Origin of the sequence: Lentilitoribacter sp. EG35 (assembly GCF_040784015.1) — a bacterium.
In the GTDB taxonomy this organism is placed as follows: domain Bacteria; phylum Pseudomonadota; class Alphaproteobacteria; order Rhizobiales; family Rhizobiaceae; genus Lentilitoribacter.
On sequence record NZ_JBFNGQ010000014.1, the window covers coordinates 1 to 57671 of the forward strand.

Annotated in this window: 50 protein-coding genes and 5 pseudogenes (1 of these 55 running past the window's edge); 40 read left to right on the forward strand and 15 right to left on the reverse strand. The window is 46.3% G+C overall.

Annotated features, from left to right (window positions below; genetic code table 11):
- Positions 1-112: pseudogene (locus AB2J24_RS18430) on the forward strand (IS5/IS1182 family transposase); the annotation flags it as partial.
- Positions 113-297: 185 nt separating this feature from the next.
- Here the strand turns inward: AB2J24_RS18430 and AB2J24_RS18435 are convergent.
- On the reverse strand, positions 298-1101 hold the full coding sequence (locus AB2J24_RS18435) for an HAD-IIB family hydrolase (protein WP_367386576.1): 804 nt from the start codon (positions 1099-1101) through the stop codon (positions 298-300).
- 3 nt (positions 1102-1104) lie between these two features.
- Positions 1105-2439, reverse strand: a complete 1335-nt coding sequence (locus AB2J24_RS18440) for an iron-containing alcohol dehydrogenase (protein ID WP_367386577.1) — start codon at positions 2437-2439, stop codon at positions 1105-1107.
- A 132-nt stretch (positions 2440-2571) separates the two neighbouring features.
- Between AB2J24_RS18440 and AB2J24_RS18445 the strand changes: the two genes are divergently transcribed.
- Positions 2572-3534: a sugar-binding transcriptional regulator gene (locus AB2J24_RS18445; protein ID WP_367386578.1), complete on the forward strand. Its 963-nt coding sequence runs from the start codon at positions 2572-2574 to the stop codon at positions 3532-3534.
- Between the two features lie 29 nt (positions 3535-3563).
- Entirely contained in the window at positions 3564-5057 is a 1494-nt protein-coding gene (locus AB2J24_RS18450; protein ID WP_367386579.1) for a xylulokinase, read from the forward strand.
- A 35-nt stretch (positions 5058-5092) separates the two neighbouring features.
- Here the strand turns inward: AB2J24_RS18450 and AB2J24_RS18455 are convergent, their stop codons facing one another.
- Both AB2J24_RS18455 and AB2J24_RS18460 read right to left on the reverse strand, forming a co-directional pair.
- Positions 5093-7141: a bifunctional aldolase/short-chain dehydrogenase gene (locus AB2J24_RS18455; protein WP_367386580.1), complete on the reverse strand. Its 2049-nt coding sequence runs from the start codon at positions 7139-7141 to the stop codon at positions 5093-5095.
- Positions 7142-7208: 67 nt separating this feature from the next.
- Positions 7209-7934 carry an SDR family oxidoreductase gene (locus AB2J24_RS18460; RefSeq protein ID WP_367386581.1) on the reverse strand — a complete coding sequence of 242 codons (726 nt, stop codon included), beginning with the start codon at positions 7932-7934 and terminating at the stop codon, positions 7209-7211.
- 387 nt (positions 7935-8321) lie between these two features.
- Here AB2J24_RS18460 and AB2J24_RS18465 point away from each other — a divergent pair, with 387 nt between their 5' ends.
- From AB2J24_RS18465 to AB2J24_RS18485, 5 genes are all read left to right on the forward strand, one after another.
- Positions 8322-9230 (forward strand): carbohydrate ABC transporter permease, encoded by a 909-nt coding sequence (locus AB2J24_RS18465; RefSeq protein ID WP_367386582.1) that lies wholly within the window; start codon positions 8322-8324, stop codon positions 9228-9230.
- Entirely contained in the window at positions 9230-10120 is an 891-nt protein-coding gene (locus AB2J24_RS18470) for a carbohydrate ABC transporter permease (RefSeq protein WP_367386583.1), read from the forward strand. Before AB2J24_RS18465 ends, AB2J24_RS18470 begins: the two co-directional genes overlap by 1 nt.
- A gap of 52 nt (positions 10121-10172) precedes the next feature.
- On the forward strand, positions 10173-11696 hold the full coding sequence (locus AB2J24_RS18475; protein ID WP_367386584.1) for an ABC transporter substrate-binding protein: 1524 nt from the start codon (positions 10173-10175) through the stop codon (positions 11694-11696).
- A gap of 117 nt (positions 11697-11813) precedes the next feature.
- Entirely contained in the window at positions 11814-12881 is a 1068-nt protein-coding gene (locus AB2J24_RS18480) for an ABC transporter ATP-binding protein (protein WP_367386585.1), read from the forward strand.
- 30 nt (positions 12882-12911) lie between these two features.
- Positions 12912-13955 (forward strand): NAD(P)-dependent alcohol dehydrogenase, encoded by a 1044-nt coding sequence (locus tag AB2J24_RS18485; RefSeq protein ID WP_367386586.1) that lies wholly within the window; start codon positions 12912-12914, stop codon positions 13953-13955.
- Between the two features lie 84 nt (positions 13956-14039).
- Here AB2J24_RS18485 and AB2J24_RS18490 read toward each other — a convergent pair.
- The 8 genes and pseudogenes from AB2J24_RS18490 to AB2J24_RS18525 form a co-directional block, all read right to left on the reverse strand.
- Positions 14040-14225: pseudogene (locus tag AB2J24_RS18490) on the reverse strand (DDE-type integrase/transposase/recombinase); the annotation flags it as partial.
- 49 nt (positions 14226-14274) lie between these two features.
- Positions 14275-14960, reverse strand: a protein-coding gene (locus tag AB2J24_RS18495; protein ID WP_367386632.1) for an IS6 family transposase whose coding sequence is annotated in 2 segments (ribosomal slippage) — positions 14275-14603 and positions 14603-14960 — 687 coding nt in all. Because the reading frame shifts where the segments join, the coding sequence is not laid out codon by codon here.
- A gap of 238 nt (positions 14961-15198) precedes the next feature.
- Complete coding sequence (locus AB2J24_RS18500; RefSeq protein WP_162654544.1) at positions 15199-16173, reverse strand: ABC transporter ATP-binding protein; 975 nt, start codon at positions 16171-16173, stop codon at positions 15199-15201.
- The gene (locus AB2J24_RS18505; protein WP_162654543.1) at positions 16170-17156 is read right to left on the reverse strand and encodes an ABC transporter ATP-binding protein; all 987 of its coding nucleotides are present in this window, start codon (positions 17154-17156) and stop codon (positions 16170-16172) included. The genes AB2J24_RS18500 and AB2J24_RS18505 overlap by 4 nt, the downstream gene beginning before the upstream one ends.
- A complete protein-coding gene (locus tag AB2J24_RS18510; RefSeq protein ID WP_367386587.1) occupies positions 17153-18025 on the reverse strand; it encodes an ABC transporter permease in 873 nt (290 codons plus the stop codon). Before AB2J24_RS18510 ends, AB2J24_RS18505 begins: the two co-directional genes overlap by 4 nt.
- A complete protein-coding gene (locus AB2J24_RS18515) occupies positions 18022-18999 on the reverse strand; it encodes an ABC transporter permease (protein ID WP_367386588.1) in 978 nt (325 codons plus the stop codon). Before AB2J24_RS18515 ends, AB2J24_RS18510 begins: the two co-directional genes overlap by 4 nt.
- 72 nt (positions 19000-19071) lie before the next feature.
- On the reverse strand, positions 19072-20649 hold the full coding sequence (locus AB2J24_RS18520) for an ABC transporter substrate-binding protein (RefSeq protein ID WP_162654540.1): 1578 nt from the start codon (positions 20647-20649) through the stop codon (positions 19072-19074).
- Between the two features lie 113 nt (positions 20650-20762).
- Positions 20763-21704, reverse strand: coding sequence for a LysR family transcriptional regulator (locus tag AB2J24_RS18525; protein WP_162654539.1), 942 nt, complete (start codon positions 21702-21704; stop codon positions 20763-20765).
- Between the two features lie 119 nt (positions 21705-21823).
- On the opposite strand from AB2J24_RS18525, the gene AB2J24_RS18530 reads away from it, so the two are divergent.
- The 20 genes from AB2J24_RS18530 to AB2J24_RS18625 all read left to right on the forward strand — a co-directional run bounded on the left by AB2J24_RS18530 (position 21824) and on the right by AB2J24_RS18625 (position 43331).
- Positions 21824-23461: an amidohydrolase gene (locus AB2J24_RS18530; RefSeq protein ID WP_367386589.1), complete on the forward strand. Its 1638-nt coding sequence runs from the start codon at positions 21824-21826 to the stop codon at positions 23459-23461.
- On the forward strand, positions 23458-24303 hold the full coding sequence (locus tag AB2J24_RS18535) for a CobW family GTP-binding protein (RefSeq protein ID WP_367386590.1): 846 nt from the start codon (positions 23458-23460) through the stop codon (positions 24301-24303). Before AB2J24_RS18530 ends, AB2J24_RS18535 begins: the two co-directional genes overlap by 4 nt.
- A 195-nt stretch (positions 24304-24498) precedes the next feature.
- A complete protein-coding gene (locus AB2J24_RS18540; RefSeq protein ID WP_367386591.1) occupies positions 24499-25167 on the forward strand; it encodes an IS6 family transposase in 669 nt (222 codons plus the stop codon).
- 161 nt (positions 25168-25328) lie between these two features.
- Complete coding sequence (locus AB2J24_RS18545) at positions 25329-26288, forward strand: sugar-binding transcriptional regulator (protein WP_367386592.1); 960 nt, start codon at positions 25329-25331, stop codon at positions 26286-26288.
- Positions 26289-26313: 25 nt separating this feature from the next.
- Positions 26314-27759 (forward strand): ABC transporter substrate-binding protein, encoded by a 1446-nt coding sequence (locus AB2J24_RS18550; protein ID WP_162652969.1) that lies wholly within the window; start codon positions 26314-26316, stop codon positions 27757-27759.
- Between the two features lie 143 nt (positions 27760-27902).
- Complete coding sequence (locus tag AB2J24_RS18555; RefSeq protein ID WP_162652968.1) at positions 27903-28811, forward strand: carbohydrate ABC transporter permease; 909 nt, start codon at positions 27903-27905, stop codon at positions 28809-28811.
- A gap of 9 nt (positions 28812-28820) precedes the next feature.
- On the forward strand, positions 28821-29678 hold the full coding sequence (locus AB2J24_RS18560) for a carbohydrate ABC transporter permease (RefSeq protein WP_162652967.1): 858 nt from the start codon (positions 28821-28823) through the stop codon (positions 29676-29678).
- A complete protein-coding gene (locus tag AB2J24_RS18565; RefSeq protein ID WP_367386633.1) occupies positions 29678-30805 on the forward strand; it encodes an ABC transporter ATP-binding protein in 1128 nt (375 codons plus the stop codon). The genes AB2J24_RS18560 and AB2J24_RS18565 overlap by 1 nt, the downstream gene beginning before the upstream one ends.
- Positions 30802-31926 carry an ABC transporter ATP-binding protein gene (locus AB2J24_RS18570; RefSeq protein WP_367386593.1) on the forward strand — a complete coding sequence of 375 codons (1125 nt, stop codon included), beginning with the start codon at positions 30802-30804 and terminating at the stop codon, positions 31924-31926. The genes AB2J24_RS18565 and AB2J24_RS18570 overlap by 4 nt, the downstream gene beginning before the upstream one ends.
- Positions 31926-33470 carry an FGGY-family carbohydrate kinase gene (locus AB2J24_RS18575; RefSeq protein WP_367386594.1) on the forward strand — a complete coding sequence of 515 codons (1545 nt, stop codon included), beginning with the start codon at positions 31926-31928 and terminating at the stop codon, positions 33468-33470. Before AB2J24_RS18570 ends, AB2J24_RS18575 begins: the two co-directional genes overlap by 1 nt.
- A gap of 7 nt (positions 33471-33477) precedes the next feature.
- Positions 33478-34521 carry a 2-hydroxyacid dehydrogenase gene (locus AB2J24_RS18580; protein ID WP_367386595.1) on the forward strand — a complete coding sequence of 348 codons (1044 nt, stop codon included), beginning with the start codon at positions 33478-33480 and terminating at the stop codon, positions 34519-34521.
- Between the two features lie 34 nt (positions 34522-34555).
- Positions 34556-36073 (forward strand): glycerol-3-phosphate dehydrogenase, encoded by a 1518-nt coding sequence (locus tag AB2J24_RS18585; RefSeq protein ID WP_367386596.1) that lies wholly within the window; start codon positions 34556-34558, stop codon positions 36071-36073.
- Positions 36070-37092, forward strand: a complete 1023-nt coding sequence (locus AB2J24_RS18590; protein WP_367386597.1) for a class II aldolase/adducin family protein — start codon at positions 36070-36072, stop codon at positions 37090-37092. The genes AB2J24_RS18585 and AB2J24_RS18590 overlap by 4 nt, the downstream gene beginning before the upstream one ends.
- Positions 37082-38347: an FGGY-family carbohydrate kinase gene (locus tag AB2J24_RS18595; RefSeq protein ID WP_367386598.1), complete on the forward strand. Its 1266-nt coding sequence runs from the start codon at positions 37082-37084 to the stop codon at positions 38345-38347. The genes AB2J24_RS18590 and AB2J24_RS18595 overlap by 11 nt, the downstream gene beginning before the upstream one ends.
- A complete protein-coding gene (locus AB2J24_RS18600) occupies positions 38344-39183 on the forward strand; it encodes a TIGR01459 family HAD-type hydrolase (RefSeq protein WP_367386599.1) in 840 nt (279 codons plus the stop codon). The genes AB2J24_RS18595 and AB2J24_RS18600 overlap by 4 nt, the downstream gene beginning before the upstream one ends.
- A 251-nt stretch (positions 39184-39434) precedes the next feature.
- Positions 39435-40367 carry a sugar phosphate isomerase/epimerase family protein gene (locus AB2J24_RS18605; RefSeq protein ID WP_367386600.1) on the forward strand — a complete coding sequence of 311 codons (933 nt, stop codon included), beginning with the start codon at positions 39435-39437 and terminating at the stop codon, positions 40365-40367.
- 17 nt (positions 40368-40384) lie between these two features.
- Entirely contained in the window at positions 40385-41401 is a 1017-nt protein-coding gene (locus AB2J24_RS18610) for a dihydroxyacetone kinase subunit DhaK (protein WP_367386601.1), read from the forward strand.
- Positions 41398-42012, forward strand: a complete 615-nt coding sequence (gene dhaL / locus AB2J24_RS18615; protein WP_367386602.1) for a dihydroxyacetone kinase subunit DhaL — start codon at positions 41398-41400, stop codon at positions 42010-42012. Before AB2J24_RS18610 ends, dhaL begins: the two co-directional genes overlap by 4 nt.
- A 51-nt stretch (positions 42013-42063) precedes the next feature.
- On the forward strand, positions 42064-42834 hold the full coding sequence (locus AB2J24_RS18620; RefSeq protein ID WP_367386603.1) for a triose-phosphate isomerase: 771 nt from the start codon (positions 42064-42066) through the stop codon (positions 42832-42834).
- A 20-nt stretch (positions 42835-42854) separates the two neighbouring features.
- A complete protein-coding gene (locus AB2J24_RS18625; protein ID WP_162652956.1) occupies positions 42855-43331 on the forward strand; it encodes an RpiB/LacA/LacB family sugar-phosphate isomerase in 477 nt (158 codons plus the stop codon).
- On the opposite strand, the pseudogene AB2J24_RS18630 reads toward AB2J24_RS18625, so the two are convergent.
- Positions 43317-43535 (reverse strand): annotated as a pseudogene (locus tag AB2J24_RS18630) (DDE-type integrase/transposase/recombinase); the annotation flags it as partial. The gene AB2J24_RS18625 and the pseudogene AB2J24_RS18630 overlap by 15 nt on opposite strands.
- 361 nt (positions 43536-43896) lie before the next feature.
- Complete coding sequence (locus tag AB2J24_RS18635) at positions 43897-44964, reverse strand: helix-turn-helix domain-containing protein (protein ID WP_367386604.1); 1068 nt, start codon at positions 44962-44964, stop codon at positions 43897-43899.
- Positions 44965-45139: 175 nt separating this feature from the next.
- On the opposite strand from AB2J24_RS18635, the gene AB2J24_RS18640 reads away from it, so the two are divergent.
- Positions 45140-46837, forward strand: coding sequence for an alpha/beta hydrolase family protein (locus AB2J24_RS18640; protein ID WP_367386605.1), 1698 nt, complete (start codon positions 45140-45142; stop codon positions 46835-46837).
- 160 nt (positions 46838-46997) lie between these two features.
- A pseudogene (locus AB2J24_RS18645) lies at positions 46998-47294 on the forward strand (DDE-type integrase/transposase/recombinase); the annotation flags it as partial.
- Positions 47295-47376: 82 nt separating this feature from the next.
- Here AB2J24_RS18645 and AB2J24_RS19905 read toward each other — a convergent pair.
- Positions 47377-47456 (reverse strand): annotated as a pseudogene (locus AB2J24_RS19905) (IS6 family transposase); the annotation flags it as partial.
- Positions 47457-47810: 354 nt separating this feature from the next.
- On the opposite strand from AB2J24_RS19905, the gene AB2J24_RS18650 reads away from it, so the two are divergent.
- From AB2J24_RS18650 to AB2J24_RS18695, 10 genes are all read left to right on the forward strand, one after another.
- Complete coding sequence (locus AB2J24_RS18650) at positions 47811-49064, forward strand: ABC transporter substrate-binding protein (RefSeq protein WP_367386606.1); 1254 nt, start codon at positions 47811-47813, stop codon at positions 49062-49064.
- Positions 49065-49079: 15 nt separating this feature from the next.
- Positions 49080-49979, forward strand: coding sequence for a carbohydrate ABC transporter permease (locus tag AB2J24_RS18655; RefSeq protein WP_367386607.1), 900 nt, complete (start codon positions 49080-49082; stop codon positions 49977-49979).
- Positions 49980-49991: 12 nt separating this feature from the next.
- A complete protein-coding gene (locus tag AB2J24_RS18660) occupies positions 49992-50822 on the forward strand; it encodes a carbohydrate ABC transporter permease (RefSeq protein ID WP_367386608.1) in 831 nt (276 codons plus the stop codon).
- On the forward strand, positions 50819-52834 hold the full coding sequence (locus AB2J24_RS18665) for a DUF5107 domain-containing protein (RefSeq protein WP_367386609.1): 2016 nt from the start codon (positions 50819-50821) through the stop codon (positions 52832-52834). Before AB2J24_RS18660 ends, AB2J24_RS18665 begins: the two co-directional genes overlap by 4 nt.
- The gene (locus tag AB2J24_RS18670; protein WP_367386610.1) at positions 52827-53903 is read left to right on the forward strand and encodes an ABC transporter ATP-binding protein; all 1077 of its coding nucleotides are present in this window, start codon (positions 52827-52829) and stop codon (positions 53901-53903) included. The genes AB2J24_RS18665 and AB2J24_RS18670 overlap by 8 nt, the downstream gene beginning before the upstream one ends.
- A gap of 23 nt (positions 53904-53926) precedes the next feature.
- Positions 53927-54241 (forward strand): cupin domain-containing protein, encoded by a 315-nt coding sequence (locus AB2J24_RS18675; RefSeq protein WP_420883671.1) that lies wholly within the window; start codon positions 53927-53929, stop codon positions 54239-54241.
- A gap of 10 nt (positions 54242-54251) precedes the next feature.
- Positions 54252-55079 carry a 5-dehydro-4-deoxy-D-glucuronate isomerase gene (gene kduI / locus AB2J24_RS18680; protein ID WP_367386611.1) on the forward strand — a complete coding sequence of 276 codons (828 nt, stop codon included), beginning with the start codon at positions 54252-54254 and terminating at the stop codon, positions 55077-55079.
- The gene (locus AB2J24_RS18685) at positions 55076-55873 is read left to right on the forward strand and encodes an SDR family NAD(P)-dependent oxidoreductase (RefSeq protein ID WP_367386612.1); all 798 of its coding nucleotides are present in this window, start codon (positions 55076-55078) and stop codon (positions 55871-55873) included. Before kduI ends, AB2J24_RS18685 begins: the two co-directional genes overlap by 4 nt.
- A gap of 227 nt (positions 55874-56100) precedes the next feature.
- The gene (locus AB2J24_RS18690) at positions 56101-56979 is read left to right on the forward strand and encodes a DeoR/GlpR family DNA-binding transcription regulator (protein ID WP_367386613.1); all 879 of its coding nucleotides are present in this window, start codon (positions 56101-56103) and stop codon (positions 56977-56979) included.
- Positions 56972-57671, forward strand: the 5' portion of a protein-coding gene (locus tag AB2J24_RS18695) for an SIS domain-containing protein (RefSeq protein WP_367386614.1). The gene runs 389 nt beyond the window's last position; the window shows 700 of its 1089 coding nt (coding positions 1-700); the start codon lies at positions 56972-56974; the stop codon falls past the right edge of the window. The genes AB2J24_RS18690 and AB2J24_RS18695 overlap by 8 nt, the downstream gene beginning before the upstream one ends.

Sequence of the window (57671 nt, forward strand, 5' to 3'; positions counted from 1 at the left end):
AATGTTTGGAAAGCTCAAAGATTGGAGACGCGTCGCTACACGCTATGACAGATGCCCAAACGTATTCGTCTCCGCAATCGCACTCGCCGCAACCGTCTTATTCTGGTTATGAGTCCTGAGCCTAGCATTCGTGATCGCCATATTACCAAAATACGAGCGCAGGGACAAATGGAATGGCAGAGGGCTTCGGGCTACAATCAGCGCAGCCGTGGCGAAACCTTGATGGGTCGCTGGAAGGCCGTGATCCGCCCTGCAATCGATCCGTGCAACACGGCCGACACGATCAAATCATCTATTTCATCTTTCAATACGAGCACTTAAAATCTTCTCAGCAATTTCCACAAAGCCTGCACCGCCCTTTTTACTGGCTACCCACTTAGGCGCTGCAGGTAGTGTATCTTTAAAATCAAGAACATTCGCTACACCACATGAATGGTTGAACATGTCAAACATCGGCGCATCATTTGGACTATCACCAACAAACGCGATACAATTATTATCCAGGTCTGCGTTTAAAGATAGAATATCACTTAGAAATGTTCGAGACATTGCTAATTTATCATATTCGCCAAACCAGCCATTAACATGAATAGAGGAAACCTTTGCAAAGGCCCCTTCATTCTCAAAAATAGCCTTTATCAACTCAATATCACTATCTGGCAACGGCGATACATCTTCACAAAAGTCAATTGCCAAATCGGCCACACGGAAAGCTTGATCAGCGGATATTGCAGCACCAGGAACTTCTTGTTTAATGCGAGCTTTAATACGATCAAAACGATTGGGATCACTCACATATTCTTCTAATGCAGGATGGTATTTGCGGATCATTGTTTTTGCACTTAGATCATAGGCGTAATAAAAGGCGCCGTTTTCACCAACTACACCATCAACGGGCCAGAAACGAGCAACCATATCGCACCAACCTGCCGGACGGCCTGTAACAGGCGCAACGCGAATACCGGTGTTCTTTAATTTTTCCAACGCAGCATAAGCATCTGCAGTCAGTCGGCCATCAGTTGTCAAGGTATCATCGATATCAGCTAAAACCACTTGAATTTTTGCAGCAGTGCTATCCGGCATATCAGCAATAGTTTTCATCTATTACACCTCCATGGCCGCTATTTCCTTCAACACGCCGGCTCCATCAGCAATATCAGCAAATGAAAAACGGTTTCTCATTTCGTGACCGTGACAAACAGCTTCCCTATATACTTTGGTTGGAAGCCCCATTTCTTCCGACGTACAAGAACCCTTTGCTGCACGTAATTTCTGCTCTAATTTTTCGACAGGTATCGAAATATCAAGGCATTGCTGGCGAAGTTCTGGCCAAATAGATTCAATCTTCATATTGAATTCATCTGCTTGCTGCGAGTTAAAAGCTTTCTTTGATATTTCTTCATGACATTGGGTGGCAACTTCTTTGCCCATTCGCATAATCATCCCATCCAGATCCAATTCTGTGGGACCAATTTTTGGCGCGGTTTCACTGGATAGGAAATGCGACTGAATTCGAGCCATAGTAAGTGTCGCTACACCTACCTGTTGGCCATGCAAACTACCTGGATGCGCATCCCTTGCAAAGCAATCAATATAATGAGAAATTTGATGTTCACCCATAGAACCGTGATTGGAAATACCAGTAAATGAGATTCCAAGGCCACATAATGTCAGAACTCTGAAAAGGTAGCCGACAGCCTCTATATCTCCAGATGCTATACCTTCTGCTCGCTCCATCAGTTCAATTTCATCAGGTATCTCTAAGATATAAGGATCATGATAATAAACAGATCCAAGCAACCTATGGGACATCCACCAATCAATTTGAGCAACTGAGCGGCATAGGCAATCACCAAAACCTGCTGCATTAAGATAGCTTGGCGCACTGGCACAAACCTCTAAATCAACAAAAAAACCAGCCGGAACTTGAGCGGGAAGAGACACCTTTAAACCGCTATCTAAAGTTATCGATGCGGTCGATGATGTATAACCGTTCATCGAGCCTGCCGTGCCGAAAACCATATAGCGGCGACCATCTTGAAATGTGGCATATTTGGTAAGGTCGTTCACCGTTCCTGAGCCAACCGCGACAACAGATGAAAATCCTTCTATTTTTTTCGAAAGCTCGCGAACGTTTGCCATATCAGCATGTGGATGATCCAAAATAACCTCAGTTACAGGTCCAACATTTGCAAGCGCTTTTGCTACACGCTCTCCCATGGCTTTGTGTGTATTTTGATCAGATATAACAACGAAAGGAGGCTTAAAACCTAAATCTGTAACAAGCGCTGCTTCCTCGCCTCTCAAACTTTCTTTGATAACGATACTATCATAAGGAGCTGCCGGGAAAACTTTACCATTAAGCGGACTAATCCAACGTCCCTCACAAATTTCATCAATCAGGCGTGTCCAGCTTCTTTCGTCTTTATTACTTCTCATCAAGAACATCTCCATGCAACTTAACATATGCAATTTCTAATTAGCATTTGTCAAGAATAGATTCTGTAGTGTAATATAACTTGAAACATTGTAGAGTTGATCTGTTTTGCGGTTTCTAGAAAGGGTATATTGATGGTAAAGCGCGTACCAACTGCTTTTGCTGGCGATGTTCAATTGTGGACGACCTGGCTCTATCATGTCGAAAACCGAACTCAAAGCGATATAGCTGACGAGCTGGAGGTTAGCCGCCAAACGGTGGCAAATTATTTAGGGGAAGCCCTGGAACGAGGACTTGTGCAAGTGCAGGTCAATAAGGATATTTTAACACGACATTCAAGGGCTTTAGCATTACAAAATAAGTTTGGATTGCAGGCAGTTCACATTATTCCTACACCCAAGTCTGAGTATCAACTTCTTGAACGTTTAGGACGTGCAGGCGGCCAGGTTATTCATGGTTTAACAAGTAATGGTGATACAATTGGTGTCGCGTTTGGGCGAACGGTTTTAGGAATAGGCACCAACATGCCTGAATCTGACCAGCCGAAAACAAGAGTGGTCCAGGTGGCAGGTTGTTCAATCGGCGGATCGAAAACATCGCCAGAAATATGCGCATCCCTGATTGCCAGTAAATTATCTGCTCAATGTTTGAATTTATTTGCACCCGCTTATGTTTCCACAAAGGAATTGGCGACTTCTCTTTTGGCAGAACCATCTTTGTTGAGACATTTCAAACGTTTTGACGATGTGAATCTACTTGTTTTTGGCATTGGGGAACTTAACCCCGACACGATTTTTTACACCAATGAAGAATATTTTATGAATGATGAAATGCGCGATACCTACAGATCTCTCGGCGCAGTGAGCGTCATTTTTGGACGCCTTATAGACAAGGATGGTAACGAAATTGACGGACCTTTGAGGCAAAAAACTTTGGCAATCGAATTAGCAGCAGCAAAAGCTGCACCAATAAGATTAGCTGTAGCTGGAGGCTCAGCTAAAATACAAGCTGTTGCGGCGACAATTCGGGCCGGATTTGCAACGCATTTCATTACTGATGACAAGACAGCAAAACGTTTGTTGAAGGACGATATTTGAGCGACAAATAAGTGGTGGAGCAGTAAAAAATGGTAGATCGTTTAATCATTGGACTAGATAGTTCAACACAGTCAACCAAAGCGATAGCTTGGTCAGACACAGGAGAATTAGTCGCCGAAGGTCGTGCCGACATTCCAATGAATACACCGCGGAAAAACCATTTTGAACAAACCCCCGAAGAGTGGTGGAAAGCAACATGCATTGCACTTAAAGCACTTACAGATCAAATTGACTCATCGTTAATTGACGGAATTGCTATCTCCAACCAAAGAGAAACTATTGGTTTTTTCGATAAAAACCTAGAACCTTTACACCCAGCTATTGTTTGGCTTGACTCCCGTTCGATCAGTGAGGTGGAAGAACTCACTGAAAAAATAGGCACTGATCAGCTGCACAAAATTAGCGGCAAACCAAAAGATATCATTCCCAGCCATTCACGCATTCTTTGGTTTGTTAAAAACCATCCGGCGAAGATACAAAACCTATATAAAGTCCTTAATGTGAGTTCATATTTAGGCATGAAGCTTACTGGCGAATGCTTCGTAAGCTGGCCAAGCGCCGACCCATCGGGGGTATTTGACATTAAACAAATGGATTGGTCGTCAGAAATTTTGGATGTCATAGGATTGGACAAATCTCGGTTTGCGGAACCGGTTGCACCTGCATCCCCTATTGGGGAAATTAATGAAGAAGCTGCACTGCAAACTGGCCTTAAGGCGGGAACCAAATTATATGCCGGAGCCGGCGATGGTCAATGCGCCGGACTTGGAGTAAATGCGGCACGAAAAGGTAGAGTTTACTTAAATTTAGGAACCGCGGTCGTAACCGGAGTTTGGTCACAAACACCCAATATATCAAACAGCTGGAGAACGATGACCTCTCCAACAAGTGACGGTTATTTTTTAGAAGGAGTGATGCGTGCAGGAACATATTTCATGGATTGGTTCGTCGAAAACTATATCGATTGCAATGCAGATAATTCGACCTACAGTAAATTACAGGCAGATGGGGAAACTCTTCCAGTAGGCACGGATGGACTTCTAGTTTGCCCATATCTTTCCGGCTGCATGAACCCCTTCTGGAACATGAAAGCTAAAGCAGCTTTTTATGGCATCTCACCATTTCATGATTCTACACACCTTTATCGAGGCGCTATGGAAGGTTTAACTGGAGACATTGCCAGAACCATACATGATATGCGTCATCAGGGCTTACCCGCAGATGAAATCGTAGCGGTTGGCGGTGGTGCGAATTCTGCTCTTTGGCGAAAAATGATAGTAGATGCAACAGGCATTCCCTTAACCATCAGCAAGTCGCTTGAAGCATCAGCGCTTGGCGCGGGAATGATTGCTGCCGTTGGCGCGAACTGGTTTGACAATTTCGACACAGCGGCACAAACTATGAGCACCAACGGTGAGACGTACCACCCAGATCAAGCTGACCATGAATTGTGGCAACCTCTGTTAGAACGACAACTAATATTTAATACATTCTGCTGCTCAAATGAGTCAGAATTAACGTAGACTCTAACAGAGCTAGAAATGTGATATTAGCATCACTAACGAACCATTGCAGCAACATTCCCGCCATCAACTGTCAGCACCGCCCCAGTTGTTTTTGTAGCCTTTATTAAATGCAGAAAAGCATCAGCAACATCTGTTGCAGTGACTTCACGCTTTATAAGATTACCCCGCATATATTCCTCAGGTGTAATCCCGCGCGCTTTGGACCGTTCTACGATGAACTCATCGGTTAAAAGATTAGTTCTTATGCGATCTGCATTCACCGCATTTGATGTTATGCCTGATGCTCCGTGTTCAATTGCATACTGACGCATAAGTGCCATAAGAGCTGATTTTGATGTACCATAAGGCCCAAAATCAGGACCCGGATTCATAACCTGCTTGGTGACATTAAATACGATGGCACCACCGGAACCTTGCTCTTCCATGACCTGTGTGCAAGCTTTTGCCATATAGTGATGCCCCCAAAAATTGAGCGCAAACGCTTTGTCAAACTGTTCCTGATCAACATCAACAAGACGTCCTTGAAATGCCGCTCCGGCATTCGAGACCAGAATATCAACACCACCAAATTTACTAATGACCTGCGACACGGCATCCTGTACAGATTTTTCGTTAGTAACATCGCAAGTAACAGGGAATGCCCCGATTTCAGCTGCTACACTTGCCAAAGTTTTTTCATTGATATCAAACAACGCAACTGCCGCACCATCGGCAATAAGAGTTTTTGCAATCTGAAGCCCAAGCCCGCCTGCCGCACCTGTAACAATGGCGACTTGCCGAGATAATGGCTGCTCAACCGTTTTAGCAAGCTTAGCCTGCTCTAAAGACCAATATTCAATATCGAACAAATCCTCCTCGGGAAGCGCTACGAATTGACCAATACCCTCCGCCTTTGTGATGACATTGACAGTTGCCTCTGCAATGTCCGCACAGATGGCAGCTTCCTTTGCGGTCCTGCCGACGCCAAACAGACCAATTCCTGGCACATATATTACACGCGGAACCGGATCTAGCATTTTTAATCCACCATTGTGGCGAGAGTTGTTACGATGGAAATAGGCCTCATATTCTACGGCAAATTTTTTAACAGCCTTTTTTACACCTTCTGCAAATGAGTCCATGTCATCCGCCGCTGGACAAGGCATCACCGCCCCAAAGCGCTTTATTCGAATAGAATGATCCGGCGCAGCATTGCCGCGAACCGCATAATCTGAAACATTCTGACCATTAACAAATTCGATCACCTGATCAGAGGATCGATGATCCAATATCCATCGATTAGGCCTCCCTTCAATTTGAGTATCCAAAGCTAATGCGCCGCGAATGACAGGAGCCACCTTATCTAAACTTGCCAAATTTGAAGGCAACTCAATACCTGAAAATACCTTGACTCGCCCTCTTTCAAGTCGCTTTTCCGCCATATCAACCATATTGATCATATCGTCATAAGCCTGACGAGGATCATCATGATATGTGAAGATACCATGGTTCATCAAAATCATATGTTTGGAATTCACTTCTTTCAAAAGAGCCTGGCGGCAAACTTTTGATAAAACAAATCCCGGCATAACATAAGGAATAATCGTAGTATCTGGAAACAAATCTCGAATAATTTCTCTGCCGTTCGGTTGATTAGAGAGCGAAATAATCGCGTCCGCATGAGTGTGATCTACATGTTTGTGGGGAACAATAGCATGTAGCACCGCTTCAATGGATGGGTTGGGAGCATACGGGTCGATTAACATACGACGCTGCGAAGCAACTAACTCTTCGTCCGACAAGCTTTCCATATCTGCAAGTTCTGCCAATGGCTGCAGTTGAACTGCTGGCAAACCAGCAGGCTCAATAACTCCCATATCCCAACCTGAACCCTTTACACATAAAACCTCATATTCTTTACCCAAAGGGTCAATCATTATTGTCTTAACAGATGTATTCCCCCCTCCATGCAATACAAGTCTGGGCTCTTGACCTAATATTCGCGTCGTATAGATACGAATAGCAATATCGGAATTTATCCCTTCTCTTGCATAATGTTCGATGCATTCTTTAGCATCAGCTTCTGACCAACGTGACTTCATGATATTTTCTCTTGTAAATAGATGTTCTATGAGGGCTGATTATGCAGATATTATTCGGTTGCACTCATCAAAATTTCTGTCTCGTCGGGGTTATGCAAATTTCCTGAACAATAGCCTCTTGCGGATAATTATATGCGTTCAAAATAAGATCAGCGACGATATCCGCGCTGATGCCTCCACCCATCTTGGCTTTATTTTCTTTGTATGCGGCAAGCGTACCCTCATCACGCACGCCCGATAGAACTTCAGTCTCAATAACGCCGGGAGACAGAACAATAACGCGCACATTATAATCTGATAGATAATCCCTTAGAGATTCCGAGACTGCGTGGACAAAATATTTTGTACCACAGTAAACTGTATGATCGGGATAGATCTTCCGTCCGGCTATAGAACTCATCATAAAGAACGTCCCACGTTTACGCTCCATCATACCCTTCATAACTGCATGAACGGTATTCATGACACCTTTGGTATTAATATCAATCATCTCGTCCCATTCTTCGGGGGGCTGTCGGCCAATATCCGCAAGACGCGCAACACCGGCATTAACGAACATCATATCCACAGGCCCATACGCTTCTTCTCCGGCGCGAACTGCCTCCACAATCTGCTCACGACTGCGAACATCCACACTTGCAACAACAGAATTTGGAAGATTCATCTCTTTCATCCGTTCCGTTCGCCTTGCCATCATAAGCACCGGATGCCCGGCCTTTGAAAATGCTTCAGCAGTTGCGGCGCCGATACCAGAACTTGCACCAGTGATTCCAATAAGTGGTTTATCTGTCATTAAAATATTCTCCTGCCCGATACCAAAGTTTAGCGCGTCGATATTTATCGATGTAATGGCATTTCATCTTTACTTTCATAGGTTGAATTTACAAAACATAACATACAAATTCAATATCTAAATAGCATTTGTAAATTATAGATAATCAAAAAAACTTTATACTATCTGTCAAAAAATCTCAGAAAAATTTCAATTATTTGGATATTAGTCAATAAAAACAATTATTTATTTTTTCTTCCATTTAGAAAAGCGCCATTCTTATGTCGTATTGATTAAACTTTACATTCCTGTTAGTTTTTCACTGAGGTAATTTTTAGGGAACGCAGTTTTGCAAAGAACACACATTCTTAATCGATTTTCAGCACCACCGCAGGAGGACCGATAAGAGTGTCCTACTCAGGCAGTAAAACAAAATTTTTCTCGTTACCCAGATGGCTAACGTCAGAACATCCATTTCCATGGCTGTTTCCTGCAACATCCGTCCTGCTTGTTTTTGGATTGTACCCGGTGCTTTATTCACTCTGGCTTTCTTTCTTTAAAAGAAACCCGGCTACACGAGTTGAAAAATTTCAACCATCGTGGAATTGGACTAAAGCATTCACAGACGACCGTGTTATCGATGCAATTTGGCTTACCCTAACCTACACAGGCATCGCAATTATCATTCAGCTTATTCTTGGGATGGTGATTGCATTGCTTCTCGATTCAGATCGCAAAGGCTTCGGCATTTTACGTGCTCTGATGACACTCCCCTTGGTGGTCCCACCAGCTGTAACCGGAATGATGTTCTTGTTAATGTATGATGGCTCTTTTGGTGTGATTAGCCATATGCTCTACGGATTGGGTCTTCTATCTCCTTCTTCTCCCATACTTGCAAATGGTACCACTGCACTTTGGGGCGTTATTATAACCGATGTCTGGCAATGGACCCCATTTATGGTACTCATAATGCTTGCAGGTCTCCGCGCACTCCCGAAAGATCCCTTTGAAGCGGCAGCCATTGACGGAGCCACAGACATTCAGGCATTTTTCAAGCTTACATTACCAATGATGTCTAAAATCATCGCGCTTGCCGTACTCATTCGCGGCGTCGATCTCTTCCGGGTCTATGACTATATCAAAGTGATGACGGATAGTGGCCCTGGCACCGCCACTGAGACGCTAACAGCTTATGCTGGCACAATATATTTTAAGAGTGCAAATTTTCCATACGCGTCGACCATTGCAATCATAACGCTGCTATTGGTGGTCATTGTCGCGAATATCTTCATCAAAATATTTAGGGTGAAATTCTGATGGAATCCTCTCGCTTTAGCATAACAGCAAGATACATAATTTCGATTTTTGTTGTTTTGATATTTGTTTTTCCGATTGCTTGGTTTGGTTTGACATCGATTAAACCGATTTCCGCTGTTTTCGATAAGGATGGCGTGATCGTATTTGATTTCGTACCGACATTTGAAAACTATGAGGTTACACTATTTGGCGGTCAGGCAATTGATGTGGAAACCAACACTCGCTCGGATTTCGGCACAAGCGGAGGTGGCTCCTATGACGGACGTTCTTCCATAGTCACATCAATCATCGTTGCCGTAAGTTCGACTGCATTATCAGTAACTTTGGCATTGTTTGCCGCCTATGGATTGTCACGATTGAGCTTTTGGGGCTCCCAAGGTTTTTTAAATTGGGTGCTTTCGCAAAGGTTCTTGCCACCAATTGCTATTATCGTTCCCCTCGTTTTCATATTTCACGATTTAGGCCTTCGCGATACGCATCTAGGCCTCATTATAGCTCACACTTTGATAAATGTTCCCATTGCAGTACTACTGCTCAAATCCTTTATGGACGATATTCCTAAAGATATCGACCAAGCAGCGATGATTGATGGAGCCACACGATTGCAGTGCTTCTACAAGGTTATCCTGCCTATGGCGAAGGGCGGAGTGGCGGCAACAGCAGTGCTTTGTTTTATCTTCTCATGGACCGAGTTCGTTCTGTCATTATTTTTAACGAATTCAATCCGTACGATACCAGTAAAAATCACAACTTTTGTAACATCGACTGGATCAGAGTGGGGCTATATTTCCGCTCTGGGAACGTCGGCGATTATACCCAGTTTTATATTCATTTTACTTGTTCAAAATCACCTAGTCCGTGGACTAACGATGGGAGCAATTAAAGATTAAGCGCATCAGAAACATGCGTGTTTACCGCAGGCTCTAACTTTGGAGGAATATCATGAGCTTTAAGAACTTTGATAAGCAAAACTACCTAATCGACACTGCGAACGCATTTACAAAGGGGACAATGTCTAAACGTGACTTTCTCCGTAAAATGGGCATAGCCGGTGTCGGATTGTCTGCATTCTCTGCAGGGTTGTTAGGAGGAACTCGACCCTTCCGTGGAAACATGGCCTACGCAGCGGAAAATAATACACCTAAGGAAGTTGCTGACTTCCTACGTGAAGCTGGGAAGCCATTTGCCGGTACGACTATTCGGTACACATCAGAAGCAACACCACCAACAGTGGTTCTTGATCAATTAAAAAGTGAATTTACTGAACTTACAGGCATCAATGTGGAAATTGAAATTGTGCCTCTTGAGCAGGTTCTTGCAAAAGCGACACAGGATGTACAGGGTCAGCTCGGAACTTATGATATCTATTATCTGGATCAAGCTTGGACGGCAACATTTGCCCAGGATACAATTGACCCACGCGAACATTATAAAGATAAACCTGATCTAGCAATGCCAGGCTTTGATTTTGACGATTTCTCAACTCCGCTTGTTGACGGAATTTGTATGTACGAAGGCAAGATGATTGGCCTACCATTTGATATCCCGATCTTCACGCTGATGTACCGTAAAGATATTCTCGAAAAGCATGGTCTTGAGATTCCTCGAACATACGAGGATTTTACTAAATCTGTTGAAATGATCACCGCAGCAGAGAAGGAAAATGGTATTTTCGGTACTGGCCTTCAGGCTAAATCCGGTCATTATTCACTCGAGTGTGATTGGTCACAAGCGGTATGGGGACATGGTGGATCTATCTTTGGTGCGGACAAGAAATTCTCCGGCAATGATGAGGCCGCAATTGAAGGTTTGAACTGGTATATGAATCTTCTCGATAATGCACCAGCCAACTCTGTCGCATCAACATGGGATGGTCAGTGGCAAATGGGTGCATCCGGCCAAGTTGCACTTGTCCAATCCTGGGCTGAGTTCTTCCCTGGCTGGAATGCGGATGATTCCAAAGTTAAAGGCCTTTGGGAAATGGCTAAACCACTCGAAGGACCAGCTACCCTGCGTGGCACAGATGCTGCCGGATTTGGTGAAATTCCAAACTGGGGACACCAAGGCGGTTCAAGTATTGCTCTATCTCGCTATTCAAAGAATGCAGATGCGGCTTGGCTTTTCTTACAGTGGGCATGTTCTAAAGACATCATGACACGTTGTACTTTGGCAGGTGGTTTTGCGCCAATGCGTAATTCTTCATATACAGATCCACGCATTGTGGAACGCAAAGGTCTTGAAGGCGCTGGCACAACACGCCATCTGGATACTGTTAAGTGGACAATTGATAATGCAATGGCTTCTGAGCCTGATGTTGCTATTTGGGCAGGGGTTGCCAACAACGAGATCCCGACTGAACTTGGTAAGCTGTTGACAGGTCAAGATTATAATGGTGATGCCAAAGCCTGCATGGATAAAATTGCTTCACTTGTTGATCAACAAGTTGAAGAAGCAGACCTTCTGTAAGTCAAATATCGTTCCACCTCAGCTTAATTTGGTTGAGGTGGAATTCGTAACAGAAAATACAAAATAAACTTCATTCTTAAACAATGCGTCCAAAGCGCTAGGTGCTAGTAGAAAATTATGGCTGTTGTAAAAATAGAAAATCTAAAGAAATCTTACGGCATTCTTGAAGTGCTGCATGGCATTGATTTAAACGTAAAAGACGGAGAATTCGTTGTTCTCCTAGGACCGTCGGGATGCGGAAAATCCACGTTGCTAAGGATGATTGCCGGTCTTGAAAGTATCACATCAGGTGATATTTCAATCGGCGATCAATTGGTCAATAAAATGCATCCGAAAGATCGAAACATCGCGATGGTTTTCCAAAACTACGCACTTTATGCTCATATGAGCGTGAAAGAAAACATGGCGTTTTCAATGCGCTTGAAAAAAACACCTAACGCAGAGGTTGATAAACGAGTTGCATGGGCGGCTTCTATACTGGGTCTAGAACCATACCTTGAGCGCCAACCTAAAGAACTTTCTGGAGGGCAACGGCAACGGGTAGCAATGGGCCGAGCTATCGTACGAAACCCTGACGTATTCCTCTTTGATGAACCTTTATCAAATCTCGATGCCAAACTTCGTGTACAAATGCGTACGGAAATCAAAGAACTGCATAAAAGACTAAAAACCACGACAGTTTACGTAACCCATGACCAGATTGAAGCGATGACAATGGCCGACCAAGTCGTCATTATGCGCGATGGTCATATAGAACAAATGGGTACGCCCCTCGATATCTATGACAATCCAGCTAACTTGTTCGTCGCACAATTTATCGGTTCACCCGGAATGAACATCCTAAAAGGTGTTGTCTGCGAGAAAGATGGCAACCTTTTCGTGGCTGTCGACGATTCACTTCTCCCTCTACCTGAAAAATCCAACGTCACGATAGGACAACAAGTCTTATATGGTGTTCGTCCTGAACATCTTTTACCAACGAAGGATGGTGACGGGTTTTCCGCAACTATAAATGTTGTGGAGCCAACCGGGCCGGAAATCCATTTATATTCGTCTCTTTCAAATCAAGATATTTGCGCTATTTCGCGCGAACGACTGGATTGGAAAGCTGATGAAAAAATTGCTCTACAACCTCAGCTTGATCATGTTCATGTGTTTGATGCACAAACAGAAGAAACAGTATAAATTATAAATTGAACCTGGAGAGTTTCGAAAATGCCAATAGCTCTTGTGCTTGAGAAGATGAACGAACTTAAGCTTAGAAATATAGAGCTGAACGATATAATTGGTGCAGATGATGTTCGGATTGAAATCGATACGGTCGGTGTTTGTGGCAGTGATGTCCATTATTACACGCATGGTAAGATTGGACCTTTTATAGTTGAAAAACCGATGGTTCTTGGACATGAAGCCGCCGGTATCGTTACGGAAATTGGCGATAACGTCAAAGACCTAAAGGTTGGCGATCGTGTATGTATGGAGCCAGGAATTCCAGACCCCAGATCACGCGCATCCAAATTGGGTATTTACAATGTAGATCCCGCGGTTACGTTTTGGGCAACTCCTCCTGTTCATGGATGTTTGACACCTAGTGTAATTCACCCGGCGGCTTTTACCTATAAATTACCAGATAATGTCTCTATGGCCGAAGGCGCCATGGTTGAACCGTTCGCCATAGGTATGCAGTCCGCAGCCAAAGCTAATATTAAAGGTGGGGATATTGCACTTGTAATTGGGGCGGGCCCAATTGGAATGATGACGGCGCTTGCAGCACTTGCGGGAGGCTGCGCGGAAGTTTTTATTTCTGATGTCGTGGACGATAAACTAAAAATTGCAGGTCAATATGACGGCATAACGCCAATAAACGCAAGAACACAAAATGTTGTCGGTGAAATTGCAAAGCATACGAATGGTTGGGGCGTAGATGTCGTATTTGAATGCTCCGGCGCTGCCGCTGCATATCCAACGGCTCTCTCAGCTATTTGCCCAGGCGGATGTCTGGTATTCGTTGGAATGCCTGTTGATCCGGTACCTTTTGATATCGTATCGGCACAAGCTAAAGAAATTCATATTGAAACCGTATTTCGGTACGCAAATATATATGATCGGGCCATCAATTTGATTGCATCAGGTAAAGTCGATCTTAAACCTCTAATTTCTAAAACTTTTGATTTTAACGACAGTATCGAAGCTTTCGATCGGGCCGTTGAAGCCCGCCCAACTGATGTTAAAATCCAGATCAAAGTTAAAAACCAATAATATTGCTTTGACCTAGCTTAATACTTCTAACGGTTCTGTCGCAAATTTAATTGCAGCATAAAAGTATCTTATTCTTAGACACAATTATCCTGCAAGCGCAGCAAATTGTTGAAAGGCAGATTGATTGGTTTTGCCAAATTGAAGTTTGCGGATCATATGTGCAACTTCAATTCCTTGAAGCGTTGCAGAAGCAGAATTAAACGATTTAAAGCCCATCATCGGACGAGTGAGTCTTTTAGTGAAGCGATGATTTTGCTCCATAATGTCGTTCTGTCGCAATTTTTACAAATGGTTATTAAGGGGATATCGCTGGAAACGATTATGCAGCGAGTGATGCGGATTGACCATTGGTTCCAAATTGGCGCTTTTGGATCATATGAGCGACCTCGATACCATCCAATGTTGCTGATGCGGACTGAAAGGATTTGAAGCCTTTCATGGGGCAGTTTAGTTTCTTGATGAAGCGATGATCCTGCTCAATCATGTTATTGAGATATTTGACTTGCAAGACATCAATTAGCCAGAACCATCCATGCAACAGCAATAAAAGATTCATGTTTTGTAATCCTGCAAAATTAGCACCACTCTTGTCGATCACAACCTTTTCAGGCCAACCGTTGTTCTTGATCGTACGTTTGAAAAGTTGGTGGCTGCGGCTTCATCGCGGCGCTCAGAGAGCTTGAAATCTAGGGTTTTCCCGTGTTTATCAACTGCACGATAGAAATACATCCACTTACCTTTAACTTTGATATAAGTCTCGTCCATCCGCCAAGAACTGTTGGTTGCGGACTTCCGGCGATGTGCTTCACGTGCAATCAACGGGGAATACTTTACCACCCATCTGTTCAACGTTGCGTGGTCAACCACGACACCACGTTCAGCCATAATCTCTTCCAGATCACGATAGGAGACTGCATATCTGGCATAGAAAAACACCGCGTATAGAATTACATCTTTAGGATAATGACTTCCTTTAAAGTCAATCTTTGGAACCTCAACCTGCATGTTCATTTAGCTGAGGACTTAATACATAATCAAAATGAACCGTGCGTAAATTTTGCGACAGAACCCATTTTAATATACGAACCAACAAAATTTTACAAAAAGTAAAATGTGAGGTTCCTGCTATCTAGGGATATTTGTTTAAGTGTATTTCAGGCACTGTAAAGTTAACCAAGTATCGATCAAAATGTGGGATCTTTCTGGATGTTGAGTATGTTGTCAGAATCGCAAACGACCTGGATCAATTCGGCAGGTAACAGGCTGACAGATGCGCTCCAGCGTGATTTTCCAAGCGGGGCTGTTCGACCCGGCATGTGTCCATCACTTTTGGGCAGCGCGAGGCAAAGTTGCAGCCCTTGGGCAGATTGAGCGGGTCCGGCGCCTCGCCGGTGATGCTGGAAAGCACCTCGCGCTCACCCTTTAGCTTGGCGACTGACGGCACCGCCTCAAGTAGCGCCTGCGTATAAGGATGAGAGGGGTTCGAAAACACCTCCATGCGGCTTCCGCTTTCGACAATACGCCCCATGTACATGACGACAATGTCGTCGCACATATGCTGGACCACTCCGAGGTCATGGCTGATGAATAAATAAGTCAGACCGAGGTCCCGCTGCAATCGGCGCAAAAGATTCAGAATCTGCGCCTGCACTGCGACATCCAACGCTGACACCGCCTCGTCACAGATGATAACATCCGGATTGGTTGCAAGCGCCCGGGCGATACCGATACGCTGCCGCTGACCACCCGAGAACTGGTGCGGGAACAGGTGCTTTTGTTCTGGCCGCAATCCTACCTGCTCAAACAATTCATCAACGCGGGCGGCGTGTTGGTGTTTTGGCAGGGTGCCAAGGCTCTCCATCGGCTCACGCACAATATCTTCCGCGCGCAGGCGTGGATTCAGGGATGAAAACGGATCCTGAAAAATCACTTGGATCTTGGCGCGCGCCCGGCGCAACGCCTCGCCCTCAAGAGCCATGAAATCCTCGCCAGCGAGCGTAATTGAGCCGGACTTAGGTTTGACCAGTCGGGCAACTGTCAGGGCGGCAGTGGTCTTGCCCGAACCGCTTTCGCCGACGATCGCCAGGGTCTTGCCGCGTTTGATATCAAAGCTCATCTTATCGACAGCAGTCAGTGTGGCCTTACGACCGAACCGACGCTTGATCTGGAATTGAACTATCAGGTCCTTGACGGATAGGATCGGAGCATCTGTCTTCATGTTTCTACCTTCCAGCATGCCGAGCTGTGCAGATCTTCGCACAGGGTTTCGGGTGGACGTTTCGATCTGCAAAGCTCGTCGGATTGGGCACATCGACTGGCAAAGAGGCAAGAGTCCGAACCGAACTCAGTCAGTGCGGGCACGATGCCGGGAACTTCGGTCAGTTCAGGCCGATCCGCTGAAATCGGTTCAACCAAATGCGGGACGCAGGAAATCAGTCCCTGTGTATAGGGGTGACGTGGATTGGAGATCACGGTTTTCACTCTGCCCTCCTCAACCTTGCGTCCCGCATACATAACGACCATCCGGTCGGCCATATCGGCCACCGCACCCATGTCGTGTGTGATCATGATCGTTGCTGTATTCATCTCTCGTGACAACTCGCGCAACAGGTCGAAGATCTGCGCCTGCACTGTGACGTCGAGCGCGGTGGTCGGCTCGTCGGCGATCAGGATTTTTGGCTCACAGGCAAGGGCAATGGCAATCATAACCCGTTGCCGTTGGCCGCCCGACATCTGATGCGGATAGTCGCGCGCTCGCGCCTTGGCGTTTGGGATACGCACTGCATCCAATAGCTCTACGGCGCGCGCCCAAGCTTCGGATTTTCCCATGTTTTTATGACAAAGCAACACCTCCGCGATCTGATCACCTACCGTATAGACTGGGTTTAGCGAAGTCATAGGCTCCTGAAATATCATGCTGATTTCGTTGCCACGGATATCGCGCAACCGGCTTTCGCTCATCTGCGCCATATCTTGGCCATGAAAAAGGATCCGGCCAGCCGCGATGCGAGAGATCTTTGCTGGCAATAGGCCCATGATCGCCAGCGCCGTCATTGATTTTCCGCAACCGCTTTCGCCTACAAAGCTGAGGGTTTCCCCCTCAGACAGTTCAATAGACAGGTCGTCAATAACCGGGGTGCCTTTGTCGCGTATGCCTAACTCGATACGCAGATTTTCAACCTTGAGAAGTGGTACACTCATCGCTGCCTCAATTTCGGGTTCAATGCGTCGTTCAGCCCATCACCGACAAGGCTGATCGCAAGCACAGTAATAAAGATTGCAACGCCAGGTACGGTGACCGCAAAGCTGGCATCAAGGATGTATTGCCGGTTCGAACCGATGATTTGCCCCCAACTTGCGACATTGGGGTCGGTCAGTCCCAGAAAGGACAGACCTGCTTCGAACAGGATGGCAGAGCCCACCATGAGGGCCGATTGCACAATAATGGGTGGCAACGCGTTGGGCAGTATCACCCGAAAGATCAATCGGCCGTTTCTGACTCCACCTGCATGGGCTGCCTTGACGTATTCCAGCTCGCGGATGCGAAGGAACTCGCCGCGTGTGATCCGGGCCACAGCCGGCCAGCTCACCAGTCCAATGGCAAGCGTGATCATTGGCAACGTTGCTCCAAAGAGCGCCACAATCACCATCGAGAACAACAACGTGGGCAAAACCTGGAAGAATTCAGTGATCCGCATCAGCACTTCTTCGGCCCAGCCGCGATAGAACCCCGCTAATGCACCAACTGTGATCCCGATGATTATGGTGACTAAGGCGGCAGACAGTCCGATGGTCAGCGAAACTTTGGCGCCGTGGATCAACAGCGACATCAGGTCTCGACCCAGATAGTCGGTTCCCAACAGGTAACCTTCCTCACCTGGGCGGGTAAAAGGGGTCCAGACCATTTCGAACGGGTCACCTGGATAGATAAGCGGACCCACAAGCGCGACCAGGCAAATTACAAACAGGACGACCAATCCGACCACTGCTGCATGATTGCGCAGGAACATCTCACTTGCTTCGGAATACGGCGAACGTGCTTTGACGACGGGATTATCTTGAATATTCATGTCTTACCCCTAACCCGCGGATCAATCATGCGTAACACAAGATCCGTAGTAATATTTCCGATGATGACGACCAATGCCGAGAAGAAGAGAATTCCAAGGATAGTCGGTGTATCGCGTGCCAATATCGAACTCAGCGCCAGTTGACCCAGGCCGGGCCAGGAGAATACCGATTCGACCAGAACCGCTCCCGAAATCACTCCCGAAAACTGTAGACCAGCCAACGTGACCACTGGTGGCAACGCGTTTTTCAAGGCATGCTTCATGACCACCTGACGCTCTGACAGCCCTTTGGCCCGCGCTGTGCGCACATAATCCGAGCCGAGCACCTCAAGCATCGAAGCCCGGCACAGGCGTGAGTAAAGCGCGATAAAGATTGATCCAAGAGCCAGCATCGGGAGCACCAGATGATGGAGCACATCCAACGTATGGATCAGGAAGTTGCCGCTCACCGTGACGTCCTGCATCCCAGCAACTGGAAACAACGGGATTTTTAACGAGAAGGCGATTAGCAGCAAAATACCAGTCCAGAACACGGGCGCTGCATATCCAAACAGCGAAATCAGCGTTACAAAATGGCTGAGGATACCGTTGGGGTTACGTGCGGACAACACACCGACAACCACACCGACAACCAGTGAAAACGTCTGGGCGCAGAGAACCAGAAGTAGTGTCGCCGGCAAACGTTCCACGATCAGATCAATCACTGGACGATTGTAGAAATAGGAATGTCCAAGATCAAAGCTGAGCACCCGGCCTATATAGCTGGAGAGTTGAACAATAAACGGTTGGTCCAGCCCGTATTCGCTTCGGATCTGGGTCATAAGTTCTGCGTTGGCCCCGCCCATCGACGAGGCAATCGTATCCGCAACATCTCCCGGTGCGAGGTAGATCATTGAGAAATTCAGCACGAGAACTGCAAGCAATAGAATTGTCGCATAGGCTAAGCGTTCTAGGATTGTTATCAGGATTTGCATGATACCGTTCGAACCTCTGAGTTGGAACTGCCGCCGACAACTAGGCCGACGGCATTGGTGTTATGGTTCGGATCAGTCTTTCAAATAGACCTGGTCGTAGGGGGTCGACGAGGCCCAGATACCCATCGGCGGATTGCCGACTTTGGTGGAGAACACCGAGTGGTAGGGCAATGTGTTTGACCAATAGACAGGCAGATCTTCGGACAGGATTGACTGGAACTCTTTGTAAAGGTTGGCCCGCGCCTCCGGGTCGATCTCTTGGCCGGCAGCTTCCATCAGCTCATCGATGCGAGGGTTGGAATACTGTTGGGTATTCGACCAAATCACGCCCGGCTTGATGTTGGCGCTGGAATAGGTGCGATGCACACCGATTACCGGATCGCCCCAATTGAACACATTGTCCCAGGTCATATCAAAGTTGTGGTTCGAAATCGTCTTGGACCAGGTTGGGAAATCCACAAATGAGTTCACGGTGACATCGATACCAACTTTGGAAAGTGCCGACTTGGTATATTCTGCATGCGCCTTGACTGATTGGTTCACATAGTCAAGCGTCAGCGAAAAACGTGTGCCGTCAGACCCTTTTGGGAAACCCGCCTCGTCCAAAAGCGCATTTGCTTTGTCTAGATCCACGTCATAGCCATTTGCCGTTTCGTCATAGAACGGCGAACCCGGGTGAATACCAGTCTTAGCCTCTTCGGAGAACCCAAGCATCAGAGCCTTGATAATGAACTCTTTATCCAACGCATAGGCAATCGCCTGGCGGACCAATTTGTTACTCGTGGGCCCGTCCGACCCAGTGTTAAACGCCAACCAGGTGAGGGCGCCAATCGCCGAATAACCTTCGTTGGTTACAACCAGTTTGTCATTCTCGCTCATACGTTTGATGTTGCGTACTGCGCTTTCAAACGTGGACAGGTGCAGCTCGCCGTTTTCCAAACCGATGGTTCGGGCCGAAGCATCCTTGATGATGCGGTAGACAATCTGGTCCAGATAGGGGCGCCCATCCATGAAAAAGTCGTCAAACCGCTCAACAATAACGTGCTGATCTGGCACAAACGCGGTCAATTTAAACGGGCCAGACCCGACCACATCGGCGTTGTTGCGTGGGTGTGACTTGGCGTCCTGCCCGTCACCATAGATATGCTTGGGGATAATCGGCATCAACTGCGACGACATTGCCAGCAACAGCGCCGGATGCCGCTGCGACAGGCGGAGGATGGCGGTGTGTTCATCCGGTGTATCGACTGTTTCCACGACGCCGAACATTGTTTTAAAGGGGTGGTTTGCCTTGATGGTCGCAACCGAAAAGGCCACATCTTCCGAAGTGATCGGCGCGCCGTCGTGGAACACCGCATTTTCAACTAGCTTGAGCGTCATCGACAGCCCGTCATCTGACCATTCCCAGCTTTTGGCCAAATAAGGCTGTGGGGTCCAGTCTTCATCATAGCGAAGCGGAGCAGCAAACAGCTGCGCGCCGACGGCGCCCGTGATAATGCCAGATTGGACCGCGGGGTTCAGGTTGCGCGGTGTGTTGCGTAGCGTCGTGACAAGCGTGCCACCAGTCACCGGCTCATCGGCAATGCTCGCGGTGGAGGTCACCGCAAGTAGTGCAGCCATAATTACGAATTTCTTTAAGTGAGAACTCATAGGTTCATCTCCTTCCTGTTGACGAGATTTCAAGTCGTTATTCTCGATTATCCCTTGAGCCTAACAGCCACCCGTTCATGTGAATAATGTTCGTTTTACGGCTTATTGCTCGGTTATTCCAATGAATGATTGTACCGAAGCGACAGGGCCTCAAACGCACCCTCTGCTCTTAGCTTGAGGCAGTGATCAGCAAATCTGCGCACAACGCGGGGCTGACGCATCGCTGAAGGTCGAATAAGACCAAATTCACGATCGCGCAGACGGTCAATTATGGGTACCGCCCTAAATCCGCCATCGGCATGTGACAGGTTTCCGGCCCGTGCGTTAAGAATTGAAAAGCCAATCCCCGAGGCAACAAGTGTGCGGACCATCTCTGCCGAGCGCGTGTGATGCGCCACGATGACTTTAAGCCCTGCATCCTTGAGCAGGTTAACATAATAAGTCTTTGTCCGTTCAAGTTCCAGGTTCACCATCGGTCGGGTGCTTAGGTCTTTTAGGCTTACCCCCCGTTTCTGCGACAGCGGATCCCTGGAGGGCAGTAGGGCGTAATGCGGCAATGAAACCAATGAGTTAAACTGATGTGCTTCTGTTGTCACCTCTTCGTAACTAAAGGCGATATCGGCCAGCCCACTGTCGATGTGATCAATAACCGCGTCCATTGACCCCTCTACCAATTTAAAGGTAACGCCGGGGTATTCCTGCTGAAAACTCTCGATGGCGGCGGGGAGAAATCCGCTTGTCGCGCTGGCAAAACAAGCCAGTCTGACAGTTCCGACCAGGTTGCCACCTATGGCCAAAAGCTCAGTTTGAAACTCGTCAAACTCGCGAAGTATCTTCGAGATGAGTTTTAAACAATCCCACCCGGCTGGCGAGGGGTTGATCCCCTTAGATGGCACCCTCGAAAATAGGTCAAATCCCAGGCTCGCCTCCAGGGCTCCAATAGCACTGGCAATCGAACTTTCCGAGATATTCTGATCTTCTGCCGCGGCAGAAATTGAGCGTGTACGGCCCGCCGCTTCAACATATCGCAGCTGCTTGAGCGTCAGTGGTAGCATCGATTATTCCTCTTTTTTTTGGAGTTTAACCCATAGATTATAGTATTTTTATGGGTTTTGATCAACCGCTATGCTTAGGCAGTACAAACGCAAATGCATTGCTCAGGACATAGGCGCCAATGATCACAATATATAATGCCGCGAAGATACTGACCATGAATCCACAGCGCCCCGAAGCGACCCATGTCGCTGTGCGCGATGGTCGAATCCTAGGTGTTGGCAACCTGGCAGAGGTCTCGGGTTGGGGGGATTTTAAGCTTGATGAGCGTTTTGCGGAAAAGGTCTTGATGCCTGGACTTGTCGAAGCACATTGCCATCTGATGGAAGGCACCCTTTGGTCCCATACCTATCTTGGGTATTTTGACCGAATGGATCCTAGCGGCGCGGTCCAGGCTGGTTGCAAAACCATTCAGGCGGGCTTGGACAAGCTGGCGCTCGCCGAGCTGCCCCTTGCATCCGCAAACGAACCTTTGACGGCCTGGGGGCTTGACCCGATCTATTTCGGCAACGAGCGCATCAGCCGTCATCAGTTGGATGCAATCTCGTCAACCCGACCAATCGGGATCTTACACGCCTCGGGTCATAGTATGAATGTCAACACCAAAGCACTGGAATTGGCCGGGCTCTTGCGTGAAGGGTTGGAGCATGGCGGCATCCCCCTAGGAGACGACGGATTGCCCACCGGCGAGCTGAGAAGCCCCGAAATCATGGGGCTCGCCTCATCGCATGTCGGTCTTGCTCGCGAAATACTTGCCTGTGACGAGCCAGGCATGTGGCGGTTCGCACAACTCTGCATTCGGGCGGGCGTAACCACTGCCACCGATCTTGCCGCCCTACTTCCCGACGAGACAGTGGACATAATGCAACGGGTCACTGATGATCCGGCTTTCCCAGCGCGTATCGTGCCCTACCGGTTCCACCTTGGCGTCAACCCGGAGCGTTTGATCGAACATGTCCAATCCCTCGCCAAACGCACCACCGATAAGCTGCGTCTCGGCGGAATCAAAGTAACCGTTGACGGCTCGATCCAAGGTTTTACAGCCCGTATCCGCGCACCCGGTTACTTCAATGGGGCCCCAAACGGATTGTGGTACATCTCGATCGAACACCTAGAATACATCCTCGAAACTGCTCTGGCTAAGAACATTCATGTGCACCTGCACACCAATGGCGACCAAGCAACCGAGCTCGTGCTCGACACGATGGAAAAGGTGCTGCGCCGCGTGCCCTCTTCGGATCACCGCTTTACCCTGCAGCACTGTCAGCTTGCCGACACCGCGCAATTCAGACGGATGAAAAAGTTGGGTCTATGCGTGAACCACTTTGCTAATCACCACTACTATTGGGGGGACACGCATTACGCGCAAACCGTCGGCCCCGAGCGGGCCGAACGCATGAACGCCTGCGCCACAGCTTTGCGCGAGGGTGTGCCAATGGCCATCCATTCCGACGCGCCGATCACCCCCTTGGGGCCGCTATTCACCGCTTGGTGCGCCACGCAACGACTGACGTCATCGGGCCGGGTCTTGGGCGAGACAGAAAAAATCACACTGGGGCAAGCGCTTCATGCGGTCACAGTGGGCGCGGCTTATACGCTGAAGCTGGACGTTGAAATCGGCTCAATCGAGGTGGGCAAACGCGCGGATTTTGCCGTTCTGGACGATGATCCATTCGCCGTGGGTGCTGAGAGACTAAACGACCTGAGCATCTGGGGAACAGTTCTGGGAGGGCGGGTTTTTCCGGCCAATCCTCAATGACCCTGCCGCTGACCATCCTTGGTGGGTATCTGGGCGCCGGAAAGACAACGCTGATCAACCATTTGCTACGCAATGCCAACGGGCAGCGGTTGGGGATTCTGGTCAATGAATTCGGCGATCTGCCGATTGACGCCGATCTGATTGAGGCCGAAGATGACAATATTGTCTCGCTTTCCGGGGGGTGTGCATGCTGTTCATTTGGTGACGATCTCCTGGGAGCGATCCGCCGACTGAGCGAGCTTGAAACACCTTTGGACCACCTGCTACTTGAGGCCTCCGGCGTCGCATTGCCAGGTGCGATTGCCGCAAATATCAATTTAATCAGTGAAGTTAATGTGCAGAGTGTCGTTGTGCTTGTGGATGTCGAAACCCTACCTGAGCTACTGGCGAACGAGTATCTTTCTGATACGATCATCCTACAGCTGGTGGCCGCCGATATTGTTGTTCTAAACAAAACCGATCTAGTTACATCCGGTGATGTTGATGCCGCAAAAGGATTGATCCGGGCCCATGCCCCTGACGCGTCTGTTTTCCGATGCGCCGAGGCGCGTGTCGCCCCAGCACTTATTATGGCTGACTGCCACTTCAGGGATTACGTGCATGGTGGGGATCACCACTCTCACCTCACCGCGCAGAACCTTGACATGCGAACTGCTGTCAATCCGCAGGAATTCGCGCGCAAACTGGCCCAAGACAACACTGTTTTGCGTGCCAAGGGGCATATCTTGTCTGATCAAGACCATAGGAATTGGACGCTTCAGCTCGTCGGAAAAAGGTTCCATCTGTCCCTCTCCAAACGGCCCTCAACTCCTGGCGTTGTTGTCATACGTCTTCAGCCATAGGTGGCGCATTCGGCACGGGATAAAACCGATGCAAATTGGCAAGTATGCGCGCCACAACCGTCATAGCCGCACCCGCAGCGAAGTCACCGTTTGTCCGATATCTATGGATTCAGGTTCTGTCGCAAAATTTACGCACGGTTCATTTTGGTTTTGTATTAAGTCCTCAGCTAATTCAGTATGCAAGTTGAGGTTCTAATGATTGACTTTAAAGGCAGCCACTATCCCAAAGAGATGATTTTATACGCGGTGTTTTTCTATGCCAGATATGCTGTGTCCTATCGTGATCTGGAAGAAATCATGGCTGAGCGCGGTGTCGTGGTTGACCGCGCAACGCTAAACAGATGGGTGGTAAAGTATTCCTCGTTGATTGCTTGTGAAGCACATCGCCGGAAATCCGCAACCAATAGTTCGTGGCGAATGGACGAGACCTATATCAAAGTCAGAGGCAAGTGGATGTATCTCTATAGAGCAGTTGATAAACACGGGAAAACCCTTGATTTCAAGCTCTCTGAGCGCCGCGATGAAGCCGCTGCTACCAACTTTTTCAAACGTACGATCACGAATAATGGTTGGCCTGAAAAGGTTGTGATCGACAAGAGTGGTGCTAATTTTGCAGGATTACAAAACATGAATCTTTTATTGCTGTTGCATGGATGGTTCTGGCTAATTGATGTCTTGCAAGTCAAATATCTCAATAACATGATTGAGCAGGATCATCGCTTCATCAAGAAACTAAACTGCCCCATGAAAGGCTTCAAATCCTTTCAGTCCGCATCAGCAACATTGGATGGTATCGAGGTCGCTCATATGATCCAAAAGCGCCAATTTGGAACCAATGGTCAATCCGCATCACTCGCTGCATAATCGTTTCCAGCGATATCCCCTTAATAACCATTTGTAAAAATTGCGACAGAACCCTTGCGACACTACCGCCTATTGACTATATACAATTCAAAGATTGACAAAAATAACAATAACTGTAATAAATTACATAACGACTGAATTATTGTTAAAAGAGGTACAAATTGGCAGCTCCCGCAACCGCACGTCAGGATGAGGCTAGTCTAGCTGTAAGGGCTGCTTGGTTTCATTATGTTGGTGGTCTCAAACAATCTGACGTAGCTGATAAATTAGGTGTGACAAGCATCAAAGCGCATCGGCTTATCATGAGGGCAAATCAAGACGGCGCTGTTAAATTTATCATTGATGGTGAAATTTCGGAGTGTGTGTCGTTAGAAAATAGGATTTCTGAACGGTTTGGGTTGGATTATTGTGAAGTTGTTCCGAATGTTAATGACGACGATGTGCCGTTAGGTGTTCTGGGTGTCGCCGGGGCAAAGTTTTTACAGCGCGAAATTCATAGTGGTGAGCATGAACTTATTGGTTTGGGCCACGGTAGAACGCTTGCTTCGTGTGTGACACAATTGCCGAAATTAGATGCACGCAAAACACAATTTGTCTCACTGTTAGGTGGTTTGAATAAAAATTTCTCTGCCAATCCACACGATGTGATGCATCGTCTTGCTGAGAAAACAGGTGCGGATGCTTTTGTTATGCCAGTTCCCTTTTTCGCAAATTCTAAAGAAGATCGCGAAATTTTGTTGTCTCAGCGCGGCGTGACAGATGTGATGGCAATGGCGGCATTATCAAAGCTTAAATTCGTGGGCATTGGAGCAGTAGATCCGACTGCTCAATTGGTGGAGTCTGGTATGATTGCGCCAGAGGAGATCAATGATGTCGTTCGCGCAAATGGCGTGGGAGAATTGCTAGGCCATTTCTTTGACGAGAAGGGGCAGAATGTTGAAACCAATCTTACATCGCGAACTGTTTCAGTAGAGTTGGCAGATATGGAGAAAAGCAGAATTGTCGCCGTTGGTGGCGGTAATAGTAAGGCCCGTGCAATTGGGTCTGTTTTGATGAGTGGTCTTTTGAAAGGTCTCATCACCGATGAGCGCACTGCAAATGCGCTTCTAACTTTGGACTAATCCAAAAACACTGGGAGGAATAACAATGCATGAGAAAGAAAAGAATTTAATCAAAACATATGTTGATGGCAAAATAGATCGACGGTCTCTTATTCGTGGACTTGGTGTCATGGGTGTTACAGCTGCAACAGCTGGAACATTGTTAAATTCTGTTGCAACTGAAGCATTGGCTCAAAATGGCTTTGATTGGCAAAAGCACAAGGGTACGACAGTAAAATTATTACTGAACAAGCATCCATATGCAGATGCTATGATCGCCAACCTAGAGAATTTTAAAAAATTGACAGGAATAGAAGTTGAATATGACATCTTCCCTGAAGATGTTTATTTCGACAAAGTTACAGCCGCTCTTTCATCTGGATCATCAGAGTATGATGCATTCATGACAGGCGCCTACATGACTTGGACATATGGCCCTGCCGGATGGGTTGATGATCTAAATGAATTTATCAGTGATCCTGCGAAGACAAATCCTGATTACAATTGGGAAGACATGCTTGAGGGTGTTAGGGATTCATGTGCATGGAACGGCAAGCCAGGTGGTGAGCTTGGTTCTGATGATGCTAAACAATGGTGTATTCCATGGGGCTATGAGCAAAATAATCTTTCATACAACGCGCGTATGTTTAAGGCTGGTGGTTTATCTGTTCCTACAAACATGGACGAATTGGCAGACACAGCACTAAAAGCCAAGACTGATGGCATTGCTTCATATGGTATTGGTGTTCGTGGTTCCCGTTCATGGGCAACTATTCACCCCGGCTTTCTTTCCGGCTATGCGAACTTCGGTCAGAAGGATTTAAATGTTTCTGCAGATGGTAAGTTATCAGCTGCAATGAACACAGATGTATCTCGCGGTTTCCATTCTCAATGGGTGAAAATGATTCAAGATAGTGGTGCACCTGATTGGTCAACACATACTTGGTATCAAGCTGGAACCGATCTGGGTGCCGGTAAATCAGCAATGATTTTCGATGCTGATATTCTTGGTTACTTCATGAATGGTGGCGATAATGCGGAAGCTGGTAATCTTGCTTTCTCACCGTTCGCAGCTAACCCAGATGCAGATGCTCCGACACCAAATATTTGGATTTGGTCATTGGCCATGGCAACTGCTGGTAAGAAGAAGGATGCTACATGGTACTTTATGCAATGGGCTTCCGGGCCTGAGCACGGACTCTTTGGCGCAACGCAGATGGACTTTGTGAATCCTGTTCGTAAGTCTGTTTGGGCTAATACCGATTTCCGTGCCCGTTTGGATAAGAGCTATCCTGGATATGTGGAAATGCATGATCTTTCAGCACCGGGTGCGAAGATTCACTTCACAGCTCAGCCGCTATTCTTCGATTTGACAACAGAATGGGCAGCAACTCTTCAGAAAATGGTTGCGAATGAACTGCCAGTTGATGAGGGTCTCGATCAACTTGCTCAGAGTGTCGATAAACAGCTGATAGAAGCCGGTCTCGGTTAGTCCTCCCAAGAGGTTTCAGCAAACTGACTCATCCCGTTCTCTCCGCGGGGTGAGTCTTGAAATATAACGTCAAATTAATAAACTACTCCAGATCAACTCACCTAAGTTGGAGATGATCAGAGAATACCTGTGGGTGAATTACGATGTCAGTGCCAGCAAAATCGCGGTTCCATATCAATCGTCGATATCTTCCGTATCTATTAAGTCTTCCGGCTTTATTGACATGTATTGGTATACTAATTCCGTTTGTCACTGCTGTTATTTATTCATTGCAGCGTTATAGACTTTCCCAGCCGTGGGCTCAAAAGTTCAACTGGGGTGAGAACTATATAAATTTTCTTTCAGACACATCATTTTGGAACACTCTGAAAGTCTCTATGACCTACGCGACATTGACGGTTGGCATCGAGCTTTTACTAGGATTGGGCATTGCTTTGCTGCTGCAAAGGCGCAGTATGTTCAATAACTTCGTATCAATAATGTTGCTGATGCCACTTATGACAGCTCCCGCATTGGCTGCCTTGATGTGGAAACTGATGACAAATCCAGGCTTTGGGATTTTAAGTTATTTTGCGTCACTTCTTGGTTTTCCCGACATGAATTGGGCATCTGATCCGTCAACGGCGATGCTAACGGTAATTATTGTGGATGTCTGGGTCTATACCCCATTCATTATGATTTTGCTGCTTGCAGGATTACGTTCGCTCCCAAGGCAACCATTCGAAGCAGCAGAGTTGGATGGCGTTCCTCGTTTGTTTGTTTTCTGGAAAATTACCTTGCCAATGCTAACGCCATTTTTGCTTACTGCGACATTGTTCCGGGTTATAGAATCGATTCAACAGTTTGACATTATTTATGCGATGACGCAGGGCGGACCTGGGGATACTTTGACCGTCTTTCAGGTTGAGGCTTATTTGAACTTTTTCCAATCAACCAATGTTGGACGTTCTGCTGCGCTTATGATGATCTTATGGGCTATCACATATTTTCTATCAAATTTATTTATAAAAAATTGGCTCCGTTTGCGTGAAAAAGCACGCGGCGAAGCATAGGAGACGACAATGGATCAGGTCAGCACCATAGAACGAGTGTTACGCGGCATGGCAATTTCGCTGGTTATTATCTTTTTCATGTTTCCAATTCTTTGGATTTTTTTGATGTCATTTCAAACCAACGAAACCATACTTCAAATTCCACCAAAGTTGTTTTTTGAGCCAACCATTGTGAACTATAAGGGCCTTATAACCGGGCAGTTAGAAACAGCTGCGGGGTCACTTAAAATTGAGTTCATGGGTAACCTGTTTAACTCGCTTTTCTTATCAACTTCAGCTGTAATTGTAGGACTAATTCTAGGTGTTCCAGCGGCTTATGCGTTTGCCCGTCTCAAATTTAAGGGATCAGAAGATATAGCGTTTACATTGTTGTCGTTTAGATTTGCACCGCCTCTTCTAGTACTGCTTCCGCTTACGATTTATTTTCAGCAACTTGGATTGGCGGATACCTATGTGGGATTGATCTGGGTTTATCAGCTTATCGTACTTCCGCTTATTTTATGGATTGTACGCGGATATTTTGAGGATATTCCTGCTGATATTGAATATGCTTACCGTATTGCTGGCCACGGATTTTGGTCGACGTTCAGAAAAATAGCGCTCCCGCTAGCGGGGCCGGGAATAGCCGCCGCGGGTTTGCTGGCATTCATTTTTGCTTGGAATAATTTTATTTTTGCGCTTGTTTTAGCCTCCGCTGACAAGCAACCGGTAACGGTTGGTGCTCTCGCATTTATCACTGCTTCAGGCATCAATTATGGCCAAATAGCTGCCGGAATCGTTCTATCAATTACGCCAACTTTTGCATTGGCAATGTATGCTCAACGCTATCTTGTTGAAGGATTATCACTCGGCGCGGTGAAAGGGTAATTATGTCACTTAGTCTTGAAAATATTTCCAAGTCATTCAAAGACGATTTGGTTCTGGATCAGGTTTCTCTTTCGGTCGAAACTGGTGAAACATTGGTTCTTTTTGGTCCGTCGGGCGCAGGTAAAACAGTTTTACTTCGTCTTATCGCTGGCGTGATTGAGCCAGATGAAGGGACTATTGTTTTGAATGATGCAGATATGAGTGGCGTAGAGGCTGAGCATCGCGGCATTGGTATGGCGTTTCAAAATTTTGCATTATTCCCGCATATGGATGCGCATGCGAATATTGCGAGCCCGCTTACAGCCAGAAAACAACCCAAGAACGCTATAGATACGAATGTTCAAAAACTAGCAAAGTTATTGAAGATTGATCATGTGCTTGGTCACCAACCTAAAGAGCTGTCAAATGGACAAAAGCAGCGTACAGCGCTTGCCCGAGCTTTAGCAGGTGAACCTGCAATTTTGTTGCTTGATGACCCTTTGCGAAATGTGGATGCAAAACTTCGTTTCGAAATGCGCTTGGAGTTGCCAAGACTTTTAAAAGATCAAAATGCAACGGTCATTTATGTAACTCAAGATTATAAAGAGGCTATGGCTTTCGGGGATAATATTGCTGTTATGAGTGGTCATGGCATTCAACAGACAGGCACGCCTGAAGAAATTTATCTTAAGCCAGGAAATATCGAAACGGCACGGCTATTTGGCGATCCGGTTATAAACCTCATTGATGTTCAGCCAATGATGTCCGCAGGCAATATTCAGGTGAGAATATCAGAAACTCCAATACCCATAAATGCGGGATATTCAAAAGCGGTTAACACCGATTGTATTTTAGGAGTGCGGCCAGAAGCTTTAAGATTTGTGGAAAAGGGTACTCCAAATGCGTTTCCAATTACTGTTGAAGCTGAGACACCGCTAAATGAAAAGACTGTTAATTTAATGCGCACTGTAAATGGTCGCGAACTTATGTTGTCGCGTCCGGCGGGATCTCCTGGTCCGATAAATAAAGACGCTTATATCGCCGTTGATACGAGCGACATAATGCTATTTGAAAAAATGTCTGGCAATAGAATTGAGCCACTTGATGCGGCATCCCTATCTGCTGGTGAGCCAGGAGAAGTCGCATGAGTAACGTGATGTTAAGACTGGAAAATGTCGATAAATTCTACGGTCCGATTAATGTAGGTGTTCATGCTGTGAAAAACGTTAGCATGGAAGTAGCGAAGGGCGATATCATAGCCTTACTAGGCTCTTCGGGGTGCGGTAAGACGTCAACATTGAGAATGGTCGCCGGATTTGAATCCACAAGTCGTGGTAAAATTCACCTTGCTGGTCGTGAAGTTCAAAATTTGCGTCCTGTTTTGCGTAATGTTGCAATGGCGTTCGAAGGCTATTCGCTTTATCCTACGGTGACTATACGTGAGAATATAGCATTTGCTTTAAAGTCCACTAATCTTAGTGCATCAAGGGTTGCCGAAAAGGTCAAGGAGATTTCCGACATGTTGGAAATTTCGGATATTTTGGATCGATCTCCAACCTCAATTTCTGGTGGGCAACAACAGCGGGCATCCTTAGCGCGGGCATTGATAAGGGAAGCAGATCTATATTTGCTTGATGAACCAATGGGGCAGCTTGAGCCTCAATTGAGAACTCTCTTACGCGGTCGGATCAAACATTTCATTAAGGAGCGTGGTCAAACAGCTATCTTAGTAACCCATGATCAAACTGAAGCAAATGCTCTAGGCGATAAAATAGCCGTTATGGAAGATGGTGAAATGCAACAATATGCTAGCCCTGCCATAATCAAAGAAAAACCCGCAAATTTGTTTACAGGCACATTTGTAGGAGAGCCTCCCATGAATGTGTTTCCAGCAACCGCAACACTCGCAGAAAGCAACGTACATCTTCAATTAGATGGAGGTCTTTCACTTAGCTATCCGAAGTCTAAATTCTCGGAAGGCGTTCGTAAGAAATTGGTCGAAACAAAACATGTCATTGTTGGCGTTCGTCCATATGCAGTCAAACGAGGCGTCAATGGAGCTCAGGCAACTGTTGTTGCCAATCAATGGTTGGGCGACCAGAGCCATATCGCCGCGAATTTTGCAAATAGTACGATTGTTTTGGTTGAACATGATCGAGCTGTTGTTAATGAGGGGGAGAAAATTGGGATTGAGCTTGAGCCATCTGATCTTCATATTTTCGATCCAAAGTCAGGACATGCATTAAGTCATGGGCAGGATATTGCGTGATGCCCAAAGATGTATTGATCGGAATTGATGCAGGGACTTCGGTCATAAAGTCGGTGGCTTTTGACCTTTCTGGAAAACAGATAGCGGTAGCTTCCACGCCGAATATCTACACAACCAGATCAGATGGCGCAGCTTTTCAATCACTCAGGAAGACCTGGGATGATTGTGCTACAACCTTACGTATGCTTGGCGAAAAAGTGCCTAATCTTGCACAAAGAACCGTAGCCGTGGCTGTCACTGGACAGGGTGATGGGACATGGCTCGTGGGTGAAGATAACGAACCGGTTACTGACGGCTGGATTTGGCTAGATGCTCGCTCGACACCTGCCGTTGATCGCTTGAGTACGCTGGAAACAGACAGGGCGCGATTTGAGGCCACGGGAACTGGACTGAATTGCTGCCAAATGGGTAGTCAGCTTTCTCACATGCTAGCGACAACACCGGAATATCTTGACAAGGCAGAGGTCGCGCTTCATCCAAAAGATTGGCTTTATCTTAAGTTAACGGATATCCGCGCAACAGACCCATCGGAAGCCTGTTTCACTTTCGGCAATTTTCGTACGAGAGATTATGATGAAACAGTTATCGATGCGCTGGACCTTTCATCATATCGTCATCTACTTCCTGAGATTATTGATGGAACACAGACCCATCACGTTCTCACTGCAAGTACCGCTCGTGAAACGGGTTTGTTACCGGGCACACCTGTTGTTCTGGGTTTTGTTGATGTTGTATGCACCGGGCTTGGTTCTGGTGTGTTTACAGGTCAAGAAGATGTTGGCTGTTCGATACTTGGTTCCACCGGTATGCATATGCGTGCAAAGCTGAGTAACGATGTTATTTTGGGTAAAGAAGCTACCGGGTATGTCATGGTGCTGCCCATACCTGACATGGTATTGCAAATTCAATCCAATATGGCGGCCACTCTGAATATCGATTGGTTGCTGAAATTAGCCTCAGATTTGATATCGAATTTCGGCAATGAAATCGATCATTCGACCTTGGTTAAGTCGATAGATGGCTGGCTTGAAGAAAGCCAACCAGCATCTTTGATGTATCATCCATATATATCAGAAGCTGGAGAAAGAGGTCCATTTATCAACCCCTTTGCGCGCGCTTCATTCCAAGGGCTCAATAGCTCACACCGTTTTCCTGATTTGCTTCGTGCAGTTATTGAAGGTTTAGGGTTAGCCTCTCGTGATTGTTATAGCGTAATGGGTCAATTGCCTAAAGAGATCAGGTTAACAGGTGGAGCTGCAAAATCTATAGCTTTGCGGCATATCATATCATCTGTTCTCAATTCTCCGGTCAGGTATTCAGATCGTGAAGAAGCTGGTGCGGCTGGCGCTGCGATGATGGCAGCCGTTTCAATCGGTATCTATGATGATATGCACTCATGCATAAAGGAATGGGTTAGCCCATTGCTTGGTAATATCGAATTTCCAGATAGCACACTCAGTGCGACCTACGACAAATTGTTTAATGCCTATCGAGCGCACAGAACGTCGTCTGAGCCCATTTGGCAAGAACTAGCTAAATTATAGGAGTAGTATGTTGACTAAAAGCATTGCAATTATCGGTGATCATTTCATGCTACCAGACGTCTTTGAAGAAAAAATCAAGGCGCTTTGCGGTGATAAAGTTACGACGAACTCAACAAAAAGTAACTGGCCAAATGAGCCGATGGAACATGGCTATGCTGTCAAAGGCATGGATGGTTTGAAGGAATATTTCGGCACAGCAGATCAAGTTGTTGATTTCGTTGGCGATGCGGATATTTTAGTCACTCAACTCGCGCCGATGTCCCGATCAATGTTTGAGCAATTGCCATCATTGAAAATGATCGCAGTTTCACGAGGTGGCCCGGTTAACATCGATATGGCTGCTGCTAAAGACCACAATGTACTCGTTGTAAATACACCTGGTCGAAATGCATCTGCCGTTGCCGAATTTACGATAGGAGCAATATTAGCTGAAACTCGCAAAATCAGAGAAGGACACGAAGACCTTCGGACGGGAAATTGGCGAGGGGACCTTTACCGCGCTGACCTTACCGGCCGCGAACTGAATGAAATGACTGTGGGTGTTATTGGATACGGTAATATTGGTACTAAGGTTGTACGAATACTTCGCGCCTTCGGCTGCAAAATAGTTGTTCATGATCCCTATATCCAATTATCAACCGACGACATAGAAGCAGGTGTTGAACTCGTTTCGTTGAATAATCTACTGTGTGAAAGCGATGTCATAACAATTCATGCGCGGGTAACTGATGAGACCCGGCATATGATGAATGCTGAAGCATTCGAAAAAATGAAAAAAGGATCTTTATTTGTAAATACGGCCAGAGGGCCTTTGTGCAATTATGATGATCTATACGACGCGTTAACAAATGGGCATCTGGGTAGCGCGATGTTGGAGACATTTTCGGTTGAGCCACCTCCCGCAGATTGGGACTTGCTTAAACTTCCTAATGTAACATTAACCCCACACATTGCTGGCGCATCTGTTCGCACTGTCACCTATGCAGCAGAACAAGCTGCGGAAGAAGTGCGCCGATATGTGGCTGGCGAACCGCCCAGAAACCCATGTTGAAAATTATGTCTCAACAACAATCCCGAGTCAGCACATGAGTAATACGGTCGATCTGTTCATCATTGGCGGCGGCATTAATGGCGCTGGTATTGCGCGAGATGCTGCCGGCAGGGGGCTGTCGGTTATGTTGTGTGAGAAGGATGATTTAGCGCAAGGAACTTCATCTCGTTCTGGAAAACTTGTTCATGGTGGGTTGAGATATCTGGAATATTACGAATTTAGACTTGTTCGCGAAGCTTTAATTGAAAGAGAGGTTCTTCTGAATGCCGCTAGCCATATCATTTGGCCAATGCGTTTTGTATTGCCTCACAGCCCCAATGATCGGCCAGCTTGGTTGGTTCGTTTGGGCCTGTTTTTATATGATAATTTGGGTGGGCGTAAAAAATTACCGGGAACCCGCTCATTAAATTTACACAATGATCCAGAAGGCTCACCCATCAAGGATGGGTATAAAAAAGGGTTTGAATATTCGGATTGCTGGGTAGATGATGCTCGTCTTGTTGTTCTAAATGCTGTGGATGCCGGGCGGCTTGGTGCGCAGATATTAACACGAACTGTTTGCACATCTGCAAGACGCGATGGGAACGTTTGGAAAATTGAGATAACAGACGCACATTCAGGTGAAACCCGGACGATTACATCAAAAATTCTTATCAATGCTGGCGGACCTTGGGTAAATGACATTATTAATCGCGTAACTGGCACGAATTCGCGTAGAGCTGTTCGGCTCGTAAAAGGCAGCCATATTGTTGTGTCGAAATTTTGGGATGGGTCACATGCGTATCTCGTTCAAAATCATGATAAGCGCGTAATTTTCATCAACCCATATGAGGGCGATAAAACCTTGATAGGAACGACAGATATTAGTTATGAGGGGCGCCCGGAAAACGTAGAGGTTGCAGATTCAGAGGTTACATATCTAGTCGATGCGGTGAATAGGTATTTCAAACAACAACTTACCAAAGACGATGTATTGCAGAAATTTTCCGGTGTTCGCCCACTATATGATGATGGTAATGGAAACCCCAGTGCTGTTACACGTGATTACTTGCTTGACTTGGAAGAGGGTTCAGGAGCGCCATTGCTGAATATATTTGGCGGAAAAATAACGACATTTCGTAAACTTGCTGAGCATGCGATTGAAAAATTACATCCGTTTTTTCCTGATATGAAAAAAGCCTGGACTGCTGATCAGCACTTGCCAGGTGGTGATATTCCCAATGCTGATTTTGAGGAGTTTTTGAGCAAGCTTGCATTGAGATACCCTTGGATGCAAAAGTCTCTTTTAACTCATTATGCAAGGCTTTACGGCACGCTTACTCATAAAATAATTGGCGGCGCAAACTGCATAGGGGATCTTGGTCAAAAATTTGGGCCAGACTTGTATGAAGCTGAAGTGAATTACCTTTGTGAAAATGAGTGGGCTCAAACTGCCGAAGATATTTTACATCGCCGAACTAAGCATAATTTACATATGACAGATCGTGAAAAGAACGGATTTATTGCTTGGTTTGATGAACGTGAAAACGAGCGCAAAAAGGAAATCTTATGAGCTTAGAGCTTACCCGGCCGCATGATATTAGTGAGTTGATTGAGTATTCAGCAGAAGTTGGTGCTAACCCGCTTTTAATACAAGGTGCTGGCGGTAATACATCCGTCAAAGAGGGTAATGTTATGTGGATAAAGGCATCGGGCACGTTATTGGCTGATGCTAAATCGAAAGATATTTTTGTTGCAGTCGACCTTCCCGAAATGCGATTGGCACTTGATAACAATGAACCTCGATCAGATCGACCCGCTGAATTTACTATCGGCAAGGGTGTGCTACGACCGTCCATCGAAACAAGTTTACACGCGGTTTTCAAGCAACGGATTGTCATACATGTCCACTGCGTACAAACAATTGCACATGCCATTCAACAGAATGGTAAAAATTTAATCTCACAAAAATTAGCTGGCTTAAATTGGTGTATGGTTTCTTATCAGAAGCCGGGTGCAAATTTAGCACAGGAAGTAAAAGCTGCACTTAAAGAAGATACAGACGTAGTCATCCTAGCTAATCATGGTCTTCTTGTTGCTGCTGATAGTGTGATTGATGCTGCTCGCTTACTTTCAAAAGTCGTGACTGCTCTAACAGTTAAACCGGATAAACGTCACAAACCAAACTTGGCTGGGTTGAGAGATGTGTGCCCTCAAAAATATCAAGTATTACCCGAGGAACACATTATTCACCAACTCGCTCTTGGACCAGATCGTGTCCGATTATCAACGGGAGGAAGCCTTTACCCTGACCATGTTATCTTCTGTGGAGTGGGAGCTGCATGTATGAACATTGAGGACGTGTCAAAAATTGATCTGGATATTGCCCCGGTGTTTGTCATCGTGCCAGAAAAAGGTGTTCTTGTTCGCCAAGATGCGAGCGAGGGGGCTTTCGCGCTCATACAATGTCTTGCAGAGGTTATACTTCGAACACCCATTGACGCGAGATTAAATTATTTGACTGAAGAACAGAATTTTGAACTTCTTGATTGGGATGCCGAAAAATATAGGCAAGCGATGAATGCGAAGTAATGCACTCTTTACTGGACTAGATATTGGAACATCCGGAGCTCGCGCCACTGTAATTGATTTCGCTGGAAAAGTTGTATCGGATGGGCAGTGCGCAATGTCCAGCGCTGGACCTGACTATCGTGATCCTTATGTTTGGTTAAAGGCTGCCAAGTCTGCTCTTGCCATTGCATTTGCTGATATTGATACAAGCCGCATCGCTTCAATTAGTGTGGATGGCACATCGGGCACGATGTTACCAATTGATAAAAACGGTGCTCCTTTAGCAAAAGCGAGCATGTATAATGATCCATGTACGGATACTCAGATTTTAGAAAAAATTTCTGAAAATGCGCCAATTACAAGTGCAGCACATGGAGCAACAAGTGGACTGGCACGAGCGTTATCTTTTTGCCAAGAACTTGATGCTTACAAGATTATTCATCAGGCAGATTGGATTGCAGGTCAGTTATGTGGAATTTACACTAGCGACGAAAACAATTCATTGAAAACCGGTTACGACCCGGTTGAGGGCAGGTGGCCTCATTGGATTGAGAATGTGGGTCTTGATCTTGATAAGCTTACGTCTGTCGAAGAACCAGGTTGTGCAATCTCGCATGTGACTTCGGATTTTGCTTCGGAATTCGATCTCTTGCCTCATGTTGTTGTTGTCGCAGGAACGACGGATGGGTGCGCTTCATTCCTTGCAACGGGGGCTGAAGATGTAGGTGACGGTGTGACAGCCTTGGGGACAACTCTTACTATAAAATTACTATCCGAGAGCCCCATTTTTTCTCCAGAGAATGGAATTTACAGCCATAAAATATTAGGGAAATGGTTAGCTGGTGGCGCGTCGAATAGCGGAGGGAATGTTCTACTTAGCCATTTTGATGCATCTCAAATTGTTGCGCTGTCCGAGGAGATAAATGCAGAAGTAGATAGTCCGTTAGATTACTATCCATTATCTAAAGTGGGTGAGCGCTTTCCCATTGCTGACCCCAAACTTCCTCCTCGCCTAACCCCTCGTCCGGCATGTGAAAGCGAATTCTTAAAAGGTATTTTGCAGGGTATGGCAGAAATTGAAAGGTTGGGTTACAGCCGTCTTTCTGCGCTTGGTGGACCAGAACTATCAACTGTTCGAACTGTGGGTGGTGGTTCCAAAAACAAGGTTTGGGCTCGGCTTAGAGAGAGAAAGCTTAAAGTGCCTATGCTCATGCCGAATAGTGATGAAGCTGCCTATGGAACAGCATTACTGGCTCGAAAAGGAGTCAATAAATGAGTCCAGAAAATGCTACTTTATCCAGTTTGATGGAGCAATATGATGCATTTGTTCTGGACCAGTTTGGTGTGCTTCTCAACGGCGACGGTATTTACCCTTGTGCACCCCAAGCAGTAAAAAGGCTTAGTGAAGCGGGTAAACTGATATTAATGCTGTCTAATTCAGGAAAACGCGCACGCTCAAATGAAGCTCGATTAACCGACCTAGGTTTCGATCGTAACGATTACTATGGTGTTCTCTCATCTGGTGAAGCTGCATACAAGTTTATGAGTGAGCGAATTGGAGCTGAAATAGCGGCAGGAACTGCTGTGTTTATTCTATCTCGTGATCAAGATACATCAAGCATCGATGGGTTAGATTTAGTGCAAACTCTAGATGTAAACCGTGCCGGATTAATTATCCTCGCAGGGTGCTCGGATGATGGCCTTGAGCTGGGCCACTACGAAAAATTGTTTAGACGTGCGGCTGAAAAAGACATTCCATGCATCTGTACAAATCCAGATATCATGATGTTAACAGGCAACGGGGTACGATTTGGAAATGGCCAGATAGCTAAACTTTATGAGCGAATGGGTGGTCAGGTGGAATGGATAGGAAAGCCACACCCGCTTATATATAAAATGGCCCAACAGATATTAGCTGATCGCGGAGCAAAAAATGTAATTTGCATTGGAGATAGCCCTGAACATGATATTTCAGGTGGCAAAGGCGCTGGATATTCGACCGCATTGGTACGAACTGGCATCCACGAATCTGACCCCCTTGCGCATGTATTAGACCTCTGCGCGGAACTTAATTCCGTTCCAGATTATATTATACCAAAATTTGAATTTTAAGAACAAGGTCAATTATTTTAACATATCCTTTAATTATTTGAAAAATATGCAGAAAATAGGTCGTAAATGCTGATGGTCGCTTTGCAAAAAATATTATGGGCAGGAGAAGTGAAAACTCTGATTGCATGCATAATGATGCCAGAAAGCCCTGCAGTTTTTCGCTGAATTGTGTTACAAATAAATGAAGTAAAACTGTTGCAGTTCTGGGCTGCATTTTTAATGAAATTGACGTTTAAAACTGGAGACTAAAATTGAGTTTTACCCTCTCTTTAAACACCAACCCACTGGTCAATAGATTTGCCGAACCAGACGATTTAATTGATGTTGTAGCCCGACAATTGAAAATTCGTGACCTCCAATTAACACATGAATTTATCAATCCAAGTTGGCAAGTCGAGACGATTAAGCGCCTTACCAAGCAAATGAATTCAGCGTTAAATCGTACTGGAGTTAAAGTTACCAGCGGCATGACAGGGCCTTATGGTCGGCTCAATCATTTTGGTCATCCCGATGCCGATGTAAGGCAGTATTACGTGAACTGGTTTAAGACATTTGCGGATATAATAGCGGAGCTTGGCGGAACTTCGCTCGGAACACAATTTTCAATCTTCACTTACAAAGATTTTGATGATGTTCACCGACGTGAAGAACTCATCAAGATAGCACTCGATTGCTGGTCAGAGATTGCTGATCACGGACAAAAGGCCGGGTTGAAATTTATCTTTTGGGAGCCGATGTCAATTGGTCGCGAATTTGGCGATACAATAACATCTGCCCTAGCGTTACAAAGCCGGATTTCGAATTTGAATATGAGTATTCCGATGTGGATGATGGCAGATATCGATCATGGAGATGTAACAAGTTCCAATCCAGATGATTACGATCCTTATGCCTGGGCAAGGGCTGTTCCAAAAGTATCGCCGATAATCCATATCAAGCAGTCACTGTTGGACAAAGGTGGGCATCGTCCATTCACATCCGAATATAATGCAAAAGGCCGCATCCAACCTGAGCCACTTATTGAGGCATTTGAAAAGGGAGGAGGGGTGAATAATGAGATTTGTCTTGAACTATCCTTCAAAGAAAGAGAGCCAGATGATCGTGCCGTTATTCCCCATATAGCAGAATCGATCGCATTTTGGGCGCCATATATCGATACTGGTGCTGGCGATTTAAACATTTAGCGTGGTGAGAATAGATTATGATAAGTAAGAAGATTATCAATAATGGGGATGATGCGGTTGATGAAATGCTCGAGGGTTTTCTTCTTGCGCATCCTGATGTCGTTGAACAAGTGGAAGGTTCTCCGCGTTCTATCGTTTCGAAAAGCAAAAGAGCTAATGGCAAAGTAGGACTGGTGATCGGCGGAGGGTCTGGTCATGAACCAACATTTCTAGGCTTTGTTGGAAAAGGGCTTGCAGATGCTGCCGCTATTGGAAATGTTTTTGCATCCCCGCCGCCACAGCCAATTATTGAATGCGCAAAAGCCGTTAATCAGGGCGCTGGCATACTCTTTATGTATGGAAATTATGCCGGCGATGTTATGAATTTTGATATGGCAGCCGAGATGCTTGAGTTGGAAGGGATTGAAGCTCGCACGGTTCTTACAACAGATGATATAGCCTCAGCGCCAATCACAGAGCGTGAAAATAGGCGTGGTGTGGCTGGCAATTTTTTTATATTCAAGGCGACTGGCGCTGCTTGCGATTTAATGTATTCGTTTGATGATGTTGAACAATTAGCGCAAAAGGCAAATGCCAGAACATTTACGATGGGTGTTGCTACTAATCCATGTTCCCTACCTCAAACACTGCGTCCTAATTTTGAAATTGGACCTGATGAGATGGAAATCGGAATGGGCATTCATGGCGAGCCCGGAGTTCGCCGTGACACGTTGCGCAGTGCCGATGAAATAGCTGACGAAATTATGGATGCTATTTTGGCGGAAATGAGTGCTTTACCGGAGGATAAAGTATGTGTCCTGGTCAACTCGTTAGGTGCGACACCGTTGATGGAATTATATATATTAAATCGACGTGTGAATGAACGCCTTATAGCTGCTGGTTTGCAAATTCACCGGACGTGGGTTGGCCCCTATTGTACCTCAATGGAAATGGCGGGCGCTTCAATATCCGTAATGCATCTGGATTCAGAACTTGAGAAATTAATCGATCATCCGTGTCGGTGTGCGGGGTTTGCTACTGGTGAATTATCATGAGCACAGTTGATTGTGAAAAAATGATCGGAATATTTTCTGCAATTTCTACCAAAATGACGCAGGAGCGAGATTATCTGTGTGAGCTTGATGGTGCAATCGGAGATGCAGATCATGGGATCTCAATGGCCGTTGGTTTTTCGGCTGTTAGTGATGCATTAAGTGAACTTAATTTTGACTCAATTTCTCTGACCGATGTTTTGAATGAGGCAGCCAAAAGTTTTTTAAATGCGGTCGGCGCTTCCACAGGCCCCCTATATGCAACCGCATTAATGCGAGCGGGTAAATGGGCAGCCAGGCGCTATGAGGTTCAAAATGAAGAATTACCCGAATTGCTTATCGCAATGTCAGAGGGAATAGAACATCGCGGAAAGGCAAAGGTTGGCGATAAAACGATGTTTGATGTCTGGAGCCCAGTAGCGGCGGCGGCAAAATACAACGCTTCTCATGAAAAAATCATTGAAATAGCGAATGCCGCAATGAAAAAGACTGCTGATATGACAGCTAAGTTAGGGCGTTCTGCCCGACTGGGGGAAAGAAGCATCGGTCATATTGATCCCGGTTCTGCATCCGCAGCAATGATAATTTCGGTCATTTTGACTGAACGAAATTGAAAATGATGTTTGAAAGTAATTTAGATTTTACAAACACGAGGAAGTTTGCACATGGTTGAGGGTAAAAAACTCTGGATCGGAACCAGTTGGAAAATGAACAAGACTCTGGAAGAAGCATTGGTTTTTACCGATGGTTTTCTCGAGCACGAAGCAACAATTAATCCTAAAATCCAGACATTTGTTATACCTCCATACACTTGTACCAGAGAGGTCGCGCGCGCGTTAGATAGCAGTCCGGTTAAAGTCGGCGCACAAAATATGCATTGGGAGGATCAAGGCGCATGGACTGGCGAAGTATCGGCACTTATGCTGAAGGATTGTCAACTTGACATTGTTGAATTGGGTCATTCTGAGCGGCGGGCATTTTTTAATGAAACCAATGAAACCGTTGGATTGAAAACAAAGGCAGCTGTTCGTCATGAACTTATTCCACTTATTTGCATCGGTGAAACACTTGCGGAAAGAGAAAGCGGGCAATCAGACTCTGTGCTGGAAAGGCAGGTTCGAGCGGCACTTGAACCTTTAGAGGGGGACGAAAGAGATGCTCCCATTTGGTTAGCCTACGAACCGGTTTGGGCTATCGGTGCAAATGGTATTCCGGCAACATCTGATTATGCCGATATAAGGCAGGAAAAAATTATATCTGTCGCGAGTTCAATATTAGGACGGAAAATCCCCTGTCTTTACGGCGGTTCAGTTAATCCAGATAATTGTGCTGAGCTTGTATCTTGTTCAAATATCGATGGTCTTTTTATTGGACGCTCCGCTTGGAACGTTACTGGTTACATCGATATTCTTCAACGGTGTTCAAAAATTATCTGAGATAAGAAAGGTCTAGGATTATGAAAATTGCGATAGCTGGAGATAGTGCTGGAATTGGGTTGGCAAAAATACTAGCGGATCATCTATCTGGAAAATTTGATGTAGAGGAAATTTCCATACCAAATGATGGCAGTGGGGAGTTCTACGCAAACTTATCTGATCGAGTAGGTTCTGCGGTGATAAATGAAGAATATCAAAAAGCAATTTTGGTTTGTGGAACGGGAATAGGTGTCTGCATATCTGCTAATAAAGTGCCTGGAATTCGGGCGGCGCATTGTCATGATGCATATTCTGCCGAACGCGCTGCGCTTTCCAATAATGCTCAAATTATAACCATGGGAGCTCGGGTAATCGGGCCTGAACTAGCAAAAACAATTGCAGATGCATTTTTATCAAAAGAGTTTGATGTCAATGGACGGTCTGCCCAAAATGTGGATGCGATCAATGATGTTGACAAGAGCTATAGAACATCATCACAAGCCCATGACGACCCTTAGTTCGCCAAACTGGGCAACCAGTCTTGGGAAAAAGCGCTTTGCTGCCATGGCATTACGGCGTGTTTGCACCAGAATGTTTAGCACGTCACCATCCGCGTCGATCGCACGCCGCAACCAGAGCTTCTTGCCACGGATCGTAATCACGACTTCGTCTATATGCCACTTGTCGTTCGGCCGCGGACGATCGCGCCTAATGCAATCTGCATTCCAACAATTTGCCGCGCTCGCTGGATAATTGTGTCTGCAAATAGGATAAATTTACCCTGCAACAAACTTTGCGACACTACCCTTGATGCTGGGCAAGACTGCAAAATTATTCTTCGCATTTGACTACAAGATGCGGAGATCTGAAACAACTTGGCAATATCCTCAGCCGCACTCGACCCCATTAGGCCATGAAGGAGATGTAAAAAGAGTGAAACTAATTGTGTGAAGTTGTAATAAATAGGAAGTCTTATTTTAAACTATAAGCGGCCGTGAAATTTGGACCGAAGCTATTCTCCGAATGGTCCAATACAACCATTTCCCAAAGAACAACTTATTGGTATGCTGCACTCTGAATTCACTAATGACCCGGTCTGTGTTTGGATCTATATCGAGAAGGTGTCATGCCAACCACACGACTGAACTCTGAGTTGAAGTTGGACTTTGTAGAGAAGCCAGCTTCTAACATCAACTCTGTAACGGGCGCATCGGTAGTTTTGAGCGATTCCTGAGCATAACGCACTCGATATCCATTTATATACCGAGAGAAATTTTCTTGACGACATCGGTTGACGGCTAACGAAATTTGTCGAGCTGGCTGGCCCAACCGTCGAGCAATTCTTGCTAGTGTTATGCCACTGTCGCGGTACAATTGTCGTTCAGCAAGCAGCTCGTCCAATGCATTAATTGTCTCATTATCTTTCTTTGACGGATGAGCCCCGCCGCCTACGATAAACCTCTCTTTTTTCTGACCAACATCGAAAGTGGCCAACCGCGCTATATAGAGTGCTGCAGCAAATGCAAAAAGAATCATGGCAACAGCTATGGATATTATTGAAACTTGAACAAAAAATTCTGAATAGCCTCCAGAAAACAAACGACGTGAAATAAATATGGCCACTTCCAACACTAGGATGAATCCAAACAAACCGATCCCTGCTATTATCCCCACAATGCTTAGTTTGTAACCTTGTGACGTAACGCGAATGAATTTGTCCGGCCCGGCCCGGAGTAAACTGAACATACGAACTGTATAAAATGCCAGGCTCGGAAATATAAAGATATCAACAAGGATCAAGGATACATCAGGTCGCATAAATGCTAACCCTGTAAATATCGCCACAAAAAGTGCTGGCCAGCCATGTCGAAAAAGCAGCTTTCCGGCAGATGTTGGAGGATCTTCAGTTAAAGTGTTAAACGCGAGATAAAGAGTTGGTTGGATTAACATGGCGATTACCGGCTGCACAAATCGAGCCAATTCGACCCCATAACCATCCCGAAGGCCGACCAAGATAAACATCATTGCCAACATAAGAAAAAACGCAGTGAGTAATGCTCGTGTAGGCGACGGCATGCGACTTACCGATACAGCCGCGCCTATGAGAGTTGCAATCAAAGCGATCACAAAGGCCAATGGCAATTGAAGCATTCACGCCCCCTCTTCTTTGAAGATACAACATATCAAGATCATCCAAGCGAAACTACCCGGAACGCGATGCAGGGCGTTCTGAATCGTATTTCAGGTCTCATTAGATGAAGAAAACCGTCAGGTTGTTAGTTCAGGTTTAGTGATGCCCATGGGGCAAGATGTTTTGGAGAGTGAAATGACATACTGGAAATTTGTGCTTGTCGCAGCGGCAACCTTTACTGGGATATCGGTTCTGAGCTTGATAACCAGTTTGATAGTGAATTCGGCCCCTGCAGAAACTTCAAAAATTGTAAGCTCGACAAGTTGGGTTGGGGAAACATTCATCGACGGCAAAGCAAATTTTATTCGTATTGCCCCCCAGGTATTCTCTGGACCTGAGTTATTTTTTCACCGTCCAAACGAGTTGATATTTAATCAAACCCTAGACGGTTTTACCGTTAATAACTCCACGATTTCATTTGCAGTTATTAGTGATCTCGGTGAACGCATTCAAATGTTCTCAGGCACTTATAACATAGATAGCAATTATTACAGCGGCACGGTGCATGGCGTGGCCGGTAATGGCTCGTTTATACTTTATCCAACAGCATCGGTTCCTGATAACACTGTTTTAAAGGCATATTCAGGCACTTATGAAATGGCAGATGGAGTCTACCGCACGGTAGGATTTGAGGACATCGCAGGTTTAGTTCAAACGCGATTATACTACAGCGATGGCGAAGACTTCGTGTTGCTCTTTCCAATATCAGCTTCTGAATTCTTGACCGGACTTGGTGAGAGAGTTCGCTTTGATCGCGCTAAAGACGGTGTGTCAGCGATGACAATCATAGGCAGGTCAAGTGAGCGTAGTGTTCCAAAGATTAAATTGTATTCCGAAACCGAAGTAATGTTCCAGAGCGACGATGCAACAATCGTCGGAACTCTACTGACCCCCAAAACACCTGGACCTCATCCGGCGGTGATCATTTCCCACACCTCCGCAGGTGGCGAGCGCCACGCATACTGGCTGTTTGCATCTCAATTTGTACAAGACGGAATTGCTGTTCTGTCCTACGATCGCCGCGGACATGGTAAATCCACTGGAGGTGAGCCATTTAACTTTGACACCGATGTGTTGGCTGAGGACATGAAGGCTGGGTTCGCTTTCCTTCAGACCCACTCGGACATTGACCCTCAACGCATCGGGCTAATGGGATTCAGCAACGGCTCCTGGGTTGCAGCGCGGGCAGCGGAAGATATCCCTGACGTAGCATTTATCTCGGTGAGTATGGCAAGTGGGGTTAGCCAAGTGGATGCCGAATTGTTTAGACGAGAATCAGCCTTGCGAGCAGCAGACGTTTCTGAAAAAAGTATTACACAAGCTGTTGAGGCGCTCGAACTTTACTACAAGGGTAGCATCTCGTCATTTACTAAAACAGAAGCAACTGAGTTCAGCATAATGTATCAAGCATTGGTAGAGAATAAAGAATTTCAGAGCGTTCAGGGTTTCAATATTCTACCCACCGACACTCCACTCGAGCAAATCCTGAATGATGGTGGGTCCAGGGCCTATATGGGGTTTTCTCCGACTGAAATCTATCTGAGCACTGATGCTCCTGTATCCTTCTTTGCCGGTGAGTTGGACGAGAATATTCCAATCGGCCTTACCAAACTAACATTGGAAAACGTCATCGTGCAACGGCCAGGCGCGGACATCACATTCGTTGTGTATCCCAATGCTCTCCATGGGATGTTTACTCTACCCGCACCTATAAAAGGCATAAGTCAAGATGTCTTGCTCCCCAATTTGGCAAGCTATCAATTTGCGAGCGGCTATATGACCCAGATGCGATCTTGGCTCAAGGAAAGGACTGGATTAGCTGAGGGTGAGTAAACATCTACCTATGTCACGATAACCCTGGTGCCTTTTTGCAAGAGAGATGGGGGGCTTGTCGCAAAGTTCATTGAGTTAACGTGATTTTGAGATTTGGCTGTTGAAACGGTGCTCTGATTTATTGGAGTACTGCGTCATGATTCTCAATGCCATAGCAAAAAAGCTTGGAACCGATCGCGCAAACACATTTCCGTCCACAATCAAAACGTCCGTAGAACACGGCTTGCTCCACCCTAATCCTGTACATTATGTTACTAAACATCTCCAACAAGGCATTGAAAGCGATCACTTTCGGGTCAAGAAGAACATGCCAAAAGTTGATAGCTTTCAATCCTTCAACACGGCCAGACGAACCATCGCTGGTTTTGAAGCTATGTTGTGTTTGAGGAAAGGCTTTGGCAATTCTTGCAGTTGGAATGTTAACAATCAGAATGAATTATTCAGGCACCTCTTCTGACTTCAATGGGTTAATAAAGTATGAAAGCAAGGCCGTTCAAGTGTAATTGCGGCCTCTGATAATCTTTGCGACAAGCCCCTTCAACATCACGCTCCGCCATGATTTCTTCCAAATCACGATAAGAAACCCCGTATCTGACATAAAAGATATTGCATATAATATAACTCCTTTGCGATAGGCGGCCTAATTCACTCTCATAAGAAATCAATCTATTCAGCTCAAAAGGAGCTGATTGATTGCAAAATATACACAAAACTATATTTTAATAAAGGTATGAAGTGTTGTTCAATGCAATTACGAATTAAATTATTGATTTATATCTGTCTTCCTTATTACTGCAATTGAATACTTCTCAATATTTGAAAATTAGTGCTAAGATTTAGGGTTTAAAACTACAAAAAACTCTCCAGTTTGCACAATTCATGTAGTTAAATAAAAATATTGTTGCATAACTACATATGTCATGCTAGTTGAAGCATCGGAGAACAGTCATTTATCTTTCAGGGAGGAAAAAAGATGCGAACAGTAACAGCAACTACGATTGGTTTAACTTTGGGTCTGATGGCGACTAGCGCGGCAGCTTCAGAGTTGGTCTTTTGGTCTATGTGGAATGAACCAGAGCCTCAAGCTCAGGCATTGCGCGAGGTCATGGCGGCCTACACGGCGAAAAAACCAGATACCACTTTCAAGGTGGTTTGGAATGGGCGTCAGAATCAGGTGAAGATCCGGGCTGCTATTGGCGCAGGTACCCAGATCGATTTTATGGACCAGGATGGTGATCAGCTGGCAAGTGGCCTGGTTCGTGCTGGTTTAGGGTTGCCATTAGATGAAATGTTGGAAGGCTCTGTGTCAGAGGATATGTTGCCCAACGTTCTGGATCTATTTGCTAAAGATGGCGCTCGGTATCAACTGCCATACATCTACAACCCGATTTCAATCTGGTATGCTAAAGACCTTTTTAAGGAATTGGGGCTGAGTAAGCCGACCACCATGAAAGAATTGCTGGCAGCATGTGAAACAGCTGCGGCGGCCGATTTTAATCTTCTGGTGACTGAAGGTAATGTTGCCAATTATCAGCTTTATAATTTCACCTACGCCATGCAGCGTGTAGCCGGAAATGGTGCTGTTCGCAAAGTGATTGCTGATAAAACGGGTGAGGCGTGGAAGTCTGACGCGGTGCGCGCCTCTCTTGATGCGGGAACTGCGATGTGGGATGCCAAGTGTTTCTCAGATGACGTACTCGGTTTTCAGTTTCCGATCGGTCAACAGACCATAGCTCTGGGTGAATCCGTCGGCGAACTGGTCGGCGCATGGCTTCCTGCTGAGCTGTCCAAGGCTGTACCTGAAGATTTTGAATGGGGATCTTTTGGTTTTCCAACGATTGAAGGTGGTACGGGTGCAAATAGTGATCTGCAAGCCTCACTTCTAACAATGATGGCCTTTGCGGATTCACCAAATGCTTCCGAGGTGCTTGATTTCTTTAAATTCTTAGTAAGTGAAGAAGGGCAGACCATCATATCAACGACAGGTGGGGTTGGCGTGACGAACCGCAATGTCAAGTGGAATAGCAATCTGACTGATGGTTATGAACTTGCGATCAATGCCAGTGCTATTCTGGCATCGAACGATGCAACAAATGTCGTTTATCCGGAATTCCATACGACGGTGCTAGCTCCTACATATTCAGAATTCTTCCGTAAGCAGATTACTGCCGAGGAATTCATGGAAACGATGGCGAACCGTGCTGCTAAATTCTGGTCCAACCAGTAAGACTGGGATAAAAAAATGATCCGACGCCGACTGATTGTTACTTTCCTGTTTCCTGCCCTTGCTCTTTACATAGGGTTCATGATTTACCCCGCCATTTTGGCGGTGAAGCTGAGCTTCTATGAAACTTCCGGTTTTGGTGATCAGCAGCTTTGGGTGGGGCTAGGAAACTACAAACGCCTGGCGGCGGATCCCATTTTCTGGAAAAGCCTACAGAACACACTTCTGATTCTCATTGTAGGAGGATTAGGGGTATTCGGATTTGCTTTCCTTTTCTCGGTGTTCCTGAATTCCGGGATTTGGGGAAAGAAATTTTTCCGAGCGATCATCTTTATGCCCAACGCAGTAGCTGTCATCGCTATATCCACATTCTGGTCTTTCATGTATACGCCGCGCTATGGGTTGTTGCCTAACTTCTTTCATCTTCTGGAAGATTACAACATCCCGACATTCGGGTTGGATCAAGTACTCTGGACTAGCCCTGAAAACATCTTTTTCTCGATGATGGTTGGGCTTGTCTGGGTTGGTACAGGGTTTTTTACAATCCTGATTCTGGCCGGGGTCGATAAAATTCCAGTAGAGTTGGTTGAAGCTGGTCGTATTGAGGGTGCATCGGATTTCCAGATATTTAGACACATCACCTTACCAATGATCTCTGATGTGGTCCTTATCACCATCGTTCTTTGGTGCGTTCAAGCGGTGAAGGTTTTTGAATATCCTTATGCATTTGGCGGACCCAACATCGACACCGGCCTTTATACCAATGCGATCTATCTCTACATCCAGGGGTTTGGTCAGCGGGATCCGATTTTCGCACTGGGATATGCGACTGCGCTCGGTGTTGTCATGGTGTTGCTGACGATCCTGATCGTTATCTTCTTCCGGATTTTCAAGCCGGCCGAACGGATAGAATTCTGAGGGAATGCTAAAATGACTAATCGTACTGTTAGGCTTATTTCATATGGGTTTTGCGGGCTTTGGGCCGGGTTTGGGATTTTCTTCCTCGCCTGGCTGGTCCTTGCGTCGCTCAAAACCAATCGTGGCTTGTTTCGTGCGCCCTTCACACTGGCAGACAGCGTCCATGTTGAAAATTACGTCCGCACCTGGCTTGCTGCTGATTTTGGTGCATATTTTCTGAATTCGGCGCTGCTTGTCACTGGGTCGGTTTTAGGTATCTTGATTGCGGCGGTTCCTGCAGCGTATGTCCTTAGTCGAGCACAATTTCGCGGCCGCAACGCGCTGACATCGTTTTTTGTCGTGGGAATGGGTATCCCGACACCACTACTTCTTGTGCCGATCTTCGTCATCATGGCTGGGCTTCGACTTGGTGATACACTGACCGGTCTGTCTGTGATTTATATCGCACTGTCATTGCCATTCTCGATCTATGTGTTGACGGGGTTCTTTTCTTCCATTCCTTCAGATCTGCAATCAGCTGCCACAATTGATGGGTGTTCAGATTTTCAGACATTTTTTTATGTGATGTTGCCATTGGCGCGACCAGGTGTTTTGACCGTGGCGTTGTTAAATTTTGTGGGTCTATGGAATGAATATCAACTGTCCCTAATCATGTTGAACAGCCCGGAAGTAAGGACACTTTCACTTGGACTTTACTCGCTGATTACATCTATGCAGTACTCTGGCGCTGACTGGGTCGGACTGTTTGCCGGTGTGGTCATTACCACAGTTCCAAGTGTCCTGCTCTTTATTTTCTTCGGTAACAAAATGATCGAGGGTATGACAATGGGAGGTGTCAAATGACATCTGTAGTTCTTTCACAAATAACCATGCCATCCGCATCGCTTGATGCAGACAACCCGTTGCCCAAGTTCTGGTGGCAGCAACCAGGGCGATTGATGGATGAGGCTCCAGTTGGTCTGTCAAAGGAAGAAATGGAAGGCTATATTTCGCAAGGACGAGCCTCTATCTTACCATACCTGGTGCAGGATAACTATGATCGCGATCTGAATGACACAGCGCATCGGTCGATAGAGATTAATAATGGAGCGTTACGGCTGACTGTTCTGCCTGATCTTGGTGGACGACTTTATTCCATGGTGGATCTTTCAACGGGGCGTGAATTATTGTTTCGTAATCCGGTGTTCCAACCTGCAAATCTATCTTTGCGCAATGCATGGTTTTCTGGTGGAATTGAATGGAACGGTGGCGCAGCCCCCGGTCACACAGCCTCAACTTGTGAAACGGTATTCACCCAACGTGTCGAAACAGGTCGTGGCCCGATCCTCAGAATCCACGATTTTGATCGAGTATCGGAAACGGCCTGGCAGATAGACCTATTTCTGCCAAATGGCGAAGCACGCTGTTTTGTGCATGGGCGTATTGTGAACCCAAATCCTGAGGCAAGAAAAGTCTACTGGTGGACTAATACCACTGTGCCCTATGAACCGGGTCTCAGGGTAATTTCGCCAGCTGATTATTCGGTCGAACATATGTTGCCGGATAACCATCTGGAACGCTGCTCTTTTCCGATGGGGTGGGGATTTGATGCGAGCTATCCCGGTAATTGGAATTCATCAACTTCGGTGTTTTTTAGGCGCCCCGGGCAGCAAATGCCCTGGCTTGCGGCATGTAAGCCGGATGGTTACGGTCTTGGACAGATTTCAACGAAACATTTAAAAGGCCGCAAATACTTTTTCTTCGGTAAAGGTGAAGGCGGTCGGCATTGGGCCGAATATCTGAGTGAGCCGGGCAAGGGCCAGTATGTTGAGATTCAATCGGGCGTTTTGCCAACACAAAACCAGTTAATGACGCTTGCCGCAGGTGCGTCTTATGAGTGGACGGAGTGTTTTGTACCCTTAGAAGGATGTGCGCCAGCTGCAAAAGGGCCTTATGATGATGCGGTTACCCATGTGCAGCAAACGATCACCGATGCTGTTCCGGTTGAAGATCTTGCCGATGTTCATATGTTTTTGACTGAGGCGGCACGGATAACTCCAACTGAAACATTAAGCACTGGTCAAGGATGGGCCTCACTGCACGAACAAATGATCGGCACAAACATTGCAGACGGCATGGATTTTGATACAGATGACCACCCGGAAGTCTGGTCAGATATTGCAGCTGGCGTGATGGTTGATACCGATATTTCTGTACCCTCCAAATTTGCCACATCGCAACTTTGGGAAGCCCGATTGGACGCCGCTCTCTCTCAACAACCTGAGCATGCCGTTTTGCACCTGTTTAAAGGGATTGCTGCGCTGGATCGCGAAGCTTTCCCTGTAGCCGAGATGCATTTCCAGAAGGCAGATGAGCTCTCGCCTGGTTGGCTTGTCGCCCGTTGCTTGGCTGTTCTTTATGATCGACAGGATCTTGCCGATCAGGCGCAACTGCAGTTTAAACGCTCGCTTGCCTATACGGATTGCCCGCCGCAAGTAGTTCTTGAGTTTGGGGAATTTTTGAAGAAATCAGGCTTGAGAGATGATTTAAACACGCTGCTAGAAGATATTTGTGAAGCAGATAATGAACACGAGCGTTTGCGTATTTTACGCGCGGAGGCCGCACTTGATCGGAAAGATTTCACAGCTCTCAGCCGTCTACTCAATTACCCTTATGCCACGGTGCGGGAAGGCGAGGTTCTGTTATCCGATCTTTGGCGGGCTTGTGTTCTGGGATTGGCATCGCAGGGCAAGGGTGGAGACCTGACTAAAGAGGAAAGCGAGCGCACATTGGCTGAGAACCCTGTGCCGTTTGAACTGAACTTCATGATGAAAAGTGCAACAATTCAAGTAGATGAGGAATTGGCCGATGGCTGACGTGAAAATTACGAACCTTAAGAAGGCCTACGGCAATGTTGTCGTTCTCGAAGATATCAACCTGCATATCGCCGATGGTGAATTTGCAGTTCTGGTTGGACCTTCTGGATGTGGCAAGTCCACGCTTTTGCGTAGTATCTCTGGGCTTGAAAAAGTCAATGGCGGTACTCTCGAAATCGGGGGTACTATGGCCAACAATCTCACTCCGATTGAACGGGGCGTTGGTATGGTATTTCAATCCTATGCACTTTACCCGCATATGACAGTCGCGGAAAATCTGGGGTTTGGTCTCAAGATATCTGGAGTGTCGGCTGCTGATCGCGCACCACGCGTTCAGGAAGTCGCCGAGATGCTCAAACTAGATCAGCTTCTTGATCGGCGTCCCCGTGCACTTTCAGGTGGCCAAAGGCAACGTGTTGCCATTGGGCGGTCCCTGGCGCGGCAGCCCAAGATTTTTCTGTTTGACGAACCTTTATCTAACCTTGATGCTGCATTACGAGTCGAGATGCGCGTTGAGTTGTCAAAGTTACATCAGGATTTAAAATCAACGATGATCTATGTCACACATGATCAGGTTGAGGCAATGACTATGGCAGATCGAATTGTTGTGATGGATGCAGGCCGGATTATGCAGGTCGGCAAGCCGTTAGAGTTGTTCAATTCACCAAAAAATCGCTTTGTTGCAGGCTTCCTCGGACAGCCAGCCACCAATTTTCTCAAGGTTACGCATGTTGCTGTTGAAGGCGACGCAACGCGGATACATTTCGCTGGTGGTAGTGTTTTGTTCAATGGCACGCCATCGACATTGGATAATGCCATTGAGCTGGGACTGCGACCTGACAGCCTTTTTCCTGTGGGTGAGGGTGCAGAGGTCCAGACCACCGTTGAATTAGCCGAGCAACTTGGCGACGAAACACTGCTGCATACGGTTTTGGATAGTGGCGAAAAGCTGGTTGTTAAATTGAAGGGTCAACATGCCTATAAACCTGGTGACAAGGCCGGATTCCGATCAGATATTTCTGCGCCTATGCTTTTCAATGGCTCTGGCGACAACCTGTTTTCAAATTGATTCAACATTGTGGAGTATTTAAAGTGTCAAAAAACCCTTTCCCCGTTGTCCCAACCGGTATGGGAGCAACACGTCAGGTGCAAGCTGATCATCCAGATATGATGGTTGTCGAATTTTGTTTTGAAAAGGGGGCCAGCGGTGCCGCCCACGCCCATCCCCACCTTCAATCAACCTATGTCGCAGCCGGACGGTTTGAATTCACCGTTGGAGATAAGACCTCCATTCTTGAACCAGGCGATTGTCTGGTGATCCCTTCTAACACAACACACGGCTGTGTTGCACTAGAAGCAGGTGCGTTGATCGACACATTCACTCCCCGCCGCGATGATTTTTTGTAAGGATAAAGTAATGCAAAACACACAAATTAGACAGGCAATTGATCCTAGACATGCCAAGTCGATGGATACTGAGGAGTTGCGCTCCGAATTTCTGATCGAACGCCTGTTCGAACCAGGTTGTACACATTTTGTCTACAGCCACCTCGACCGACTGATTGTCGGTGGGACAATGCCTGGCTCCACAACCGTTACCATAGACAAGATCGCCGAAACGGGAACTGCCAACTGGCTGGATCGACGTGAGGCAACCATCGTTAATATCGGCTCTGGACAAGGGCAAGTTAAAGTTGGTGGTGAAAGTCATACGTTGTCGCATCATGATATGCTATATCTTGGTATGGGTGCAGGCCCGGTAGAGCTGTCCGGCGACACCAAATTCTATATCCTGTCCGCGCCGGCACATCGGTCCATTCCAACCCGACTTATTACCATTGATCAGGCGGCACAAGTGCCACTTGGAACACGCGAGACCAGCAATGAACGCACCATCTACCAATTCGTGCATCCTGATGTCATGGAGAGCTGTCAATTGGTCATCGGAATCACCAAGCTTGCATCAGGATCGGTCTGGAATACGATGCCCGCACATCTGCATGATCGCCGATCTGAGGCCTATCTTTATCTTGATGTGCCCGATGATCAGCGGGTCTTTCATTTCATGGGACAGGCTGATGAAACACGACATCTGATTGTATCCAATGAGCAGGCAATCTTATCACCTGGTTGGTCAATCCATTGCGGCGCTGGCACTTCGTCCTATAGTTTCTTATGGTGCATGGCTGGAGATAATGTTGATTACACCGATGTTGAAATGGTCGGCATGTCGGATTTGAGATGATGGAAATAGCTGTATCTGGAAATCAGGAATTCATGTCGACCTTTTCTCTAGCAGGGAAAACAGCCGTGGTCACTGGAGCCAGTCGGGGAATTGGACAGGCGATCGCAGTTGGTCTTGCACGTGCCGGAGCAAATATTATCGGTGTATCTTCGCGGATGTCATCAGATGGAGCGACAACAGGTGATGCAGTTCGCGCAGCTGGCGGTACTTTCCATGGCCTTGCTTGCGATTTTGCAGATCATGCCGCCGTCACTAAATTCGCCCAAAATCTTAGACGTGATCATGGTTCAATCGACATTCTTGTCAATAATGCTGGTACGATCCGCCGCGCGCCGGCCATTGAGCACAGTGATGACGATTGGAACGCGGTGATTGATATCAATTTGAATGCCCAGTTTGTCCTGTCTCGAGAACTTGGCTCGGATATGGTGACGCGCGGATCCGGTAAAATTATTTTTATCGCCTCGCTGTTAACCTTTCAGGGGGGGATCACTGTGCCTGGTTATGCCGCTGCTAAGGCTGGTATCGGGGGCCTAACCAAAGCTCTCGCCAATGAGTGGGCAGCTAAAGGGGTCAATGTAAATGCAATTGCCCCGGGATATATCTCCACCGATAATACCGAAGCTTTGCGTGCTAATCCTGAACGCAATCGTGACATATTGGCTCGGATTCCGGCAGAACGCTGGGGCGATGTAAAAGATCTTGTTGGCCCTGTTGTTTTTCTAGCTTCTGATGCAAGCCAGTACGTTCATGGGCATATCATGTTAGTGGACGGAGGGTGGATGGGCCGATAACTTGGCTGTGTCGTAAAATGGTTCTGCTGAGATTGTTTCATTGAAATCAGAATCACGCCTCCTCACTGAAATTTTAGTTTTACTACAATTTCAGTGATTTTTCATAACATGGTGTATATTATCTAGAAATCGAAGTATTTCGGGTAAATACAGAGTTACTTTATTGCATAAAAAGTAGTTATATGAAATTATTGGGTTTATGTAAATTATAACGCGAATGATATAACATGAATGATACGGATAATATTTTCCAGCGAATATGTGAAGATCGAGATACTCTATCCAGGGCATTTCGTCAGATTGCAGATTTTCTCATTGCAGAACCGCGTGAATTTATCACTAATCCGATGCGTGTTTTGTCCGAAAAAATTGGTGTCAGTGAACCTACTCTCATTCGCTTTGCTCGCCATTATGGCTATCAGGGTTTGCCGGATTTACGCCTATCTTTTGCCATGTCACTGGCGACAAGGGACACGGATGTTGCTGCCGATATGGAGCCACGCCTAAAGGATAAAGAGGTCGTTAATCGAATTGCCAAACAGATGATAGCGGCCAAGGCCGCCGAACTTACCGCACAAGATCAATCACTATTACTCGACTCTGGCTCTACAACTCAGTTCCTCGCAGAAAATCTTGTGTCAGCACCGGCTAAAACAATTCTCACCACAAGTCTCAACTCAGTATTAATCCTACGCAACGCTGAACAACATCGTCTGATGATGCCTGGCGGCATATTTAGGCATGCAGCAATGTCACTGGCCGGACGAATGGCCGAGATGAATTTAGCAGATATGACGTTTGATACTGCCTACATTGGAGCGGACACTTTACATCCTGAACATGGTATTTCGACCTACAGTGAGGAAGAAGCCCATCTCAATCGCGCAATGATCCGCGCAAGCAAACGCGTTGTCGTGCTTGCTGATGCCAGCAAATTCAAGGGGCCAGCCCTACACCGTATATGCGATTTGTCGGATGTCGATATTATCGTTTCTGATAGCACACTATCAAGCCAAGTCCGCAGTGCGATTGAAGCCACCAGTACAGAATTGATTCTAGCTGAATTATCTCTACCCAACTTAGAATTAGAGGATACTCATGAATAAAGTTTTTGACACCGAGCAAGAGATCGCAGCTCAGCCGGATATCTGGAATGCTTGGGCTCGAACTTTGCCCGCTACCGCCTTAAAGATTCGTGAGTGGATTGAAAAACGTCGACCAGACGAAATCTGGTTATGTGGTGCTGGCACCTCCGCATTTATCGGCGATTCAATTGCAATGTCACTTGATCGACGCTGTTCGGATATTCCCGTGCGTAGTATACCTACAACTGATCTTGTGGCTCAACCTAAGAATTTTTTTCGCAAAGGCCTAAAACCTCTCGTTATTTCCCTTGGACGCAGTGGCAACAGTTCAGAAAGTGTCGGTACGTTAAACCTGATGGACACGCTGGCACCTGATGCGGACCGGTTGAACATTACGTGCAACAAAGATAGCACACTGGCAAACCGTAAAACTGTTGGCTCTGGTGAATTGCAGGTGATTATATTGCCAGAAGATTGCCATGATTCAGGATTTGCCATGACTTCCAGCTATACCACCATGTTGTTAACTGCGATGGCTTGCTTGGATAATTCCCCATTGGAGGGCCTGACATCGAGAGTTGAAGCACTAGCCAAAAATGCCCGTTCAATCCTATCGCATGATTTAGACCTATCTCGCCCCGAACGTGCAGTCTTCCTTGGTTCTGGCGCTTTTACCGGAACTGCCCGTGAATCTGCATTGAAAGTTTTAGAAC

Bases quoted from the DNA above. Each gene is read 5' to 3' on its own strand.
- AB2J24_RS18435 (WP_367386576.1), bottom strand. From the start codon at position 1,101: ATGAAAACTATTGCTGATATGCCGGATAGCACTGCTGCAAAAATTCAA.
- AB2J24_RS18440 (WP_367386577.1), bottom strand. From the start codon at position 2,439: ATGAGAAGTAATAAAGACGAAAGAAGCTGGACACGCCTGATTGATGAA.
- AB2J24_RS18445 (WP_367386578.1), top strand. From the start codon at position 2,572: ATGGTAAAGCGCGTACCAACTGCTTTTGCTGGCGATGTTCAATTGTGG.
- AB2J24_RS18450 (WP_367386579.1), top strand. From the start codon at position 3,564: ATGGTAGATCGTTTAATCATTGGACTAGATAGTTCAACACAGTCAACC.
- AB2J24_RS18455 (WP_367386580.1), bottom strand. From the start codon at position 7,141: ATGAAGTCACGTTGGTCAGAAGCTGATGCTAAAGAATGCATCGAACAT.
- AB2J24_RS18460 (WP_367386581.1), bottom strand. From the start codon at position 7,934: ATGACAGATAAACCACTTATTGGAATCACTGGTGCAAGTTCTGGTATC.
- AB2J24_RS18470 (WP_367386583.1), top strand. From the start codon at position 9,230: ATGGAATCCTCTCGCTTTAGCATAACAGCAAGATACATAATTTCGATT.
- AB2J24_RS18475 (WP_367386584.1), top strand. From the start codon at position 10,173: ATGAGCTTTAAGAACTTTGATAAGCAAAACTACCTAATCGACACTGCG.
- AB2J24_RS18480 (WP_367386585.1), top strand. From the start codon at position 11,814: ATGGCTGTTGTAAAAATAGAAAATCTAAAGAAATCTTACGGCATTCTT.
- AB2J24_RS18485 (WP_367386586.1), top strand. From the start codon at position 12,912: ATGCCAATAGCTCTTGTGCTTGAGAAGATGAACGAACTTAAGCTTAGA.
- AB2J24_RS18500 (WP_162654544.1), bottom strand. From the start codon at position 16,173: ATGAAGACAGATGCTCCGATCCTATCCGTCAAGGACCTGATAGTTCAA.
- AB2J24_RS18505 (WP_162654543.1), bottom strand. From the start codon at position 17,156: ATGAGTGTACCACTTCTCAAGGTTGAAAATCTGCGTATCGAGTTAGGC.
- AB2J24_RS18510 (WP_367386587.1), bottom strand. From the start codon at position 18,025: ATGAATATTCAAGATAATCCCGTCGTCAAAGCACGTTCGCCGTATTCC.
- AB2J24_RS18515 (WP_367386588.1), bottom strand. From the start codon at position 18,999: ATGCAAATCCTGATAACAATCCTAGAACGCTTAGCCTATGCGACAATT.
- AB2J24_RS18520 (WP_162654540.1), bottom strand. From the start codon at position 20,649: ATGAGTTCTCACTTAAAGAAATTCGTAATTATGGCTGCACTACTTGCG.
- AB2J24_RS18525 (WP_162654539.1), bottom strand. From the start codon at position 21,704: ATGCTACCACTGACGCTCAAGCAGCTGCGATATGTTGAAGCGGCGGGC.
- AB2J24_RS18530 (WP_367386589.1), top strand. From the start codon at position 21,824: ATGATCACAATATATAATGCCGCGAAGATACTGACCATGAATCCACAG.
- AB2J24_RS18535 (WP_367386590.1), top strand. From the start codon at position 23,458: ATGACCCTGCCGCTGACCATCCTTGGTGGGTATCTGGGCGCCGGAAAG.
- AB2J24_RS18540 (WP_367386591.1), top strand. From the start codon at position 24,499: ATGATTGACTTTAAAGGCAGCCACTATCCCAAAGAGATGATTTTATAC.
- AB2J24_RS18550 (WP_162652969.1), top strand. From the start codon at position 26,314: ATGCATGAGAAAGAAAAGAATTTAATCAAAACATATGTTGATGGCAAA.
- AB2J24_RS18555 (WP_162652968.1), top strand. From the start codon at position 27,903: ATGTCAGTGCCAGCAAAATCGCGGTTCCATATCAATCGTCGATATCTT.
- AB2J24_RS18560 (WP_162652967.1), top strand. From the start codon at position 28,821: ATGGATCAGGTCAGCACCATAGAACGAGTGTTACGCGGCATGGCAATT.
- AB2J24_RS18570 (WP_367386593.1), top strand. From the start codon at position 30,802: ATGAGTAACGTGATGTTAAGACTGGAAAATGTCGATAAATTCTACGGT.
- AB2J24_RS18575 (WP_367386594.1), top strand. From the start codon at position 31,926: ATGCCCAAAGATGTATTGATCGGAATTGATGCAGGGACTTCGGTCATA.
- AB2J24_RS18580 (WP_367386595.1), top strand. From the start codon at position 33,478: ATGTTGACTAAAAGCATTGCAATTATCGGTGATCATTTCATGCTACCA.
- AB2J24_RS18585 (WP_367386596.1), top strand. From the start codon at position 34,556: ATGAGTAATACGGTCGATCTGTTCATCATTGGCGGCGGCATTAATGGC.
- AB2J24_RS18590 (WP_367386597.1), top strand. From the start codon at position 36,070: ATGAGCTTAGAGCTTACCCGGCCGCATGATATTAGTGAGTTGATTGAG.
- AB2J24_RS18595 (WP_367386598.1), top strand. From the start codon at position 37,082: ATGCGAAGTAATGCACTCTTTACTGGACTAGATATTGGAACATCCGGA.
- AB2J24_RS18600 (WP_367386599.1), top strand. From the start codon at position 38,344: ATGAGTCCAGAAAATGCTACTTTATCCAGTTTGATGGAGCAATATGAT.
- AB2J24_RS18610 (WP_367386601.1), top strand. From the start codon at position 40,385: ATGATAAGTAAGAAGATTATCAATAATGGGGATGATGCGGTTGATGAA.
- dhaL (WP_367386602.1), top strand. From the start codon at position 41,398: ATGAGCACAGTTGATTGTGAAAAAATGATCGGAATATTTTCTGCAATT.
- AB2J24_RS18620 (WP_367386603.1), top strand. From the start codon at position 42,064: ATGGTTGAGGGTAAAAAACTCTGGATCGGAACCAGTTGGAAAATGAAC.
- AB2J24_RS18625 (WP_162652956.1), top strand. From the start codon at position 42,855: ATGAAAATTGCGATAGCTGGAGATAGTGCTGGAATTGGGTTGGCAAAA.
- AB2J24_RS18635 (WP_367386604.1), bottom strand. From the start codon at position 44,964: ATGCTTCAATTGCCATTGGCCTTTGTGATCGCTTTGATTGCAACTCTC.
- AB2J24_RS18640 (WP_367386605.1), top strand. From the start codon at position 45,140: ATGACATACTGGAAATTTGTGCTTGTCGCAGCGGCAACCTTTACTGGG.
- AB2J24_RS18650 (WP_367386606.1), top strand. From the start codon at position 47,811: ATGCGAACAGTAACAGCAACTACGATTGGTTTAACTTTGGGTCTGATG.
- AB2J24_RS18655 (WP_367386607.1), top strand. From the start codon at position 49,080: ATGATCCGACGCCGACTGATTGTTACTTTCCTGTTTCCTGCCCTTGCT.
- AB2J24_RS18660 (WP_367386608.1), top strand. From the start codon at position 49,992: ATGACTAATCGTACTGTTAGGCTTATTTCATATGGGTTTTGCGGGCTT.
- AB2J24_RS18665 (WP_367386609.1), top strand. From the start codon at position 50,819: ATGACATCTGTAGTTCTTTCACAAATAACCATGCCATCCGCATCGCTT.
- AB2J24_RS18670 (WP_367386610.1), top strand. From the start codon at position 52,827: ATGGCTGACGTGAAAATTACGAACCTTAAGAAGGCCTACGGCAATGTT.
- kduI (WP_367386611.1), top strand. From the start codon at position 54,252: ATGCAAAACACACAAATTAGACAGGCAATTGATCCTAGACATGCCAAG.
- AB2J24_RS18685 (WP_367386612.1), top strand. From the start codon at position 55,076: ATGATGGAAATAGCTGTATCTGGAAATCAGGAATTCATGTCGACCTTT.
- AB2J24_RS18690 (WP_367386613.1), top strand. From the start codon at position 56,101: ATGAATGATACGGATAATATTTTCCAGCGAATATGTGAAGATCGAGAT.